Genomic DNA, 53,485 nt, shown 5'->3' with positions numbered 1-53,485 from the left:
ACAACACAGGTAAAAGGGCACTGGATGCCCGATAACCACATTCGGGCATGACGACAAAGGCGCTGGATCTCCGCCTTCGCGGAGATGACAATGAAATAAAGAAACCTACAACGGAATACACACTCACCCGTCGTTCCCGTATGCTGTTGGCGGGAACCCAGTGACCTTAAACAACACAGGCAAAAGGCACTGGATGCCCGATAACCATATTCGGGCATGACAGAGATTGGCGTCATTCCCGCGCCCTCGTCCTCATTCGCACGCTCCAACTCGTCATTCCCGCGCAGGCGGGAATCCAGTGACCTTAAACAACGCAGGCAAAAGGCACTTGATGCCCGATAACCACACTCGGGCATGACAGAGATTGGCGTCGTTCACCGCGCTAACACCTCTGGCTTTAACGATAACAGCCCGAAAATCGGCTACCAGGGTGCAAAAGCCCTTCACGTTTTAGCCAGGTAAGAAGGTGGCCAGGGTCTGCTGAATACCGACCACGGTATTTTTCTTCAGTTCCCGCTCGATGGGTTTGCCCTGCCCGGACACCCAGATTTTAAGTTCGGCATCCATATCGAAATGCCCGGCGGTTTCCAGTGTAAACATGGTCATGGCCTTATAAGGAACCGAGCAATACTCTACTTTTTTACCGGTCAGTCCCTGTTTATCAATCAGAATAAGGCGCTTGTTGGTAAACACATACATGTCGCGGATTTCTTTAAATACTCTGGCAATCACCTCGTTTTCACCCAGTATGGGGGTCAGTTCATCACTGACTTCACTGGCATCAATTTCGGCAGCATTACCCATTAATCCGTCTAACAACCCCATGGTATTCTCCTTACGTTGTCAAAAAACGCCTGTGGCGGCGTATATGTTTATAGCATGAGGACCACAATGAGGGAATGCATCGGCCAGTCTTGACCGGGCCATAAGGCGCCGGGCTGGCGCGCCATACCCGGCTGACTGAGACTACCTTTTGGATGACAGCCTGGGGGGCTTGTTACCCTCAGCGTGCTGACGTTTGCGCATCACCTGCTGCAATACCTCACGCTGCTCATCCTCTAACAGCTGGAAAAACTGGTGCCGATGCCTGAGTTTTTCTACACCCAGGGCTTCAAACCTGGGCTGGTATTGCTGGTAGAGGCTCAGGAACGCACTCTGATTGAAGTCCCCGTCAGCAATCAGCTGCATTTGTTCCGCCATAAACGTCTGCTTCAGTTGCTGTTCCTCAGCTTTATGCACCAAAGCCTCGCTTCTCAGGGCACTCAGTGTCTCTGTTTGTTGTGCACTGAGGTTCAGCCGTTTCATCCAGCGTCCGCTAAACGGATCAGGTCCCTCACGCGGCGGCTGTTCTTGCAGCATGGCCTGCCACTGCTGTTGCTGCTGTTGCTGCTGTTCGTTAAGCAAATTCCAGATCGCCTGCTGCATTTGCGCCCTGGCCCAGGCTTTCTCTTCACTGGTCAGCTGCTGCAACGCACTTTTGGCAACCTCTGCATCCCACTCTGGCGCCTCAATGATCTCGCGCAGTACGGACTTATCACCGGCGTACACCTCGCGCTCCCCTTTCCATTGCTTTAGCAATGTTCTGACATCAACGCGTTGTGTCTGGTCGAGTTGCAGATGACGAAGCTGCTCGCGCAGCGGCGAATGGTGCCCTGGCTGTGCATAAGACATTGCGCTGATCCCTAAGCTCAGGGTAATAGGCAGTAACAACAATTTAAATGATTTCATGGTTAACTCCTGGTTTACTTGATTCGCTTTGCAGTGTACGCATTGCAATGCAAAGTAACGCAAAGGCAGTGTAAAGCTTGTGTAAAGCCTTTAATGGGCCCTGTTATCAGAGTCACGACAGCGGTAGTATCAGCATAGACAGATAGCCGGAAATACGCCGATGAACACTTCTATATTGCTGATTGATGATGACCATGAGCTGACAGAATTGCTGACGGACTTCCTGACCCCACAGGGATATCAGCTGACCATTGCCCATGATGGTCAACAGGGACTGGAACTGGCCACCGGTGGTCAGCATTTCGATCTGATTCTACTGGATGTGATGTTGCCACTGCTGGACGGATTCGAAGTGCTCAAGCAACTGCGCCGCACCCATCTCACGCCGGTACTGATGCTAACCGCCAAAGGCGATGATTTTGATCGCATCTTCGGACTGGAATTAGGGGCCGATGACTATTTACCCAAACCCTTTAATCCCAGAGAACTCTCAGCCCGCATCAAAGCCATTGTACGCCGGCTGGAGCAATTGCCCGCTCTGGCACAAACTCAGCCCGTGCAGGTGAATGACCTGCACCTTGATCCCGCCGCTCAGCATGTGAGCCTGGCCAACACCCCTCTGACGCTCACCGGCACAGAGTTCAGTATGCTACAGCTGTTAATGGTGCATGCCGGTCAGCTGGTGAGCAAAGAGCAGCTCAGTGAAAAAGTACTGGGGCGCAAACTGACCCCATTTGATCGCAGTATCGATATGCATGTGAGTAATATTCGCCGCAAAATGGCGCAGATTCAGCCCCACGATATGATCAGAACCATCAGAGGATCAGGCTATATGATGGTCAGACAATCGTGAGTCGCTTGCGCTGGCAACGGCTCAACCCGGTAAATAGCTTGTTTGGCCGGATATTTTTGTGGTTCTGGTTCAGCGCCTTGATCATTATCCTTGCCACGTTGCTGGGCTCCCGGCATTTGAGTGAACAACTGCGCTATGCTAAGGCGGACAGCGCTCAGGTAACAGTGCTTGAAGAGGCAGCTGCCGGACTCACCAAGCTGACGCAACGGCGCGGTGGCGCGACCCCACCACTGCGCCCCATGTTGCAGCGCCTGAGTCAGCGCAGTCGCAGCGACCTGCTACTGGTTTCCCCCTCACAGCAGCGTTTTATCAGCAGTTTTCCCCCTCCCAGAGGATTTGAGCTCGAGCCTTTTTTATTGCTCAGTGAACAACAGGGGATGCTCCAGATAGAAAACCTGAACTGGCAGTTCACCGGACCGCTGACGTTGACGCTCAGCGGTCAGGACTACTTGTTGTTTGCAGGAAAGATGCGACCACCGGGTTTGCTCAGGCGTATCAGTGAAACGCCGGTTTTGTTTATTGTCCTGATTCTGGGGTTAAGCGGCGCGTTGTGTTTTGCCCTTGCCTGGTCAATTCTGCGTCCCATTAGCCAGCTAAAGCAGGTGACCCGGGAAATGGCCGCAGGTAACCTCGACACCCGCGCAGAAAAAGTGGCCCATCGTCATGACGAAGTGGGCGAACTGGGCCGCGAATTTAACGAAATGGCTATCAAGTTGCAGGCATTGGTGGAAAGTCAGAAACGTATTCTGGCAGACATTTCCCATGAGCTGCGCTCTCCGCTGGCACGCTTACAAGTGGCGATTGGTATCGCCCATCAGCGCGAACAACAAGCGATCCCGGAATTGGACCGCATCGAGAAAGAAGCCAACCGCATAGACAGCATGCTCGAACAAATCCTGACCCTGGCCAGAATGGATGCGTCTCAGCAGGTTGTCGAACGACAGAAGCTGCCGCTGAAAAGCTTACTCGAGCCACTGTGTGAGGACATTCGCTTTGAAGCCCATCAATCCGGTATTACCTTTACCTGCGAAGGTCCGGATAACCTGGTATTGCAGGCGGATCACCGGCTCTTACACAGTGCCCTGGAAAATGTGCTGAGAAACGCGCTGCGCTATGCCCGTTCTGAGGTCACTCTGATTTGTGAATACACTGACACGAGGCTGAATCTGAGCGTGCTGGACGACGGCCCCGGTCTGGCAGAAAAAGATCTGAGGGCGATATTCCGCCCCTTTTATCGGGCCTCCGATGCCCGCACCCGGGAAACCGGTGGAACGGGCCTTGGCCTGGCCATTGCCTCAGCAGCATTAGCGGCCCATGGTGGCCATATCCGCGCCGAAAACCGCTCGCCATCGGGCCTGAAGGTGACACTGACGCTGCCGCTTAATGGTGGTGAGAAAAAAAACGATGAGCCCGCTCTCGATTGAGCGGGACATCGCCGCTAAGCAGAGGACTTCTTCGATTTCAGCGGCACGACGCCGGCTCTGAGCAACGCATTGTGAAAGACCGAAATATTGTTGATATACAACACATGGGTATAGCCCTGCTGCGCATCTTTGAGTTTCTCGTAGCTGTCTTTGTCGATGCGGGAGAGCTGGGCGAGACGTTTTTTGGTAAGAAAATTCTCTGCTTCACAGCGCTGTGAGGTGATTTGGGTCACATACACGGTAATTTTGTCTTTGCAGATATTGTCGTGAATTTTCTGACGCAGCTCACCAAACAGAAAGTCCTGTTCGTCAATGTAAATGGTGCCTTTGTCTTTGTGTCTGACACAGTGAATAACGTGAGCTTCGGGTCGCCCGTTACGCAGCATCTGATCGAGTAACTGTGACTTGGGTTTGGTGGCGCCTTTGTCCGCAAAAAAGCCATGCACCGAGGCCTGGTGATTGAACTCTGAAAAGGGCGCCATATCCACCGAATCCTCACAGCCATAGAGGGTCTTGAGACGGCCAATGGTGTAGCGATTCTGCGTGGTAAGAATGGCTATCGAGGGGACGTGGCGCATCGCCAGCTCCCAGATAAAGCGATGGATATTGCTTTGCTGACGAACAATATCGCGGGCGCTGAAATACTGGCTGTTTCTGTCCAGCAAGCGCCCCACCAGGCTCTTTTCACTGTCTTTGACCGCATCACCGCGGAGTCTCAGGCTACCAGTCTCGCCATCGAAGGACACCACCTGATACCTTTCTCCCTTTAACTTCAGGCTGGGTATACTGACTTTGACCTTGTCCGGCGGGGTCATAACCTCGCCCCCCAGTTTCACGTGCATACCGGATGCAGAGATATCCACCACCGCCCCCTCGTAACTGGTTAACAGGCTGAACTTTACGGAGGCTTCTTTGTTCAGCATGTAGCGGGGTTCATTGCGCCTGTCCAGTTCCTGCTCCATCAGAATATCAAGATGATACTTATCCTGATTATTAATAAATGATTTGGGGAAGGGCCTGAAGGGCACCGGCTTGGTCTCTGCCAGCTGCGTGATCCACTGTGATACATCACGACAATATAAAATGTGAGTGAGCTGATTCAGCTCCGGATAATCGGAGGCCAGAATGTCATGGGTACCAAAGGCGGTCTGCCGTTCTTCGCTGCGCACCGACTTAAGTCGAAAATGGAAAACCCGAAACACACCGGTTTCCATAACCTTGGTCACAAATTGTCCGAGTAGTTTTCCGCGCAGTAACTCCCGGTGTGTGGCGGCAATATCCTGTGGACCCGCTTTGGTTTTCACCTGACCACACAATACAAAGGTCTCCTGCACCTCCAGCAGCTCTTTAAACGCCTTTTGCATGATCACTTTATTGGGCAGGTCCGCACCTGATTCGAAGGCTGGGTTGGCAGCGCGGTTGTGTTTTGTCAGCAGTGCCATAACCGGTACCAGTCCGTCCGTGATTTCGCTGAGAAAAATCGGGATCCAGGGACTGTGAGCCAAAATCCGGTCGCGCTCCAGATCCTGCAAGGTGCGCTCTTTTTCCAGCTCACGTTGCAACGGTACCTGCGTGGTAGCAGTTGTGACAAACTGATCGAGACGTTCCAGTAAACGCTGATCATTGTGGGGGCTTATCTGAAAGCGACTCTCATGCTTATTGGTGGCCTTATTGAAGCTGATATCTGACAGCACAAACTTGATCTCGGTGCCATTACCACACAACCCCGCCACATCGGGAAAGCTGAACACATAATCTTCTTTACCGTCATCGCGAAGTTGCGGTGGACGACTGGTTTCTAACACCATGTCTACCGATGAAAGCGATGCGATACTGCAGTTTTTGCCTTTTTCGAATTCAGGGCTGGCAACAGAAAAGTTAGGACACAGGGCCAAATCATCGCCAAAATCGATGTCGCGCATGGTTTGCGATTGCAGCATAAAGGCCTGAACAATTTTTTCCTGCTGCTGCTGGCGCACATGTGACTGGTAATATTCTGACTGGGTAACGGATTCGAAGACACCGACGGTGTAGGTATCCTGATAGACTGCGGTCTCCCGTTTAAGGATTTCCTGACCGACCTTGTCCAGCTTCATCTGAATACCGAAGTGCTTGAATTTCATCACCGGGAACTGGGCGAAAGCAGAGTTATCCGCCGGCGCATCGGTAAGGGATGTGAGGCGCAACACCTCTTCTTTGATGACATTTCTGACACGGCTGGGCAAACGACTGGAGAACTTATTCAGCCCCTCCAGCAATTTATTCTGTTGCTGGTAGGGAATTAACGCACGAATAAGCGCCTGGTACTGCTTAATGATGATTGCTTCGTCACTAATCGCCAAAACCCGAACTCACTTATCAGCTGAAGCTGAGCGCCCCTGCATTTACAAATCAATAACAACTATGTTCCATCATAAGATAGCCGTTGCGCCTTTACTATCATAAATTACGACGGGAAGCCCCATCGCCACAGACCTGTGGTGATCCGAAACGCGCCTTTATCGCTACTAAGTTGCATATAAAAGTTATCTGCCATACTACATGGTTGAGATACACTCGCTGGCCTTTGCAACAGCAGCAGCGTTTATCCGGTCTGGTCATGATGATCGGGCTGAGACCCGATACGATTACCTATGTCTGAAGGAAGAAAAACAATGAGCATGATCAAAACAGCACTTAGCGGGGTGGCTGCTGCGCTATTGTCTGCCGCCACGGTTGCACCTGTTGCAGCGGAGCAACCGGTGCAGGCCAATGACTTTATCAAGCTGTTTGAACAGCTTTCTGGAAAGCAGCCCGGGGTGCGTAAAGCTCATGCCAGAGGCTTATGCGCATCAGGCAGTTTTGTGCCAAACCCCAGCGAATACTTCATTGATGCGCCGCTTCTGACCCAGGGAGAATTGCCGGTGACCATGCGCTTTTCCATTGGCGGCGGTAACCCGGCGGCTGATGAACGGGCGCCCGGCACCCGTGGCATGGGCATGCAGATCACCCTGGCCGATGGCAGCCGCCACATTTTTACCGGTAATAACTTCCCGGTATTTGCCGGTAAAGATCCACAGACCTTCTTCGGCCTGATATCCACCTTTTTACCTGACGAGCAGGGTCAGCGCGATCCAAAGCGCACCATGGAATATGCCGAAAAGCATCCCAGCGTGAAAGCCAACCTGGCCTGGCAGCAAAGCGCAGGAACCGCAGCGTCCTATGCCAACACGGCGTTTTTCGGTTTGCACACCTTCTTCTACAACAAAGACGATGCAGAGCAGACCAAATTCCGCTGGAAACTGATACCGGAACTGGGCGAGAAAACCCTCTCAGAGGAGGAAACACAGAACATGGATGCAGACTTTCTGGCCGATAGAATGAAGCGTCAGCTGGCTGAGGGAGAGGTGAGCTTTCGCTTAGTGGCGGCCATCGGGCAGCCCGGGGATAGCAACACCGATCCGTCTGTTCAGTGGCCAGAGGACCGCGAGCAGGTGGAGCTGGGTCGCGTACAACTGAGTGGCGCTGGTGGCGAGCAGTGCACGCCGATCAACTTTGATCCCAACGTGCTCTCCGCCGGGTTCAAACCCAGTGACGATCCGGTGCTGCGCATGCGCTCAGCCGCTTATGCCATCTCCTTTGGTAAGCGCCTCAGCGGTCAGTGAGCCAGGCTCACTGGCCCCGCGGCGGTACAGGCCTCGAGCAAGGCCTCGATGGCCAGTGCAGAAGACAGCACCAGTTCCTGTTTCCTGACTCTGGCCAGATGCCAGAGCTGTAGACGCAGATTCTGTCGTTGTGCACTCAGTGTCTGCTTGCCACATTGCTGGCTAATCAGCGTTGACACATCCAGCAGCTGCTTAAGGTCAGTGATCACAGGCCTGAGCTCGGCCAGTTTCGGGCTTGAAGCCACAATGTGTTGCAACTCAGGTAGCGCGTGCTGCCATTTTGTCAGAATTGCATCGATATCCTTCATCCGCTGGGGGTCTTGCGGCAATGCGGCAATAGCCTGATTCAGCTTCACCAGTGTCAGGCTCTCGGCGGGTAAAAAATCCACGAAGCGGTCCAGTGGCGCATGCTGATGATATTCGCCTGCCTGATATTTAAGGTGATGACGGGTGTAATACTGCGCCTGTTCAACGGCTTCACTGAACACCATGAGGGGGTGAGGGTCCGCTGATTCACCCACAAGACTGGCAAAGCCTCGTTGCTGTTGCTCGACATGCCGCAAACTCACCTGATGCTGCGCATAGTGGTGCATCCGCGCCAGACGCTGATACATAAACCGCGAATCATTAACACTGGCCGGCGACCAGAGCCGCTCAGCTATGGCAAACACGCGCGGCCATAATCTCAGATCCAGATTATGCGGCGCCACCAGCTCAGACCAGAGTGTGGCTTCCGCGCCAAGAATATTCTCACGCGCCTTGTCTGAGAGCCGTTTTGCGGTTTCTTGCTGCGCCGCAGTCTGAGCGGCCTCGCTGGCAATACGGCGACCACTGAGAGCATAGGGGCTGTTGCCAATCAACACCCGCCCTGTGAGCTTTTGCGGATTAGTAAGATTGACCTCAAAGCGCGTGGGCCCCATCCAGGTATCCAGCTCAAAGCGGGTCAGATCTGCTATCTGTTGTGCCTGTCTGAAAGGACGGGATGCCTGATTGTTAAGGCGAATATACCCCACAATATTGCCTTTTTTTTCTGTCACACTGAATTCACCGGTTACCGCACTGCCTTTTAAACGAGGCAGGGTAAATTGCCATGTCTGCCAGGGGCCATCGGCCACAGGCAGCGCGGGAGGCTGTGCTAGCGGGTCGTTGCGGTAGTGATAGGCTGTGGGCTGGGGCTGGTCGATATAAAACCCGGTGGAGAGCAGTCCCTGATAACCACGATTGGCTATCTGCCAGAGCGAATCCAGTCCCCGCCAGGACTGCACCAGGATACTGCGGGGCAAATCAGGATGAAAAATTTCATCCCAGCCCATCATGCGTTTATCAAAGCTGCTCAGGATCTGCTCCAGTTTACGATTAAAATGGGCATGCAGCGATTGCGTGTCAGACAACTGATGCCGGGCCATGTACGCCTGAATACGCTCACTTTGTTGCCAGTGTAAGGGGTTAACCTCATCACCACCGATATGCAAAAACGGATCGGGAAACAGGGCAGCAAACTCCTCTGTCAGGGCCCGGATAAAGGCGTAAACCTCAGGTTTTGAAGGGTCAAGAAGCGGCTCAAACACGCCCCAATGGCGCTGCATCGTGTAGGGACCCGGCGCACTCATCAGTTCAGGGTAGGCCACGGCAATCGCCGAGGCATGGCCGGGCAAGTCGAGCTCGGGGACAACCCGGATACCTCTTAGCGCGGCAAATTCCACTAAGGATGTGATTTGCTCCTGGGTGTAATACTGACCATCTGAGGCCAGCTGATGCAGCTTCGGATGCGTCTTAGATTCCACCCGCCAGCCCTGATCATCGGTAAGATGCCAGTGCAGTACGTTGAGTTTGGCGGCGGCCATGCCCTCTATCTGACGTTTAATGTCGTCTACAGGAATAAAGTGGCGAACGCTGTCGATCAAAAGCCCCCGCCAGGGAAACCGGGGCTGGTCTGCGATCATCATGGCTGGCAGCGTATCGCCGTAAACATCAAAAAGTTGTAGTAAGGTCTGCATCCCATGCAATACCCCTGACTCAGTGACAGCATCAAGCTCAATACCCTGCTCCGTGATACGCAGCTGATATGACTCATCCTGATTCAGTTGCGGAATCAGGCTGTCGGCAGCTTTTTGGGCACGAAATACCACCTGCACCGGTTGATTCGTCGCGGCTATCCGCTTCTGATCACGCAGATTACCCAGCGCCTGTGCTACCTGAGCGCGGATATAATGGGCACGGGGCGCGCTGATGTTGTCAGTTGTCACGGTTGTCTCAGCACCAATGCGCAACGCCCCTTCTTTGAAGGTAAGGCTGGCCGGATAGGGCATAATGGGAGGCCGCTGATCGCCCGGCAAGGTCTCAGCCGCCAGAGAGGTGAATGGCACCAGTAGCACCATCAGCGTCAATAATGTGGTCAGTGTTCTGGGCTGCATCTCAGTTCTCCAATTCCGTGGCATCAATAAGGTCCTGCATCTGCTCTTTTAAAATAATGGCGCCGGCAAACTGAATGACCCGGGCTGCCAGCCTATGTCCGGCCTTCGCCGCTTCTGTTACCGGCGCACCCGACAGCCAGGCAGATAAAAAGCCGGCCGCAAAGGCATCACCGGCAGCACAGGTATCCACAACCTTTGGCACTTTGTGTGCAGGTACCTCGATAACCTTGTCATGCCAGACTACCGTTGCACCGGCGCTACCGCGCTTAATCACAACGCTGCTAATACCGGCCCCCCGACACCGGGCGAGGATGCTGTCCGGCGCCGATGCCTGATAAATTGCCTGTTCATCCACATCGGTCAGTAAGGCCAGGTGAGTGAGCGACATAAAACGTGTATACCAGTACCTTGCATCGTCGTGCTGCCATAGCTGAGGGCGGTAATTGTTATCGAAAATCAATTTGCCTCCGGCCTTGCAAAAGCCCGAGACGGAGTGCCACAGACGCTCTTTATGGGCATGGGGTAAAATGGCAAGACTGATGCCACTTAAGTACAGGTAGTCCCACTCCACTTGCGCCAACGATTGCTCCATGGGCGTAGAGTGACGGTCGAAATAGTGCCTCACCGCGCTGTCTTCACGCCAATATTGAAATTGCCGCTCACCCCGCGCATCGGTATGAACCTGATAGCGTCCCGGCCGCTTATCTTTGAATCTGCACACTAATCGGGTATCCAGGCCCTCAGACTTCCAACACCGAAGTAAGTAGTCACTTTCTGAATCGTCTCCGATTGCAGTGGCATACCCCACCTGAAAGTCTTTAGCGTTGAGCAAGCGGGATAAATACAGGGCAGTGTTCAGCGTGTCACCGCCGAAGCCTTCCCCCCGTGCGGATATCTCCAGCATGCACTCGCCGAAAAACAGGATTCGTTTCATGATTCGCGACTCCCCGGGCGCGCAGGCAGGACCACTTGTGGTTGTGCGTGTTCCATTTTCTCCCGCTCCTCAGCGAGTCGTAGCAGGGCCTGGGCCGGCGCGACAGGGCAACGGGGCGTGAGCAGACTGACAACGACACCGGCAAGCAGGGACATCAGTAAGGAGGGGATCACCGGATTCCCGAACAGAGCTGTCCACGACTCAGAGAAGCTCACAGCAAGGGCAGTGAGCGAGCCGGTAATCAACGAAGCCAGTGCCCCTTGCCAGTTATAACGGGGCCATAAACGCCCGAGTAAACCACAGATACACATACCCGACATCAGCACGGAAATCATGCGGGTGATATACGTAATGATGTCATTGGAGGTCAGGGCAAACCCCAGCGCAATGCCAATGGTCAGCACCAATGCCATTCGGGACAACCATACAACCTGATGGGCCTGGGGCATGTTGCCCGATACCAGGGCATAGAGATCTCTTAACACCACGCTGACTGCGGCAATCGCATCTGAGCTGGCACTGGAAAGGGTGGCGGAGATCCCCGCAATGATAATCAACAAACCCAGCCCTATTGGCAGCACATTCAGCGCCATATGAGGAAACGCAAAGGAAGCATTATCCAGTTCACCAGCACTGGCATAAGCAGCCATACCGATAACCGCCGGGATCACGGAAAAGCCTAGGTACAATAGCCCTGAAAAGACGAAGGAGCGACGAATTGAACGCACATTGCTGCCCGAATAGATGCGCTGGCGAAATGAGGGCGTGGCGAGAATACCCACCAGTATCGCCAAAGACAGGGATACGGCGGGCAACAGACCGAGCTTATCAACGGCCAGCCAGCTGATATTATCCAGAGGCTGGGCAGTGATCATCGCATCCCACCCACCTATAGCCGTTAATGAATACACCGCCATTAACATAAAACCGGCAAAGAGAATCAAGGCTTGTATGGAGTCCGTCCAGACCACGGCTGTATAACCGCCAATCACTACATAAATGGTGAAACTGGCAGCCAGCAACACTTTTGCCCACTGCATGTCCATGCCCGTCAGCCACGCCAGGTACATTCCGCCACCTATAATATGCGCGCCCAGCCAGCCGATGCAGGCAACAAAAATAATCACCGCAATCAGGTTTTTGATTAATGGATGGGCACCGACATAGTACGCCAGCTCCTCACTCATGGTCATAAAGCGCAAATTACGCACCGGTGCAAAAATCCACGCCAGTAACAAAATACCGATGGCGCCCCCCAGACCATACAAGGTGCCACCCCAGCCATTTTCATAGGCAAATCCCACCGCTCCCATGGAGGAGCCTGTGCCCACCATGGTGGCCACAGTAGTGCCCATTGTCAGCAGCAAGGGTAACTGACGTCCGCCCAGGAGAAAGTCCTCACCGGAACGATTACGGCGCGATACAAACCAGCCCACACCTATCATTGCCAGCATGTAGAGCACAAAAGCGAGGATAAAAGTGTAATGCATCAGTGCCTCCTGAGACCGACTACCACGGCGTCTTATTGCGCCTTATAACAGGTCACGTCCACCTCGACTTTGCAATCCACCACCAGGTCTGCCACCGCACAAATCCGTGCCGGTGGATGGGCGCCAAACACCTCTTTAAACACCTTGTTGAAAGAGCTGAAATAACGGGCATCGGTGAGGATGACTTTGACATGTGCCACATGTTCCAGGCCATATCCTGCCTCCTGCATAATGTTCAGGCAGTTCTCAATGGCCAGACGGGATTGCTCAATAATGCCACCTTCTACTACCTCGCCATCACGCATCGGCGTTTGCCCGGATATCAGCAACCAGCCTCCGGCTTCCACGGCTCGGGCGAAGGGTAAATGCTGTCCGCCTGTGCCTGTCCCGCCATCAATACCAAAACGTTTAATGCTCATGATCCTTTACCTGTTAGTTACATTGCCAGAGATAAACTGCCCGGCACCCGTGCCCGACAGAACGAAGTCTTTTTTCTGCGCCTGATAAGTCAGCTGGCCATTCACCCAAACACCATGAATGCCTGCGCTGCGCTGCTGGGGTTCGCTGAAGGTGGCCTTGTCAGCCACCTCGTCAGGACTGAACAAAACCAGATCGGCCTGGTACCCGGGGCGAATATACCCCCGTCTTGGCAAGCAGAACTCACTGGCTGACAGCGCTGTCATTTTATGGATCGCTAATGGCAGGGAAAGCAGCCCGGTGTCCCTCACATAATGTCCCAGTACTCTTGGGAAACTGCCCCAGAGTCGCGGATGGGGACTGGGATCACAGGGCAGTCCGTCGGACCCCACCATGCTGCCCGCAAAGCCCAGAAAGTGGCGCACATCCTCTTCATGCATACCATGATAAACGGCCCCGGCGGGTTGTAGCTGACGGGCAGCCTGTTGCAGTGGCATCTGCCAGATGCGGGCAATCTGTTTGAGGGTTTTTCCGGCCATAGCCGGATAAGGTTCAGACCAGGTAATATCAATATCAAAATCGCCGGTCACCTGCTTCAGATCTAAGGTGCTGGAACTGGCACTATAGGGATAACAATCACAGCCAATGGCTTGCCTGGTCTGGGCTTGCCTGAGGTAGCTGAGCACTTCCGGCGCCCGCCCCCAGTTGGCTTTGCCTGCACACTTAAGATGAGAAATAATCACTTTCACGGCCTGCTTTCGCCCCAGTGTGAAAGCTTCATCCAGTGCACCGAGAATGCCGTCAAATTCACTGCGCAAGTGGGTGGTATAAATACCCTGATAGGGCTTGAGTACCGATGCCAACGCCTCAACCTCATCGGGGCTGGCGGCATGCGCACTGTGATAGGCCAGCCCAGTGCTCAGACCCAGCGCTCCTTCCTGCAATGCCCCGCTTAACAGCGCTTGCATAGCCGCCAGCTCCTGATCACTGGCACTTCTGTCAAGGTTGTCCATCACCTGTGCGCGCAGCGCAGTATGCCCGACCAACGCCGCCACATTAACATTGGGCTGCGCCTTGTTGACCGCCTGAATATAATCTTTGAAGCGTGGAAACCGGAATTCTTCTGCCTCACCGAGCAAATTGAGCGGGTCCGGTATCGCGTTATTGAGATGCACCGGTGCGGCGCTGATTCCGCAGTTACCCACAATCACCGTGGTCACACCCTGACTGATCTTGTTGAGCATGCCGGGATTGCGTATCACTTCGAGATCATCGTGGGTATGTACATCAATAAACCCGGGGGCCAGTGCCAGGCCGCCCGCGTCAATCACATGTCTGGCCTGATGCTGCCCCGGTTGCGTCAGGGTGAGGATTTTATCGCCTTTAATCAGCACATCCTGTTTCACCGGCGCAGCCAGGCTGCCATCGTAAACCAGGGCGTCTCGAATGATGCTGTCCGGGGTCAGACTCGACACATCAGTCTCCTAAAGGCAGGCGTTCTGAGCCTTTTCTGTGTTCATCCAGATGATGTTTCAGCCGACGCAGCTTTTCTCTGGATTTACGTTGATTTATCACCGCCACTTCACCGGCAATCATGTCAATGGCGGCGAGCATCACGTAACGGGAGGCGCTGGGATTAAAGATATACTCCGCTTCCTGGGTTTTAATCGGCAGATGCAAATCGGCAATGTCCGCCAGCGGCCCCTGCGGACAAATGGCAATCAGATGAGCGCCATATTCTTTGGCAATCTCTGCAGCGGCCTTCACATCGGGACTGACACCGCTGAGTGACAGACACACAATGACATCCTCTTTATTGACCGTGGCAGCAGCCATGCGCATCAGCATAGGGTCGCTATGGGCATTGCTCTTCACTTCAAGGCGAAACAAACGATTTTGTGTTTCCTGGGCCATAAAGGTACTACCACCGCCAACCCCAAAAATCAGCACGTGTCCGGCCTGTGTCAGCAGCTGTCCGGCACGCTGAATCGCCTCATCGTTAATCAGCCCTGCATTCAGATCTAAAATGTCATGAATCGCCTGGTATACCGGCGGGATCTCCTGTCGGTTTACCGGCTTGTCGGCAATAAAGCGCTCGCCCACCGCCGCGGATTGCGCCAACAGCATTTTGAGTTCGCGTACATTTTTGCATTCCAGTGCCTGAGCCAGCCGGGTAATGCTGGCATGACTGACACCGGCTTTGTCAGCCAACTCATTGATAGAGGCTCTGGCAGCATCATTAATATGTTCAAGAAGATAACGGGCGACCTTTTGCTCAGCCGGCCGCAAGTGCGCAAGCTGGTTGTGAATGCGCGTTACAATGTCCATTTAGCAGACCCCTGTCTCATCAAAATTCAGTTCTAATCAGTTGCTGAACACAGAGTTCATCATCAACCACGGCAATAGTTTTCCATTTATCCATGGTCAGACAAGGATGTGAAGTAGAAAATCCGATGATATCCCCCACCCTAAGCTCGCCCGACGCCCCTGTTTGCAGCATGGCATGCTGATCCATGATCTTAATTAGCTGCCAATCCGGTGGCACGGGCTGTCGGTGTTGCTGCCCAGGCCGGGCCAGCCACTGTGGAGTAGGTAAGCCCGCATCAAAGGCCACATCCCGCTTACCCAGCCCAATAATCGCCATGCCAGGCTCGGGCACGGACTGCACATAGGCACAGACGTGCAAACTATTCATCAGATCACCACCAAGACTACAGGCCAGTGGGCTGCGCGCCATCACCCCGGCCTGCGCCTGCTCGTAAATACCGGTATCGTGAATCAGATAGCAGCCCGGTCGTATCACGACCTGCATCGACGGGGGAAGGCTCGGCCCATCGAGGACTTCCGCGACAATATCGTACCAGGCAGAGCCCGCGCCGCTAATGCTGATGGTGCCGGGAGCAAAGCGCCCCTGGTAATAGAGTTCCAGCGCCAGCTCCCGCATCTGGCGGACAAAATCAGCTATCCTGGCTGCGGCGTCGTCACCACCGATCACACCTTCATAAAATGCCAGCCCACGCAACGATAGCCCCTGCAGACGCTGAATCCGGGCGCTCAGCGATATTGCCTGCTGCTCTGTGCGCACACCACAGCGCCCGCCCGGCACACCCATTTCCAGTAATACGTTGAGACTTAAACCCTGCGCTGAAAAAAAGTCGCTCAGGGCGCGGGCATTATCCGGGGAATCAACAAAACAGTAGTATTCCAGCCCCTGATTCAGGCACTGAGCAATGCGCTGCATGTTGGCTTTGCCCACCAGTTGGTTGGCCATCAGAATACGTTTAACCCCTGCCTCGGCAGCCGCACAAACCTGGGGTGCCGTGGCCAGACTAATAGCCCACGCACCGGCGTCCAGCATACGGGCAAAAAGCTCAGGAGCCATGCTGGTTTTGCCATGGGGGGCCAGCCTTACGCCACTGGCCCGGGCGTAACGGGCCATCCAGTCGAGGTTGTTGTTCAGGGCCGTCTCATGCAGCGTTGCGATCGGCAGACTGACGTCCTCGTCGAGGATACGCCAGCCACTGTTTCCCGGCGGCTGACTGCCTGTCCCCTTAAGGGCTCTCATATCTGCTGCGGTCATTTTGGGATATCTCTCATGGCGTTTGTCCGACGTGGATAGTGACACGGCCAACCACTTCCTATGTAGTGGTCAACCACAGTGTTACTTAATAACTATTTATTAATTTTTATGTGTTATTTATACACATTACTGAGGCCGGCTGCCGGTGTCAAGGCACCTTACCCTGCTGGTTAGCAGAAATTGATCTCACCCTATCAGCGCACAGTGACAAGGGCGCATCAGATAGGGTGTAAACTACTGTCTGAGGGTAAAGGCACGCCCGGGATAGGGGCTCTGGAAGGTTTCAATGGCGCCGCGCTTTTGCAGGGTCACAAAGACCTGACGGCCATCTTCGCCGCCAAAAGCCAGGTTCGTGGGATACTGGCCTTTAAGGCGATATTCTCTGACTTTCTCACCATCGGGTGAAAGCACCACAATCCGTCCGGCACCATAGCGGGCAATATAAAGATTACCCTGACTGTCGCTGCGCATGCCATCGAGGCCATGCGTTTTAAACTGATAAAACAGGGTTTTATCAGTGGGTCTTCCGTTTTCATCCAGCCTGTAGCGCCATACCCGCCGTTGCACTGACTCGTTAACGAACAGATACATCTCATCGGCACTGACTTCGATACCATTGGTGGTACCCATTGCTGATTCCACCAGCGTGGTGGTGCCATCGGTGTCGATCATCCACAGTTGACCGCTGTCTGAAGACCAGTCGGGATCGCTGGCATAGACCATATCTGTTGCACTGATGGCCAGATCATTAGGCTGATGCATAGCGGGTTCATGGGCATAGACACTCAGCTCACGATCTGCCATATCCACTGACCATATGCGGTGGTTCACGTAATCCGCTATCAACATACGTCCATGACGGTCAAAACGGATACCGTTTCCCACCGAGTCATTGGGCAGAATCACGAAACCATCAACCTGATTGTTACAGCTTACCCTGCCAACGGTGCCCTGCTCGGCAAAGTTGACCGCGTAAAGTCGGCCATCGTGCCCCACGGCGGGCCCTTCTATACCCTGAGTAAACGTGCCATCGTCTACCCAGTCATGGCTATCCCGCTCAGCAGAGAAGGTGGATGTCACCGGCAACAGATACAACAAGCCCACAAGGAATAAGGCGAGAGTCATTGGCGTGGCAGCGAAAAAGCGTTTCATGTGAGAACCCGGAAGCGTTGAGTGACTCGCATTATTCTCGGCAAAACGGATAAAAACAAGCAGCAGGGTCAGCAGAAATCAATAGAAAGCAGCCAGGAAAAAAATCTATCTCTTTGTTTTAAGTAACTCATTTGCACGTTACTGAATAACATGTTTATTTTCTAAATATGTTATATACAAACAACCAGACTTCTGGCAGACCCTGTTACCAGGATAAATAACAGGGTCGGAAGAGCGTGAATAACCCGCTATACGTTCTGCCCGGCTACCCAGCCGCTGCTCCAGGCCCATTGAAAGTTATAGCCACCGAGCCAGCCGGTGACATCCATCACTTCACCGATAAAGTACAATCCCGGCACTTTTTTCGACTCCATGGTTTTCGAGGAAAGCTCATCGGTGTCCACGCCGCCCAGCGTCACTTCGGCGGTGCGATAGCCTTCTGTGCCATTGGGTTTTAACTGCCACTGCTCAAAGGCCTCTGCCACTTGCTGTAGTTGCTTGCCCTGATATTGCTTCATCGGTTTGTTGGTGAGTTCGAAGTATTCCAGTGCCACCTGCACAAAACGCTTCGGGTAGCGCCGGCCAAGCACGGTGCTGAGCTGCGCATCTGGATGGGTATTCGCTTCATTTTGCAGCCAGGCGTGCAGATCCTCGCCAGGGCTGAGATTAAAGGTCACCACGTCACCCGGGAGCCAGTAGTTAGAGATCTGCAATACAGAAGGTCCCGACAGGCCGCGGTGGGTAAACAAAATATTTTCGTGGAAATGGGTATGCTGACATTGCGCCGTGGCATCCAGCGAAATGCCGCTTAATTCGGCCAACACCTGTTTATCCTGTTCATGCAGGGTAAAAGGCACCAGACCGGCCCGTGTTGGCAGCACCTTCAGACCAAATTGCTCGGCAATTTTATAGCCAAAGGGGCTGGCTCCGAGCTTCGGAATAGACAGTCCCCCGGTGGCGATAACCAGCGACTGACAAGACAAAGCCCCAAGGCGGGTTGCCAGTGTAAAGCCGCTGTCGGTTTTGCTGACCTGTTCCACCTCAACAGGGTGGCGGAGTTGTACCCCGGCTTTATCGCATTCGCTGAGCAACATTTTCAGAATGGCTTTGGCGGAATCATTGCAAAACAGCTGGCCCAAGGTTTTTTCGTGGTACTCAATGCCATAGTCGGCCACCAGTGCAATAAAGTCCCACTGGGTATAACGACTCAGTGCTGACTTACAAAAATGAGGATTCTGGCTGAGGTAATTTTCCGGTGCCGCGTACATGTTGGTGAAGTTACAGCGCCCGCCCCCTGACATCAGGATCTTTCCGCCGATGCGCTTGGCATGATCCAGCACCAGCACAGACCGGCCTCTTTTAGCCGCCTGCGCCGCGCAGAACAGGCCTGCGGCGCCTGCACCCAGAACAATTACATCGTAGTCAGCCAAACCGGGCGCTCCCAATAAGCAAAACGCGGATTATACCAACTCATGCTGACAATTGCCCTACTGTGCAATGGTTGACGCGGTGGCACCGCGAATGGCTTTTTGTTGCAGAGGCTGACTACCCTGGTATTAATCATCCACATGCAATTTCCATTGGCAGATTATCCAACGCGCACTAATATCACTGATGATTCACACAACAAGGATATATCATGATAAAACCTCTCAACCTCGCATTAACCGCTGCGTTGGCGGCAACACTCTCACTGCCGGTTGCTGCCGATATTCAGCAGGATCTGCAAAATATCTGCACCATCGTCAAGAACAACGATAAGTCAGAGCTGCGCAAGAAAATGCGGGATGTGCGTCAGGACTACAACCTGAAACTGGGTGATTACTATGCCGGCATCACCTGCGACAACATGAGCCTTATTCGACACGCCATGTCAAATGGTGCGGTGGATACCGGCGAATACCTGATAAAATCCATGACCCGCAGCGAATTATCAGAACCCGAGGCAGACGGGCAGACGCTGGAAAAATGGGCAGAGGCCAATGGTCACCTTAAGTCGCCCATCGGTATCGCCCTGGTGGACAGACTCAACACCAACTAAACAAACAAAAAAGCCTCTGCCCCGAAACCGGGGCAGAGGCTATCTTGATTTTCCTGTAAGTATTGTCTACCTCAGGAAAGCTGCTCCAGCATGGTCTGAGCGTCGCTGACGTCAAACTTGCCGGGCTCTTCGAGATTAACCTTCTCGACTTTACCATCCACCACCAGCATCGAATAGCGTTTGGAGCGGATACCGCCGAATGCACCGGTGTCCATGTCCATACCCAGTGCTTTGGCGAAGCTGGCATCACCATCGGCCAGCATCAGTAGCTCATCGGCGTTCTGGTCTTTTTTCCACGCTTCCATTACAAAAGCATCACTGACTGCGGTACAGATAATGGTATCGACACCCTGCGCTTTGAGCTTATCTGCCAGGGTGACATAACCCGGAACGTGGGCTTCAGAACAGGTCGGCGTGAAAGGGCCGGGGACAGCGAAAAGCACCACTTTCTTACCGGAAAACAGATCTGCCGTGGTGGCTTCTTTACTTTCTCCCTTTTCACGCAATGAAAAGGTCATATCGGGTAGAGATTGTCCTGCTTGTATCATAGTGCATCTCCTTTTTTGCCAAATGCATTGGCTTATATGAGCCAAAAATTTAATGGATCAAATAAATATCAAAACGGTTGGCTCGGCCCGTCATTTCTATATGGGGCTTCATTTCATTAAGCCAAGGGGCACCGGCAGGACGTTTTACCACCACCCGTTTTTGCGCCAGCTGCAATGCCGGTTGCAGCAAGGCATCAGCATCTTCGTCCGGTCCCAGTAACTGCTGGAACAATCGCATTTCTTTTTTTACTAATGCTGATTTTTTGCGGTGGGGGAACATGGGGTCCAGATAGACCACTTCCGGTGCCTGCCCTTGCCAATCCGCCATGGTGCTGACCGCGGAGGTGTTCAGTAGCCTCACTCGCTGAGGCAACCAGTTACAAAGCTCTGGATCTGTTGCGGCTCTGTTGAGCCCGTCTTCAAGCAGGGCGGCCACCACAGCAGAGCGCTCCAGCAGGGTCAGATGACATCCCAGGCTGGCCAGTACAAAGGCGTCTCTGCCCAGCCCTGCCGTGGCATCAAGCACCGAGGGGCGCTTTGCCCCCTTGATACCGACCGCTTTCGCCACCGCTTCGGATTTACCACCACCATGATGGCGGCGCCAGTTCATGGCCCCGGCAGCAAAGTCGACCCGCACCACCCCCATTTTCGTATCATCGAGGGTCTTTAGTGCCAGCCCGTTTTCATCCAGCCACAATACCAGCCCCTGCGCCGAGTCTGCCTCAGCAATCGGTAACTGCCAGGTTTTGGCCACACGCTGTGCCTGCGCCACAAAACGCTCAGAGGCGGGCAATACAGGAACAATGGTCATCAGGCGTGTCCGTAACTTTCACGATGGGCCAGCCACCGGTTGATTAAAGCCTGTGCTTTGTCAGGGTGTTCCTGCCATAGCCGGGTGGCCAGTTGCTGAACCTGAGGAATCAGGTGCGCATCTCTGACCAGGTCGGCGATCTTCAGCTCCGCCAAGCCGGTTTGCCGGGTGCCGAGCAGCTCGCCCGGCCCTCTGATTTCAAGGTCTCGCTGGGCAATCATAAAACCATCATTGCTTTGTCTGAGTACCGCCAGACGTTGAGTCGCCGTTTTTGACAAGGGCGACTGATACATCAGCACGCAATGACTCTCTACTGAGCCTCGTCCCACCCTGCCGCGCAGCTGATGTAACTGCGCCAGACCCAGGCGTTCAGGGTTTTCAATAATCATCAGACTGGCATTGGGCACATCCACCCCCACCTCAATCACGGTGGTCGCCACCAGCAAATCCAGTTCAGCATCGCTGAAAGCCTGCATCACCTGCTGTTTTTCAGCGGCTTTTAAGCGCCCATGCACCAGGCCCACCCGCAAATCCGGTAATGCCATGGCCAGCGCCTGAGCGGTATCTTCGGCAGCCTGACACTCAAGTACTTCCGACTCTTCAATCAGGGTACACACCCAATACACTTGTCGGCCTTGCTGTTTGCAGGCTTCATGCACTCTGGCGACCACTTCATCGCGACGGCTCTCTGGGATCGCCACCGTTTTTACCGGGGTCCGACCGGGCGGCAATTCATCGATGATGGAGGTGTCCAGATCGGCATAGGCGGTCATCGCCAGGGTGCGCGGTATGGGGGTGGCGGTCATGATCAACTGATGGGGAAAGAGTCCCTGCTGCTGTCCTTTTTCACGCAACGCCAGGCGTTGATGCACACCAAAACGGTGTTGTTCGTCAATAATCACCAATGCCAGATGATCAAAGCTCACACTGTGCTGAAAAATAGCATGAGTGCCCACCAGCATCTGAATCTCTCCGCTGGCCAGACGCGCCAGTAACGCTTCACGGGCTTTACCTTTGAGTTTACCTGCCAGCCATCCCACCTCAATGTTGAGCGGTGTCAGCCACTGCCGAAAATTATTGGCATGCTGTTCGGCCAGTAGCTCTGTTGGCGCCATCAGGGCGACCTGATAACCGGCACCGATGGCGGTCAGGGCCGCCAGTGCTGCCACCAGGGTTTTCCCGGAGCCTACATCGCCCTGTACCAGTCTCATCATCGGTCGGGTATGTGACAGATCCTCGGCAATTTCTGCACTGACACGCTGCTGGGCGCTTGTGGGGGCAAAAGGCAACGAACGCAAAAAGCGTTCACATAAGTCCTGATCGGCGTTGAGCGCCATGCTCAACTGCTGGTCACTATTGTGACGCACTTTGAGCACGCTGAGGTGATGGGCCAGCAACTCCTCAACAATCAGACGCTGCTGCGCCGGATGCTCGCCTTTCTCCAGCAACGCCAGGCTTTCATCCGCCGCGGGGCGATGTACTGTAAACAGCGCATTCCTGAGGCTGATTTGCTGGTCATACATTCCGGCTGGTAACAGCTCTGCCAGCCCCCCTTTACCCAGTAACGCCAGCGCCTGTTCACTCAGCTTGCGCAAACTGATTTGCTTAAGGCCTTCGGTGGTGGGGTAAATAGGCGTATAGGATTCTTCTGTGATGGAGGCGTCATCAGGCTGCTGCAAGCGGTATTCCGGATGCATCATTTCCAGGCCATACTTGCCGCGACGCACCTCTCCGAAACAACGCACTGTGGTACCGGGCTCCAGTGCATTTTTTTGTGCCGCGCTAAAATGAAAAAAGCGCAGGGTGATACTGCCGCTGCCATCACTGAGACGCACAATCAGCATGCGCTTGCGGCCAAACTGAATATCACTGGACATGACCTTACCCTCGATACTCACATGCACGTGTGGCATCAGGTCGGCAATGGGGTAAATACGGGTACGATCTTCATAGCGGATAGGCAGGTGAAAGAGCAGGTCCTGCACCGTCACCAACCCCAGCTTTTGCAGCTTTTCGGCAACTTTGCTGCCAACGCCTTTAAGTTCCGTCAGCTTCAGATATGAGAGTGACTGCATCCATGATTATTTTAAGGCCAGTTTGGCTGCATGATACACCAACTCTGGATCAACACGTACCTTGTAATCGGGGTTCACATACTGGAACTGAATCAGGCCGCTTTGATCAACGACATAAACGGCAGGTGCCGGTAACACAATGCGGTCATCTCCCGGCAGGCTGGCAAAAACCTCTCCCATGGCGTTGCGATAACGTTTTGCGCTGCTGTCATCAAGAAAAAAGCCAATGCCAAAGCCACGAGTGGCATGCAACGCATGGTCGGAGAGCACCTGTGCCTTATAATCCGTGTCGAATTTCTGCGACTGAAGGCGGGCCACCGAATCGGTGGAAATCGTCAGAATCTGGTAGCCAAGATCCGTGATCTTCTTCTCTACAGCGCGAAAATCCGCTAACTGAGCATTACAATAGGGACACCAGCCACCGCGGTAAAAAAGAATTACGGCAGGCTTTTCACTTACCAACTCACGCAGATTAACGTCACTGCCATCGGCACGTTTGACACTGGCATTGGGAATACGCTGGCCATTCATCAGTGGGGTGACCAGCTCGGCACTGTCTGCCACCTGGGTGCGGTCCAGCGCCTGCGCAGGAAAACTGAGAAGTGAGATCAAAAAGAGAAGAGTGGCGAAGGTATATCGGATAGGCATAGCGGACTCCGGTTGCAGATTAAAAGGTTAACATTGCGCCCCAGAGGACCCGAATCGAATCAATTTACTTTCATGCTGCTGGCATGATTTTCGCGCATCCTTTGCCACCAGCTTTGCGGCGCGCTAATCTGCCCCTGCTCATCAATCTGGGGATAATCGAGCCCTTTAATGCGACACAGGGTTTTCAGTCTCGGATAGCCGCCCTCAAAAAGGATCCGCTGACACTCCTGTTCATCTAATCTGGGCACCTTATACAAGCCCGCCTGCTGTCTCTGGCGCTGGGCTTCATACAGGATCAACGCCCCTGCCACCGAGACATTCAGCGATTGCACCATGCCTTGCATCGGGATCACGATATGCTGATCGGCGGCCTGACGGGCCTCTTCAGTAGCCCCGTACTTTTCCTGTCCGAAGAGAATTGCAGTCGGGCGACAATAATCAATCTGGCGAAAGTCGACGGCACTGTCGGACAAATGAGTTACCAGAATTTGCATTTTCTGACGCTTAAAGGTGTCGATGGCGCTCTGGGTAGTGTGATGCGTGTGCAGCTTTAGCCAGTTCTGGCTGCCCACTGAGGTGCCGCTACGGATCTCATGCCGGGTATTCCAGATCACATGAAGGTGATGAGCACCCACCGCATCACAGTTGCGCATCATTGCCGCAACATTATGAGGCTTATGCACTTTTTCCAGACACACCGCCAAATCCGGCTGGCGCAGTGCCAGCATCTGTCGGATCCGGTGGTAGCGTTCAGGTGTCATGGGCTCGCGATTACTCAGGCAGCTCCATGATGCCGTCGATTTCTATCTGCGCACCTTTGGGCAGTTCTTTCACACCGATCGCGGCACGAGCCGGATAGGGCTGTTTGAAATATTGCTTCATCATGTCGTTAACCGCTGCGAAATTACCTAAATCGGTAAGGAAAATGTTCACTTTGGTCAAATCGTTGGGGCTGCCGCCAGCGGCTTCACATACGGCTTTAACGTTCTCAAACACCTGCCGAGCCTGCTCGTTGAAATCCTCTGAGACCATTTCCATGCTCTCTGGTACCAGCGGGATCTGACCGGACAAGTAAACCGTGGTGCCGGATTTAACAGCCTGGCTGTAGGGACCAATAGCGGCAGGGGCCCTGTCAGTATGAATAACGGACTTAGACATAACACTTTTCCTCAGGAATTTTGTTTCGATTGGCTGTGACGAGAAACTTTCTGTACCTCCGCCATCGCGCGTATCTTGCGCATCACGCCGGCTAAATGTACGCGATTGGTAGTCGTAAGTTCCAAATCAATGTAATAAATATTGCTCTCTTTTTCTTCGGTCTGCAGGCTGATGATATCAGAATCTGCTGTGGCAATAGCATTGGTCAGCTTCGCCAGTGTGCCCTGATGGTTAATCAGTTCCACCCTCACCGAAGCCTTAAACTCACCCTGAACATGGCTTTCCCAATTCATGGGCAGGACCCGGTGGGGCTCTTCCTTTGCCAGCTTACGGATATTACGACATCCATTCTGGTGAATCACCATGCCTTTACCCGGACTGAGAATGGCGATAATAGTATCTCCGGGGATAGGATGGCAACAGCGACCATAGCTGACCAATAAGCCCTCCGTGCCCTTAATGGCGACACGGGCGCTGCTGTCGTCAATGATCTTGGGCTCCTGATTCCCCAACAACCGGCGAGCCACAATGGCGCTGAGTTCGTTACCCAGACCAATGTCAGCAAGCAATGCAGAGAAGTTTTCGTGTTTGGTTTCCTTGACCACCCTGTCGATATCGGCCTCGGCAATGTCCTCGAGCTTAGTGGTGCCCAGGGCATGACGCAGTAGCCTGTTACCCATATTGATCGCTTCTTCCGAGCGCTGTTTTTTCAGGTACTGGCGAATATAGGAGCGGGCCTTGGCACTGACCACAAAGTTCAGCCAGCTGGCATTGGGTTTGGCTCTGGGAGAGGTGATAATCTCCACCGACTGGCCATTTTCCAGCGGCCGGTTAAGGGAATAATTGCGCCGGTCGACGCGTACGCCAACGCAGGAATTACCGATGTCAGAGTGCACCGCGTAGGCAAAATCCACTGCGGTGGCCCCCATGGGCAGTTCGATGATGCGACCATCTGGTGTAAACACATAAATTTCTTCAGGAAACAGATCGGTCTTAACGTTCTCAATAAACTCCACCGATGAACTGGCACTGTGCTGCAATTCCAGCAGGGATTGCATCCACTTACGGGCTCTGACCTGCGCGGTTGTACCGCGGGTTTCATTCTGCTCTTTATACATCCAGTGAGCGGCGACACCCTTATCGGCCATCTGCTCCATTTCCATGGTGCGGATCTGAATTTCCACCGGAATACCGTGTGGGCCCACCAGCGAGGTGTGGAGTGACTGATAGCCGTTGGTACGCGGAATAGCAATATAGTCTTTAAAACGCCCCTCTATGGGTTTGTACAGGCCATGCATGGCACCCAGCGCGCGGTAGCAACTGTCTACGCCATCCACAATCAGCCTGAATGCATAAATGTCCATAACCTCATTGAACATCAGCTCTTTGTTCTTCATCTTGCGATAGATGGAATAGAGGTGTTTCTCGCGCCCCAGCACCTGGGCATCAATGGCACATTCGTTCAGGCGTAGTTCAATTTCCTGACGGGTGTTCTCGATGATCTCTTTGCGATTGCCCCGCGCCTGACGTACCGCACTGCCCAGCGCCCGGTAACGCATGGGGTACATCGCCTGAAAACCCAGATCTTCGAGTTCGTTTTTAATGTCGTGAATCCCCAGACGATGGGCAATGGGGGCATAAATTTCCAAGGTTTCACGGGCAATACGGCGGCGTTTATCAGGACGCAATGCACCCAGCGTGCGCATGTTATGGGTGCGATCGGCAAGTTTGACCAGAATCACGCGAATATCCTGAGTCATGGCCATCATCATCTTGCGGAAGTTTTCAGCCTGGGCTTCTTTTTTACTGCGAAACTGGATCTTGTCGAGCTTGCTGACACCTTCAACCAGATCGGCCACTGACTGGCCGAATGCATCGATCAATTGTTCTTTGGAAACCGGCGTGTCTTCTATGGTGTCATGCAGCAACGCCGACATCAGCGTCTCGTAATCCAGGTGCATATCGGCAAGAATACCGGCCACTGCCACCGGGTGCGTGATATAGGGGTCCCCACTGGAGCGCATCTGGCCGTCATGGGCATCACGGGCCAACACAAAAGCACGCTGAATATCTGCAACCTGTTGTGGTGGCAGATAATCGCTGACTTTTTGTTTCAGGCCTTCAAACAGATACACGTTGGACTTTGCTTAAATGACGTCATCAGGGGGTTAGAATACGAAGAAATGGCGTGAATAGAAATAGCTGCGGCCGGGTTTAGTGCAAAACAAGGGACCGGTGAGCACCGGTCCGCTGTGACAGAGATTATTCCTGGCCGGAGAGGATGTTAGCCACAGAAGAAAATTCTTCCTGCTCCTGTTCCTGCTGAGTACGCATTTCATCTGCGTCCATGCTGGCAGCCGTCACCAGGCCTCTTTCAATTTCACGCAGCGCCACGACGGTGGCTTTGTCATTTTCCCATTCAACCTTGGGATCACGCCCTTCAATGGCTAGCTGGCGGGCACGGCGAGCGGCAACCAGTACCAGGTCAAAACGGTTACCAATCTTATCTACTGCATCTTCAACTGTTACGCGGGCCATCTGAAACTCCGTGAGCGATATGGAAAAGGCCGCATAGTGTACAGTTTTTCCACGGTAAAGGGAATCATCCCCCTACAGATTATTTCAGCAATTCGTTAAACAGATCCTGATGCCGGGATGCCTGTTTCGTCTGCGTCAGACGTTTTGATAAGACGATGGCTTCTACTTCTTTGAGGGCCTGGTCGAAATCATCGTTGACCACAACATAATCAAATTCTTTATAGTGGGAAATTTCCGCCGTGGCTTTCGCCATGCGCTCAGCAATAACCTCCTCAGAATCGGTGTTGCGGTGGCGTAAACGGCGCAACAGTTCGTCTCTGGAAGGGGGGGCAATAAAAATAGTGGCCGTATCAGGCATCAGCGCCTTGACTTGCCGGGCCCCTTGCCAGTCTATATCCAGAAACACATCTTTGCCCTGCTCCAGTGTATCCGCAATGGCCTGCTTGGACGTGCCATAGTATCTGCCAAACACCTCGGCCCACTCAAAAAAGGCTTCATCGACGATCATTTGTTTAAAGGTAGACTCATCAACGAAATGATAATGCACACCAGGCTGTTCACCTGGCCGGGGACTGCGGGTAGTATGGGAAACGGAAACCTGCATAGAGCCATCGCGATAACGCTCTAACAGTGCTTTGATAAGACTGGATTTGCCTGCTCCCGAGGGGGCAGCAAGAATGAACAGGTTGCCAATGGCCATAGTGCAATAAACTCGTCGGACTACAAAAAGGCCATAGTAACAAGAAGCCGCCTATTGGAGAACCACGGCAAAGCCTTTACAGTAGACATAACGCCTAAAACGATAATTAAGAACGAAGAGGATAGTGAATGAATTCAGCGTTACCCTTTGTGGAAGTACTTCACGGTAATAAGCCTGACGCCCTGGTTGTGTGGCTGCACGGGTTGGGTGATTCGGGTAATGGCTTTGCGCCCATTGTGCCGGAACTTAAGCTGCCGCAAAACCTGTCGGTGCGCTTCGTGTTTCCCCATGCACCGGTGAGACCGGTGACCATCAATAATGGCATGCAGATGCGCGCCTGGTACGACATTAAATCACTGGACTTTGAGAACCGCGCAGACAGTGAAGGGGTGGAAGCCTCTGCGGCGCTGGTTAAAACACTGATTGAAGAAGAAATCGAAAAAGGCATGCCAGCAGAGCGTATTATTCTGGCGGGCTTTTCTCAGGGAGGCGTCATTGCCTATCAGCTGGGTTTGCGTTTTGAACAGAAACTGGGAGGCATTCTGGCCTTGTCCACCTACCTCAGCCAGCCCGAATTACTGGAATCGCAGCGTCACAGCGCCAACCAGCATACGGAAATGTTAATTGCCCATGGTCTATATGATGAGGTCATTCCCTGTGCATTGGGTAAGAGTGCCTGCGAAAAGCTGCAGGCGCTGGGTTATCCGGCCCAGTGGCGGGAGTACCCGATGCAACACAATGTGTGTATGGAAGAAATACAGGATATTTCCCAGTGGCTGCAAAAACGCCTGGGCTGAAACATTTTGCAATGCCCCTGAATCTGCCCGGACAGGGGTATTGCTGATCTGAACCTCTTTTTGACGCCAGTCTCATTTCCGATTTTCTGCTGTCCACCTTTTGCCATAGCCTTTCCTGACAGGCGATAAAGTGTCGAAAGCCTTTTTATTCAACAGCTTTGCTGGGCAGACGGCTGAACCTTTTGCGACTAAACTGGCTATTTATCCGCTCACACATATTTACAAATCTGTAACGCTTTATCCGCCCGGGTTAGGTATGATAAGGCACTGCAATTTAAACACTTAAGATGCAAGCAATTATGAACAAATTATGGATAAAAATAGCACTACCGGTCTTGGTGCTGGGTTTAGGCGTAGCAGGGATGTCGCTGATCAATGCCACTGCGCAGCAAAAAGAAGACAAAGAGGAAGTGGATACGCGGCCCACGGTCAGTGTTGATGAAGCTAATGCGGAAGATTATCAGGTGATGATCACCAGTTTCGGTGAGGTGCGTCCTCTTGAAATGACAAAGCTGTCGGCGCAAGTCTCTGGTGAGGTGATGAGCTGGCATCCTAACTTTGTTGCCGGGGGCGTCATTCCTCGCGGCACAACCTTGTTCAGCATCGATAAACAGCGCTACGAAGCGGCAGTGTTACAGGCAGAGGCTGAGTTAAATCAGGCTCAGTCGCTGTTGATCGAAGAGCAGGCCAGAGCTCGGGTGGCTGCAGAAGAGGCCAAATCCATGGAGGCCAGTCAGGTAACGGACTTGTATCTGCGCAAGCCTCAGTTAATGAGCGCCCAGGCTGCCGTCAAATCTGCTGAGGCCAAATTGAAGCTGGCAAAACGGGACTTAAGCTATTGCGACGTTAAGGCCCCTTATGATGCGCTCGTTGTAAGCCGCACGATCGGCTTGGGTCAATTTGTCAGCCAGGGCACGCAGGTAGGTGAAATTTACAACATCGAAACCGCTGAAGTTACCCTGCCTATCGCCGGTTTTGACAGCCGCTTCCTGCCAACGCCTCTGGCCGGTACCCCTGTTACTATTACCAGTCGCGGTATCAACAGTTATTCCCGTCAGGGCACCATAGACCGTGATTTGGGCATGGTTGAGAAAAGCACGCGCATGAGCCAGGTTGTGGCCCGGATTGAGGACCCCTACAGCCTGCGCAACCAGGCACCGGTATTTAAATTTGGTAGCTATGTGGAAGTGAGCATGGCAGGCCAGACATTACAGCAAGTGTACCGTCTGCCCCAGGATCTGGTTACCAACCGCACGGTATGGTTGGTGGATAAAGATATGCAGCTACAGCCGGTCAAAGTGGATGTGCTCAGGGAAGAAGGTAAGTATTTCCTGATTAATGACGGGCTTTCTGAAGGTGACAAAGTGATTACCACTGTGCCGGAGTACCCACAAAAAGGCATGAAAGTGAAGGTAGCAAAAGATGACCCAAAGTTGGTCGCGCAAAACGCTGAGACCGAATAAGGAGCATTCATGACTACTCAGGAACCTAAACAAACGGGTCTGATTGCGTTTTTTGCCAATAACCCGGTGGCAGCAAACTTATTGATGATTTTCATCATCATCATGGGGATTGTCAGCTACTTCACCATTCAGCGACAGATGTTTCCGAATGTTGAAATTAACTACATTAACATCAACGCCACCTATCGCGGTGCCTCCCCCCAGGAAATCGAAGAAGGGATTCTGATCAAGATTGAAGAATCCCTCAAAGACGTCACCGAAATCAAGAAAACCGTTTCCAGAGCCTTCAGGAATGCTGGCAGAATCTCGCTGGAGATCAAGACCGATGCCGACCTGCCCGAGGTCATGGATAAAGTCAAAGCCCGAGTCGATGGCATTGCTACCTTTCCGGCCGACATGGAGCCGGTCACCATATCCCAGGCTGAATTTCGTCAGAGCGTGATCGAAATGGCGGTGGTAGGGGATTTACCGCTGACCGACCTGAAAGCGCTGGCGCGGCAAATGGAAAGAGAGCTATTGCAACTGGGCAACATCTCTCTGGTGAATGTGGATGCCCCGGATGATGAGATTGCCATCGAAATCAAACCGGAAATGTTGCGCAAATACAACCTGACGCTGAGTGATGTGTCTCAGGCAATCCGCCGTTACTCTGCAAATATGTCGGCGGGGCAGTTGCGCACCGATTCAGGCATTATCTCCGTCAGGGTGGAAAATCAATACTATAACGGTGAAGAGTTCCGCCAGATCCCGATTAAAATCGGACCCAGCGGGGCCCGTGTATTGCTGCAGGATGTGGCGACCATCGAAGACGGTTTTGTCGAAGGTGAGCGCTACTTTAAGTATTCCGGCACCAATGCCATCTTTATGGCAATACAGGCCACTAAGGATCAGAATATGATTCCGGTGGCGCAGTCGGTGCACAGTTTTATTGACCATCGCAATAAAACCCTGCCACCGGGTGTTGAAATGAAGGTGCTGGTTGACATGACCTACTATCTCAACGCCCGTCTGGACATGATGCTGAAAAACCTGTTTCAGGGCTCCATTCTGGTGGCGTTGATGTTGACCATCTTCCTGCGTTTCCGGTTGGCTTTCTGGGTTATGCTGGGATTACCGGTGTGTTTCCTGGGAGCGGTGATGATGATGCCGATTTTCGGTATCAGCATTAATATCCTCTCGCTCTTTGCCTTTATTATGGTGCTGGGGATTGTGGTGGATGACGCCATTGTCATCGGCGAGAGTGCCTATACCGAAATTGAGAAAAACGGGGGGGGCGTCGAAAACGCCGTGCGCGGTGCCAAACGGGTGGCGACACCGGCCACCTTTGGGGTCCTCACCACCATAGCGGTGTTCGCACCCTTTACCTTCAGCTCAGGCCCGGAAGGCACCTTCTTTTACATTATTGCCATGGTGGTGATCGCCTGTCTGGTCTTCAGTCTGATTGAATCCAAACTGATCCTGCCAGCTCACATCGCCCACACTAACTTCAGTCCGGTAAAAGAAAGCAGCTGGCGTGCCCGATTTAACAAACGCTTTTTCAGCTTTGTAAACGGGCCCTACAAAAACTTTGTGCGCCGTTGTACTGAGGTGCGCTGGCTGGTATTCAGTGCTTTTATCGCGATTCTGATGATCAGTTTCGGCCTGATTTCCGCCAACTATGTGCGTATGGTGCCAACCCCGAAAGTCCCCCATGACTTTCCCAGCATCCGTATTGAAATGAATGAGACGGTCTCTGACCAGACCACCATCGATGCCCTGATGACCATTGAACAGGCCATTCTGGATGTGGAAGAAGAGACCAAAGCAGAATACGGTGTGGGCATGGTGCGGGACATGCTCGCCTTTAATCAGGGTCGCACCGAGGCCAGACTGGTGGTCCCCCTGATTGATGAGGAAAAACGCCCTTACAATACCTTCGAACTCTCCCGCCGCTGGCGTGAGAAAATACCCGAAATTCCGGGTATGAAGTCCTTTAATATCCAGGATGACGTAAATGGCGGCGGCAACAATGGGGATTTCGGTTACCTGTTATTTGGCTCTGATCTGAAAACCCTGAACGAAGCGGGACGGCGCTTTATCGCCATGCTGCAGGAGCAGGAAGGCTTGTTTGATGTCAGTTCCACCATCGACCCGGCCAGCAAGGAAGTGCAACTTGAATTGTTACCTGTGGCCTATGACCTTGGCCTGAATCTCAGTTCTATTGCCAACCAGGTGGGCGCCAGTTTCTTTGGCACCGAAGCCCAGCGGGTTATTAGGGGTACCGAAGAAGTTAGGGTGATGGTGCGTTATCCGCGCCTGACACGCGAGCGCTTTGCTGAACTCAAACATGCCATTATCACTACACCTGACGGACAGGAAGTGATGCTCGGTGACGTGGTGACCTTAAGCGAACAACCGGGTATCAGCTATATTCGCCGTGAAGGTGGCTATCGCAGTGTGTATGTCTGGGGAGCCATCGACCAGGATAAAGTGGAACCAGGTGAAGCGGTGAAGAATATCCGCAAAACCCTGTTGCCTAACCTCAAGTCTGAGTTCCCTTCCGTCATGACCGAGTTAGGTGGTGACATTGCCGAGCAGCAGGCCCAGCAAAACGAACAAATGCTGTTCTTTATTGCCGGGATGATCATCGTGTATATCCTGTTGGCGGTGCCACTGAAGAGCTATGGTCAGCCGATTATTATTATGTCGGTGATCCCTTTCAGCCTGACCGGAGCAATATGGGGGCATTTCTTCTTTGGCCTGGATATGAGCATGATGTCCACCTTTGGTCTGATTGCCGCAGCAGGGGTGGTGATTAACGATAGTCTGGTGATGACCGACTACATCAACCAGCGTCGCGAAGAAGGGATTCGCATCAAAGATGCCGTGGTTGAGGCCGGTTGTGCCCGTTTTCGCGCTATTACGCTGACCTCCATCACCACCTTTGTAGGTGTGCTGCCTATCATGTTCGAAACCAGCCTGCAGGCCAGGTTTGTCATTCCGATGGCGGTAGCGCTGGGCTTTGCGGTGCTGTATGCCACCCTGGTGACGCTGATTCTGGTGCCTTGTCTGTACCTGATTCTGGGCGACCTGCGCCGGCCATTTAGCTGGGTGAAAGGCAAGTTGAGCCGCAAAAAATCTGCACCTCAGATTAGCGGGGAACCACAAACTGAGAGCTAATCGTTAATATTCAGCAAGTAAAAAGGGCCCGGCGGGCCCCTTTTTTATATGAGTATTCCAAAATCAGCTATCGTCCTTAATGTCGCTTTTGTACAAACCTGGATTGAGCTAAATATCACTCCAGAGGGCATCAGAATGTGCGCAGTTAACGTGAGATATGAAATACTGCCCTGAGCTGATGATTTAACATGAGCAGACCTGTTTTGCTACTATGCGCTCACTTTCTTACCGTAGGTTGTACACGTGATTGAAGTTGTGATTTTAGCCATCGCCCTTAGCATGGATGCGTTAGCCGTATCGGTGGGTCTGGGCGCTAAATATGAACATCGAAGATTAGCATTAGGCTGGTGGGTAGGGATCTACTTTGGCGTCGCACAGGGTGTGATGCCTTTCATCGGATATGCTGCAGGTAAAGGCGTCTTCGGGTGGATTGAAAGTATTGCCCCATGGATCGCTTGCGGTTTACTCTTGTTTATTGGTGGCAAGATGATCATAGAATCCCGCCAGGAAGGTATTGAAGAAGATATATCTCAGATAAACCATAGGATCATGTTTGTACTGGCTATTGCCACCAGTATTGATGCGATGGCTGCCGGGTTCTCCCTTACTTTGCTGGACGTTACACCAATGCTTGCGTGTCTGCTAATTGGTGTAACGACATTTATCTTCAGTATGGCAGGTGTTTTTATTGGCGCAAAAAGTGGCACATGGCTGGAGAGTAAGGCCGAGCTATTCGGCGGTATTATCCTGATCCTAATTGGCCTGAAAGTCTTGCTTTATTAATAGATTTGTTGTGTATTCGTGTTTTAGCCATGAAGGGGGTTTTATGATGAAAACGAAATATTTTATGTCTGCAGCAGCGGTTGCAATGATGCTTTCCGGCTGCGGTGTCGCAGATAAGGTCACAGTTTGCACCACTGCTCCGCAAAGCGAGTGGATGGACAAAGAGGCTTTTAAGGAAAACCTGCTAAATAGTGGCTATCAAATCAATGAGTTTAAAGTCACCGAGGGGAGCTGTTATGAGATCTACGGTAAAGACGCAAATGACGATAAAGTCGAGATTTACTTTAATCCGGTAGATGGTTCCATCGTCAAAAAAGAAGCTCACTAATATTGAGTCGTGTACCCATAAAAATCTGGGATCCGATAGTGCGCATCGGGCACTGGATCCTGGTCGCTGTATTCACACTTAACTACTTCCTGTTGGAGCCGGGCGGAGATATCCATCAATGGCTTGGCTATACAGCCTTTACTGTTGTTCTTGTCCGATTATTATGGGCATGTCTGAGCACCGGTTACGCCAGTTTTCAGAGTTTGCAGCTACATCCGGGTAACTTCAAACAACACTTTCACCATCTCAGGCATCGGCAGATACCTTTTGATACTGGTCATAATCCTGTTGGCTGGCTGATGATTTTTGCGACTTGGTTCTCTTTTATCGGGCTGGCGGTTACAGGGTTTATGATGGAAGAAATCGATGCATGGTTTGGAAACTCGCTACTGCAAGATATCCACGGCTTTTTGTCTGACCTTTTATACGCCATCGTTCTCCTCCATATTTTAGCCGTCTTCATAGTTGGCTGGTGGGGCCACATTCCTTTAGTGCGTCCTATGATTACCGGTTACAGGACAAAGAGATAACTTCCTCTTAATAGCCAAAGCTATCAGCGATAGCTCATAACCTGCTAACTGCAGATTACTCAGGATGATCTGCGGTAACTTTATTAAAAGACTGCCAATTCACTCGCTCAGGATCTTTTCCTCCCCGTTTACTCATTAAGATACTTTCCCAGGCAAATACATTTGGGTTTCCTGAGCGACCTGCATTCACGCCCTGTTGATTCAAGTTCCGGGTTCTTTTGCATCGGTGAAGAGTAGTTTGTTGTGCTGATAACACAACGACAACGCTTTCTGTCTTTGATGTAGTTCTTTACTTGATCATGTTATTGCGAACTATTATCATTCGCACCTCTTTTAACAACAACGCGATGAGACCATGAAAAAAACACCCGTTTACATTGCCTTGCTCTCTGTCCTGTCCTCGCTTTCTTTGCCCGCTTTGGCCGACGTCGAAGTTGATGATGTGATTGAGGTCACCGCCACCCGAACATCCGTGCCACAAAGTGCGATTCCTGCTACGGTATCTGTTATCAGCGGGGAAGAAATTCGCGCGCAGCTTAACGTCGCCCAATCGCTTTCCGACATTCTGGGCAATATGATCCCGGCCTTTTCCCCTTCACGCCAGAAACTCACCAGTGCTGGTGAAACCTTGCGAGGCCGCCAACCTCTTTACCTGATCGACGGTATTCCGCAGTCCAACCCTCTACGTAATGGCTCCCGTGCGGCTTACACTATCGACCCTTTCATGATTGAACGCGTGGAAGTGATTCATGGTGCCAGTGCCATACAGGGAATGGGCGCCAGCGGCGGCATCATCAATATTGTCACCAAGTCGGCACATAACGGTGCCACCCATGAAATCAATGCCGGGCTCACAGCCTCACCTGATGAGCTGTCAGACAGCGCCACCTATCAAGCCGGCTACCTGTTCAGACAGCACGCAGAAAAATGGCAGACTGTGCTGGGCGTGCAGGTGAAAGAAACCGGCATGTATGTGGATGGTGAGGGCCAGCTGATCGGTCTGGATGGGGTACAGGGTGACACCATGGACTCCAGCAGCTATGACCTTTTTGCCAAGCTTGGCTATACCATCGATCAGGCGCAGTCATTGCAGTTTATGATCAATCACTTCGACATGGCCGGTAACGGTGACTATGGCACTGTAGATGGCGATCGCGAAGCCGGTATCCCTGCCATATCAGTGGCGGGGGAAGCTGAAGGGGACAGCCCTGAAAATAGGGTCACCACCGCCAGTCTTACCTATCATCACCATGCCTTGTTTGGGGGCAAACTAAACTGGCAGCTGTTTCTCCAGGACTTTTCAGCCCTCTATGGTGGCGGTCGCTATGGAACCTTTCAGGATCCCGATTATGGCGACAACCTGTTTGACCAATCCCGTAACGACTCGCGTAAGTACGGTTCCCGCATCACCATGAACTGGCAGAACCTTGCCGACACGCAACTGGGTATCACGGCCGGTCTCGACTTTTTAAATGACACCACGTTTCAGGAACTGGCCCAGACAGGCCGAAAGTGGGTGCCTGATACTGAATTTGTTAACTGGGCACCTTATATTCAGGCTCGCTATCAGTTGGGCCAGGTGGCCCTTAGCGCCGGAGCACGGTATGAATATGGCAAGCTCAAAGTCGACGATTTCACCACGCTGGCATCTTACAACAGCACCTTTGTGAATGGTGGTGAGCCCTCCTTTAACGAGCTGCTGCATAATGTCGGGGCGGTCTATCAGCTCTCCGGTGACTGGCGCGTGTACGCCAGCTACTCAGAAGGCTTCAGTATGCCCGATGTGGGACGGGTCCTGCGGGGGATCAGTGAACCTGATCTCAGCGTTTCCAGCTTTCTGGATCTGCAACCGGTGATCGCCGACAACCAGGAAGCAGGTATCGAATACAACGGCGATGCCGTGTCTTTCAGTGCCAGCTATTTTACCTCCGATTCTGACTTGGGCGCCCGCCTTCAGGCCGACGCCGATGGCATATACAGCGTAAAGCGTGAGCGTACCGAAATTGATGGTTTTGAGCTTACCGCCAGCTATATGTTGTCAGCCAATACCCGGTTATCTGCCAGCTACGCCGATACCGAGGGTGAATTTGACAGTGACGGTGATCAGCGTGTGGATCAGGCGTTATCTGGTCGCAATATCGCCCCCCGGCGCTTAAACCTGAGCTGGCAGCAAAGCTGGACGGATATGCTGCTTACACGGGTACAATGGAGTCGGTTGTTTAACCGTGATGCCGGCGCAGGCAACAGCATTAACGACTTCGACGGCTACCATACTGTCAATGCCACTGCGACACTGGATACCCTGAGCTCGGGCACCTTTACTCTGGGAGTAGAAAACCTGCTGAATGAATATTACTTTACCTACTACGCACAAAGTGTTGGCGGCGATAACCGCAACTTCAGCGGGCGTGGTCGCACGGTAACCCTAAGCTGGCAGTACGGGTGGTAAAGCGTTGCACCAGGCATTAAAGCGCGTCAACCAGCTCACCCACACCTGGCTCGGCCTGCTACTGAGCCTGTGGGTGTTGCTGATGGCGGTGACCGGCACGGTTCTGTATTACAAGCCAGCATTACTAAAACTCACCTACCCTGCCCTTAATCTTGAATCACCGCTCACTCTAACTCAGGCCGCCAGTCAGCTGGACAGATTGACACCCCCGCTGACAGAGGGTTATGCCTATATGCCGACAGAAACCACGCCCTGGCTGGAAGTGGTGGATAAGGCGAAAACACGCTGGTACTTTGGCGAATCAGGATTGTTGTTGAAGCGGGAGCAGCACGGTGATGTTTTTGATGTCTTTGTCTCATTGCATCATGACCTGATGCTGGGGAAAACCGGTAAAGATCTGTCAGGAATATTTGGCCTGGCCAGCCTGTTACTGGTGATAACCGGGCTCCTTCGTTGGTGGCCTCGCTATGGCTTATCCCGTCGTCACTTCACCATTCACTGGTTCAGTCTGAAAACCCGAAAAGGACTGCAAACACTGAGCGAGCTGCATAAAGTCAGTGCGGTTGTGATGATCATACCCATGGTAGTTATCCTCGGAACTGGCACCGCCATAATATATGCTCAGCCAGTGAACCAGTTGCTGGTCAGCCTGATGCCAGAAGCCGGAGAGCAACCGAGCATCCCCTCGCCTGCGCCACAGGCACCAAACTGGCAGCGTCGTGTTGAGCTGGCGGATACCCTGTTTGACGGTGCCACACCGCGCCTTATGTATCTCTCCAAAGACAGAATGCGGCTGAAATTTGATGATGAATGGCATCCCAATGGCAGGAGTTACCTGGGGTTTTCTCCTCAACAGGGGCATCTTATTGAACTGGAGAGTGTGCGGCAAACGGCAACAGGAAATCAGCTTTCCCATACCCTCTACCCACTGCATGTTGCTGCTGTCGGCGGGACCCTTTACCTGCTTATCAGCACGTTGGCAGGTGTGACGCTGATGATACTGCCGTTAACTGGCATCGCTTATTACCTCAGACGCCGATCGTACCGGCAACGCCGATAAAGGTCGCTTTGACAAAGTCTGAGGTCCCCTTCGCTGTCTTTTCAACGCAAAGACTTTGACCTTTTTATGACATCACACTTTTAGCCGGTAGCCCACGCCGCGGACGGTTTCGATAACGTCCATCGGCAAAGGAGAGAGTTTAACCCGCAGTCGACGTATATAGACATCTATCACGTTGGTCAGCGGGTCTTCGGTACTGCCCCATACCCGGCTCAGGATCCGCTCCCGGGAAAGCACCTTTCCCGGACTATTCATAAAAAGTCGTAACAGCTCGAACTCCAGCCGTGTCAGCTCCAGTTCCTGTTCAGACAGGTAGGCTTTATGGGTGTCGGTGTTAAGACACAGCTCACTGACCCGTAATTCGTTTTCACTATTGGACACCGCTGGCGTGCGCCTTGCCAGGGCCTCAATACGTGCCAGCAGCTCTTCAAAGTCAAAGGGCTTGCCCAGATAATCGTCGGCGCCCATGCGCAAGCCCAGTATTTTGTCTTCGGTTTCATTGAGCGCCGTCAGCATCAACACGGCAGAGGATGCAGAGACTTTGCGTATCTCCCTCAGCACCGCCATTCCATCGATACCCGGCAACATACGATCAAGAATGATCACATCGTAGTGCGCAGTGGTAAACGCCTCAATAGCCTGCTCCCCGTCATAGGCGCATTCGCACTGATGCCCCTCTGCCAGCAATCCCTTGCTGAGAAAGCTCGCTACCCGCTTTTCGTCTTCAACGATGAGAATCCGCATCGCCTTATCCCGGTAAGGTAAATTGCATGATGGTCCCTTGTCCTGCCTGACTGCTTGCCCGAATTTCGCCACCATGAGCACTGACGATAGCCTTTGCCAGCGCCAGCCCCAACCCCAGCCCTTGTTCGTTCTGGCCCCGTGCAGTGGAAGCGCCGCGATAGAAACGGTCGAAAATGTAGGGCAGGTCCTGCGCTTCTATGCCTCGCCCATCGTCTTGGACACTTACCAATAAGTGCTCATTCTCTGTGACTGCCCAAACCCGGACATGGGCACCACCGCCGGAATAACGCAGGGCGTTTTCCAGTAAAATCAGCATGAGCTGGCGAATACGCTCCACATCTGCGGCCACCATCAGCGGCTGTTCTCCTTGCTCACACTGAACTTCAATCTGCTGTTTATCGGCCAATCGCTGCACATCGCGGCAACTTTCCCGCAACAAGGCATTAATGTCGAACACCTGTCGCTCAATATGCAAACTGTCAGACTCTGCCCGCGCAATCAGCAACAGATCATCCACCAGCCGCCCCAAAGACACCGATTGCTCCAGAATGCAGCTAAGGGCATCCTCGTATTCTGCAACATCGCGGTCTTTCTTGCGCAGCGCCACCTGCGCTTCACCACGGATAATGGTCAGCGGGGTTCTCAGTTCATGGCTGACATCCGCAAGAAAACTCTTACGCACCTGCGCGCTGTTGCGCAGTGCATCATTGGCACGGGTCAGTTCCGCGGTGCGCTCAGAGACCATTTTTTCCAGCTGCTGACGGTTCTGTTCACGCATACTGTTCTGCTCGGTCAGCTTATCAGCCATAAAATTGAAGGCACGAGCAATCTGATCAAACTCGGTATCGAAACCACGTTCCACACGGTGTTGCAGATTGCCTTTGGCAATTTGCTCGGCACCGTCAGTGAGTGAATCCACCGGCGTTTTTATGGCGCGGATCAGATTGACGCATCCCAGCACGGCGAATAACACCGCAACCACGGCAAGAAACAGGGCAGCCCAGAAAATCAGCCGGTGCACATTCTCGATGCGATTGTTCATGTCACGTACCACCGAACTTTGCCGCTCCACTGCCGAGTTAATGGCTTCGCGAAATGCGATATCGATACGCTCTTCAAGTACAAAACGGATCTGCTCCACATCGGGTCGGGCGGCATCATCACTGGCAATCAATTCAAAATCGGCAATCACATCATCAATCAGACGCTCCAGATCGTCCGTGTCCTCAACAGTCCCACGGGTGTTCTCCACCCCTAAGGCCTGGCGCTGACTCTCTTCCAGTAACCGAATTTTACCCAGTGACTCAGAAATGGCGGCACGTTTATTACGCACCAGAGCCTGATTTGCCGACTCCCCCACCAGAATTTCGTCGGTGAGCTGTTTAAACAGCCGATAAGAGGTACTGGAAAGCAACAGGTGCTCAGATAGCAGGGTATTAGCGATGTTGACCTGATCGATATGATTTTGCGTCATACGGGTCGACCAGATCACCGCCACGGCGGCAATCACTGCGGTACCCAATGACACCGCGGCGAAACTAATCAGCTTGCGTCGATACATCAAACGCTCCGGAGTGAACCTTTTTGCAGTAGTTTACCTGTTATTTCCTGGGTCGGGTCATTTTCAACATCATATTGATATAACGCCGGTTAGGTAAGAAACGCTTCAGGTACCAGGCTTTGCGTCCCTCTTTGTGCGGTAACACCATAAAGGCATCGGTTTGTGCAGATTGGTAGATATACTCGGCCACCTGTTCGGCTGTCATGGAGGCGCGCTCAAAATACCGCGCCACCTTTGCCCTGAAATGGGGCTGCGCCGTGCGCATGGACTGATCCAGGTTGGTTTTAAAAAAGGACGGACATATCACGGACACCTGAATATTGTCACCCGCCAGTTCCAGTTTGAGTGTTTCGGAAAAGGCAATCACCGCCGCCTTAACCGCATTATAACTGCCCATGCAGGGCATATGCGTGATACCGGCCTGTGACGCCACATTGATGATCTGACCGCTGCCCTGTGCCTTAAACACCGGCAGAAAAGCCTGACAACCACGCACGATACCAAGCAGATTAATATCCAGAATCCACTGCCACTGCTCGATGCTCTCGGTCTCAAAATTGCCGGCGGTGGCGACCCCTGCGTTATTGATCAGAATATCGATACCTTGCCAGGCCTTTGTTACGGCTTCTACAACACTCTGCCAGTCCGCCTCAGAGGTGACATCCGCCTGCACTGCAAAACTGTTGCCCCCGGCCTGGTTAACCTCATCGGCCACCTGCCTGGCGCTGCTTCCATCGCGATCACAAATGCAGATGGCGGCACCCTGTTGAGCCCACTTTAACGCCAGTTCGCGCCCCAGACCAGAGCCGCCCCCGGTGATCACCAGACGAGTATTTTTGTGCATCAGGGGGTACCTCCTAACTGAACTTTTTAATCACGCTCAGCGGCGCGATTTTTACCAAAGGCGCCATAAAGGACCAGGGCCAGGTGGGCACAAAGCAACTGGCTTTTTCTTTCTCTATGGCCTTAACCAGCGCTTTACAGCCTGTATCCCGATCAACGATGAAGGGGACTTTCTCGACCTTTTCATTGATTTCACTACGAATAAACCCCGGATGAATGGTGGACACCTTAATGGGCTTATTCATCACATCAACACGTATGCCCTCCATCAGGGTACTCAAACCGGCTTTAGTGGCCGCATACACAGTCAGTGCCCGGCGAAATCCACGGATAGCACTGAATGACGACATGCCCACCAGATGACCATGGTTCTGCTCACGGAATATTTCCATGGCCGCTTCGGCCTGAGCAATGGCGGCCACAAAATTAGTCATCGCTGTTTGTTTGTTGGCATGATAATACCCGGTACCGATGGACGCGCCCTTACCCATGCCGGCGTTGATAATGATGCGGTCCAGGGTGCCAAACTCCTGTTTAAACGCTTTAAACACCTGAAAAACCTGCTCATCGTCGTTCACATCCAGGGCCTTGAGGCTCACTTTGAGGTCAGGATTAATTGCCAGGATCTCGCTTTTTAGCTGTTCCAACCTGTCTGTTCGACGTGCACAGAGCGCCAGATTTCGACCCTTGCCGGCAAACTCCAGAGCCATTCCCCATCCAAGTCCGGAGCTGGCTCCTGTTATAAGAATATTCTTTCTCAACATTGTTAATACCCCATTATTTGTACGTAATCAGTTCAGGCGTGGCTTCAAAGGCGGTGTAGTCGTTCAGTGTGGACAATCTGAGTCCGTTGCGCCCGTTTAAAATTCGACTGAGTCCACAATTCGCCAGCACCCAGTTGGTATTAAGAAAGGCCTCTTGCGGGGCGCCCATTAGGCGCTGCGCCAGCACCGCGATGGGTCCGCCTGAAGTGACCACCAGCACGCTTGAGTGCTTTGTACCTGTTGCCTGGCGCAAACCTCGCTGCACCCGGTCACAAAACCCCTGCCAGGACTCGTGATAGAGATTGTCCTCACCAGCTGCAGTCCAGCGCTTGATGGCCTCATCGAAGGCGTGCAGAAACGCCGATTTGGGATCCTGCTGTTGCATCAGGTAACGTCGCAGTCCATCGGGTGTGGCAAATGCCGGATCCAGTGCCGCCAGAATATTGTGATGATCATACTCATTCCAGTCGCGGCTGCGCGTAACCTGGGTACTGATAGTGTTCTCTGCGGGATTGAGAGCCTGATGATGCAGGCCTTGCCACAATGCATCCAGAGTCTGACGATGTCGTTGCATCGCCCCACAGACGATCTGTTCGGGACTGAACCGCACCCCATTTTCACGTAAGAACTGTCCGAGTCGCCAGGCTTGCCGGTAGCCGGTTTCCGATAAGGCATCGTAATCTGCCTGTGAAAAGCCGGCCTGACCATGGCGCAGCAAATACAGCTTTTGCATTACAGCAATCTGCCATGGCGAATGGTGCGCCGGCACCGCCAAATCAGGTAGTGCACAAAAAACCAGAAGTGTTTAAAGGCCGGATTGCGGGTTTGTTTGTGGTAGTAGCGGTAGTAAATCTGCTGGGCAATGGCCGCCAGTCTGAACAACCCATATACCTCATAGAAGGTGAAGTCATTGACCGACAAGGAACGCTTATCCAGATAATATTCCACCACTTCCTGGCGATTGAGCATTCCTGACAGATGGGTCGGCTGACGCCGCGTCTGCTGGGCCAGAAAATCATCACCCGCTTCCACCCAATAGGCCAGGGTGTTGCCCAAATCCATCAGCGGATCGCCCAGTGTTGCCAGCTCCCAGTCCAGAATGGCATTGACCTGGGTAGGTTCTGCGCTATCCAGCACCACATTGTCAAAACGAAAATCATTATGGGTGAGGCAAATTCGCTCATTCTCCGGCATGTTGTCCACGAGCCAGCGCCGCACATAGCCAGCCCCCGGTACATTCCAGGTTTTGGCATTGAGATAACGCTGGTTCCACCCCTCAATCTGGCGCTGAACATAGCCTTCTCCCTTTGCCAGATGATCTAATCCCGCAGAGCGATAATCCACTTCATGCAGATCAATCATGGCGTCGAGTACATTAAGACACAGTTCACGGGTTTGTGGGCGTTTCAGTTTGAGTCCCCGTGGCAGATTGCGCCGCGGAATGATGCCGTGGCAACGCTGCATCAGATAAAATTCGCTGCCGATCAGTCCCGCGTCATCGCAATATGCCAGCATCTGTGGCACATAGCGATAAACCGGCTGCAACGCATTTTGCAGACGATACTCCCGCCCCATGTCATGGGCTCCTCTGGCCTTGGTGCCAGCAGGCGCACGACGCAGGATCACATCCTTTTCGCCAAAACTGAGGCAATAGGTCCAGTTTGAAGCCCCGCCACTATACTGGCGCACCGCAGGTGTTCCGGTTAAATCGGGTAAATGTGCGGTGATCCAGGGCAATAAGTGCTCCAAATCGAGTTCTTCGCCCGGGCGAACGGCTACGGGCTGATCCATCACAGAGGTTGCGCTCATCGTGTTTTCTCTTTGTATTTTGCCAGTTCCAGTCTGGCGACCATGGCCTGATGCACTTCATCGGGTCCATCTGCCAGTCTTAGTGCCCGGGCCATGGCCATCATGCCCGCCAGAGGCGTGTCATCGCTCATCCCCTCGCCGCCGTGCAACTGTATGGCGAAATCTACGGCCTGCTCCATCACCCTCGGTGCAATCACCTTGATGGCGGAGATCTCCGTCATGGCCTGTTTTACTCCCTGTACGTCAATCTTCCAGGCGGCATTGAGGGTCAGCAAGCGAGCCTGATCAATGGCCATTCTGATTTCTGCAATGCGTGTCTTGTTAGCCCCCAGTTCGGTCAGTGTGTGACCAAACGCTCGACGTGCCGATGCCCGTTTTATACCCAGCTCCAGCGCCCTTTCAGCGGCGCCAATGGCACGCATGCAATGATGAATCCGCCCGGGTCCCAGGCGTCCCTGAGCAATGGCAAAACCTTTGCCCATTCCCACTATCAGATTGTGTTTCGGTACGCGAACCTGATCAAACACCACCTCACCATGGCCATAGGGCGCATCATAGTCGCCGTACGCCGTCAGCATACGTTGAATACTGACACCGGGACGGTCCAGTTCCACCAGCACCATGGCATGACGTTCGTGTTTATTCGCATCCGGGTCAGACAATCCCATAAAAATACCGACTTTGGCCTTAGGATGCCCCAGCCCCGTACTCCACCATTTACGTCCATTGAGTACCAGCTCATCCCCGTCGTCGGTAATGGAGGCCTGCATGTTAGTGGCATCGCTGGAGGCTACCTGTGGCTCGGTCATAAAGAAGACACTGCGGATATCTCCCTGCAACAAGGGGGTTAACCATTGTTGCTGCTGCGCTGCGCTGCCAAAGTGATACAACACCTCCATATTGCCGGTGTCCGGGGCGTTGCAGTTGAAGATTTCGCTGGCAATCACAGAGCGCCCCATCTGCTCCGCCAGCGGCGCGTACTCCAGTGTACTCAAACCCTGTCCCAGTTCAGCATCGGGTAAAAACAGATTCCACAAGCCGGCATCTCTGGCCTGTTTTTTCAAGGCTTCGACTTTGGGATTCAGTTCCCAGCGTTGCCAGTCACCATGACGGTTATGCTGATGATGAAAGGCCATGACCTCCTGTTCAACAGGGAAAACATGCTGGCGCATAAATTCGCAAAGCTGTTTTAGATAGTGCTGACTGCGCTCTGATGGCTGAAAGTTCATTCACTGCTCCTGGATGGCTGTATCAGACACAAACGTTGGTTCAGCGGAGAAAGCTTCAATGGGGCCATGATTATCTCGCTTTATGCAGAACCACTTTTACTTTAATCAGCCTAGCGCGCTTTTATTGATGAACAAAATGAAATATATTTCATTTCAGCTATGAACAAAATTCACAACACCACATCAAGCACCAGTCCCTCGTTTCAGCAACTGGACTTGAACTTACTGAAGGTCTTTGAGGCACTTTATCAGGAACGCAACATGTCGAGGGCGGCGCAACGTTTGCATCTGACGCCTTCGGCCATCAGTCATGCGGTAAAACGTTTACGCCGACAACTGAACGACACGCTGTTTTTACGCCAGGGGAATATGATGCAGCCCACCCCATTGTGCGAGAGCCTGGCCCCGGCACTTATCAACAACCTTGGTCAATTGCGGCAGATTCTGCAACTCTCCGGTCAATTCACTCCCCAGACTGCCATCAATGACTTTCGTATTGGCATCCATGAAGCGTTGGAAAAACTCTTGCTGCCCCCGCTTATTACCGCACTGGCAGATCAGGCACCCGGCACATCGTTGGCCAGTCATGGACTGGAGCGTGCGCACATGCCCAGGCAGCTGGCGGGAGGATCCGTTGATATGGCGATTGATGTGTCCTTACCCATCAGCGAACCGGTGCTACATCGTCCATTACTGACCGACAGGTTTTGTGTGGTCATGGCCCAGCACCATCCGCTGGCGGAAAAACTACACAAACACGACTATGCGCAGGCACGTCACATCAGCGTGTCTCACCGTGCCAGCGGGCCCGCCGTAGAAGACATTGCTCTGCGCCAGCAAGGGGTCAATCGCAATATTGCCTTGCATTGTCAGAGCTACAGCACTGCCATCAGTGTGGTGCGTCAGTCATCCCTGCTGCTGACCATGCCCCGCAAGCTGGTACAGGCGATCGACCAACCCGGGATAAAGGTATTGCCGAGCCCGGTGAGTATTGCAGATATAGCCATCCATCTTTACTGGCATAAAAATACCGATGCCCACCCGGCACTGAACTGGCTGAGAAAACGCATTTGTGAGCTGGCTCTGCAGCTATGAGTCTTTAGCATCTATACTCATGGTCCACTCATTGTGAAGTATCAGATCATGCGTCTACTCTGGCCTGTCTTATTGCTGCTGTCCTGTTCCATCAGCGCGGCGCCCTGTACCATTCGGGCCTCTGTCTCCGGCGCACTCTCGCCTTACTACTTCTACGATGAGGCACAGCAAGTCTCGGGCTTCTCGGTGGATATGCTCAATATGCTGTTCGAGCCGACCGGATGTAAGCTGACATTCATTGAGTTACCTTGGGGCCGTTCACTGGAGCTGTTGCTGGATGGCGACATTGATATCATGACCAATCTCACCGCAACCCAGGACAGGGAACCTTATCTGTATTTTATCGGGCCTCATAATGAGGAACGCATGGTGGTGATTGTCGATACACAAAAGGTCAGCGATGTGCACGACTTTGTCCAGCTCACGCAAAGTGGCGTGTTCGTCGCGGCATTAGCGAACGGGTATTACGGGCCTGAATTCGAACAAGCCAAGAATAATGACGCTGACTTCAATCAGAACCTGGTATTACTCAGAACCAGTGAAACCCAGCGCAAGATGCTCTCTTCGGGCCGCGTTAGTGCAGTCATCGAAGATGAGCAGGTTTACCGTCACTGGGTGGACGAGTATCAGCTTGACGCGGACCGTTTCGTGATTGCATTTACGCTTTACAGCTCCCCGGTGTATCTGGGATTAAGCCGTGAGAGTCTCTCGCCCAGACAGATCGACATCCTTCGCGCTCAGTGGCAAAGAATGCTTGAAAATGGTGCACTTAAGGCGCTGGCTGAGCGCTATCAGGTAAGCCTGCCGCTACCGGCGATAGCCATAGACTAGTCATCCCTGTGTTGGTTTTTCAGTTCGCCCAACACCTGTTCGGTATGCTCACCCAGTACAGGCGGGGCCTGCTGATAGGCTACTTTCGTGCGCGAAAACTTAACCGGATTGGCCACCATAGGCACCTTGCCAGCAGAGGGGTGAGGCAAATCAAATTGCATTTCCCGGTGGCGTATCTGGGGCTCGGCGAAGACTCTGTCGAGGGTATTGATGGGGCCACAGGGCACACTGGCTCCACTCAGTGCCGTAAGCCAGTAGTCCAGTGTTTGTCTGACAAACAGGGCTTCGAGTAAAGGGATCAGGGCCAGTCGATGCTGTACACGCCGGGCATTGGTGCTGAACCTGTCATCGAATGCCAGCTCAGGGTCACCCAAGACATCACAACAACGCTGAAACTGTCGATCATTCCCCACCGCCAGCAGAATATAGCCATCTTTCACCCTGAGTGATTGATACGGCACAATATTGGGGTGCGCGGTGCCCATGCGTTGTGGCACGTCGCCTCCCACCAGATAATTGCTGGCCTGATTTGCCAGCCAGGCCACCTGGGTATCCAGTAACGCAAGATCAATGTGCTGCCCCTGACCACTTTTTTCGCGCTCATATAATGCCGCCAACACCGCCGACACCGCGTACATACCGGTCATCAAATCGGCCACGGCCACCCCGGCTTTTTGTGGGCCTCCACCGGGCAACGTATCGGGTTCACCGGTGATACTCATTAACCCACCCATGGCCTGAATCATGGCATCATAACCGGGCCGGGAGGCGAGCGGGCCATCCTGACCGAACCCCGTAATGGAGCAGTAAACCAGGCGCGGATTCAGCTGCTTGAGGCTGGCGTAGTCCAGACCATACTTACGCAGCCCGCCGACCTTATAGTTTTCCACCAGCACATCGGCCCTCACAGCCAGCTCCCGGATCACCTGCTGGCCTGCTTCGGTGGTGATATCCACCGTCACAGACTGTTTGCCGCGATTAGCCGCAAGATAATAAGCGGACTCCGCCGTTTCCCTTCCGTTCTCGTCTTTTAAGTAAGGCGGGCCCCAGTGACGGGTATCGTCGCCGCAGCCGGGGCGCTCAATTTTCCACACACAGGCACCATAGTCGGCCAGTACCTGGGTGGCCCAGGGGCCCGCCAGAATACGGCTGAGATCCAGTACTTTAATACCTGCAAGTGGCCCCGCCATCAGCATCTTTCCTAATCAGTAATTTGGCTGCCATTTTAGGGCCTTAAGCGTCCAAAAAGAAAGCATAAAGCGGGTTTACAGGGGGGCTCTGTCATGCATTGTATTCCCGGCAATGCACTTGGAGTGCACCAGGTTCGGGTGGAAAAAGATGACGCAGTTCGCAGCTTGTTACATCTTAAAATGGCTTTAGTCCGGGCATTTTGCCAAGCTGATGCACCTCTGCATTGATCACATCAGGAGTCCTTTATGCTGCGTCCATTCATGCTCTTTTCTTGCCTTTTGCTTTGCACGACGGCAGTCGCCGATAATACCGATGATTCTCTGACCACGGTTATCCTCCACCAGGATGGCAAACTGTTTGATGCATTCAACCAGCGGGATATTGAGGTAATGAAAGCCATGCTCAGTGAAGAACTGGAGTTCTATCACGATAAAGCCGGTGTCAGCGACTACCAGCAAAATCTTGCTGCAACAAAGAAAATGTTTAACAGCGACACGGATTTGAGGCGCGAGTTGTTGCCGGAATTTACCGAAGTGCATCCGATTCCTGGTTATGGGGCAATTCAAAGCGGCAGACACAGGTTCTGTCATACCGCCCAAAACGGCGAGCCCGATTGCGGTGTGTTTAAGTTCTTACATATCTGGAAGCAGCAGGAGGACCAATGGCAGATCACCCGGGTAATCAGTTACGATCATTGAATCGTCCTTTAGCCTGCGACCAACTGCTAGTCCTGGAGTCTGATTATTTTTCAAAAGGGCTAAACTGATAGACGATGGTTTTACAGTAAGGCTGAGAGGGAGTAGCAAGCGGCGATGCGGTATTCGGAAGATTGATACTGTTCACCACTCCCTGAGCTTCAAGGCATATAGCTGAGAACGGAGTGAATGGGTGAGATAATCCTGAGGAAGTATATAGCTGTATTGCGGGTTGATCTGTATAGAGCCGCATTACTACGTTGTTCTTGAGGGAGGTTAATTTCGCTGCTACGTAGGCTTCATTAGACTGCCCGGCCTCTGATTCCGCAAGAAGCATGCAGTGATCCAGAGGGTGGGCAGCAGACAATGCGATTCGGTTACCGCAGATAACCGATGGGTAATCAAGTCGCAGGTCCGCAACCTCTCCGGTTGCAACATTTTCATCATCGCAAACCATATAGCGAAAATCTGACAGTTGTAGCGACAAGTCGGATATTGTTCTTTCGCCCAGATTAAAATAGCAATGGCTGGTAAGACTCAGTGGCGTTGCTTGTGAAACCTTTCCTGTAAGCGTAATGCAGATTTCATTTTCGCGGCTAAGTCTGTACTTCACCATCAGATCTGCCTGCCCTGGAAATCCATTTTCCATGTGAGGAGAGCAATAGGAATACACTACCTCAGATGCTGTTGACTTCTCAATCTTCCACTCTCTTTCTGACAAACCTGGTCGCCCGCCATGCAGGCAGTGCATACCCTCGTTTCGGGACAGGCGGTAGTCTTTCCCATTTAGACTGAAGCGCCCACCACCAATGCGATTAGAGACTCTGCCAATGATTGCCCCCATGTAATAAGGGTCGTCTATATAAGCAGATTCACAGGCATAGTTCAGCAGCATTTCGCTGTTGAACCTGGCAAAAGGCACGTCAACAGACAATATGCGTGCTCCCAAATTGCTTAACCGACAGCGCATGCCGTTCTCATTAATCAGCTCACTGATATGCATAGTCATTGCCCTTTATCATGGTAGGTTTCGTGTTTTATAGACAAAAAAAAGCGGTCTGAGAGGGCACCCGACCGCTAAAACCAACTCCTGTCAGTTTTTAGAAACTCGCGCGCACTCCTACCGCATAACGAGCGCCATAGTCACCATAGTAAATAAAGTGATTATCGAAGCGACCATGCTTATCCACAGTAGATTCAGTGATATTAATTCCCTCAAAATAAACGCTCATGTTCTCGTTAATTTCATAACTACCACTGATATCTACCTGTTCGTAGTCATCCACATAGATGGGTTCACCGGCATAAGGATTGATTTGCGTTTCCAGGAACTCACCGCGCAGGTTATAAGCGATCCTAAACTGATAAGGTCCTTTCTCGTAGAAGAGCACTGCATTGGCGGTATCACTTAACCCTTCCAATGCAAACACCTGATCCGGATTAGTGTTGTCCAGTTCAGCATTGCTATCTACAAAGGTGGCATTGATTTGCATACCGAATCCACTATCCAGTGTATGAATCCAATTAGCCTCAATACCATCCACTGTGGCGCTCTCGCCATTACGAGGCCGGTTCACATCGAAATCAGACCACTGCTCGCCAAACTCTAAGTCAAAGTTTTCAATGCTATTGGTACGGACAATGAAATTGTCTACTGACTTTCTGAAATAGGCCAGAGACGCCATACTGGCTTCGTCATAGTAATATTCCAGTGATAAGTCGAAGTTGGTAGACTCGAAAGGACTCAGCATGGGGTTACTTCCCCTAGCCGTTCTCAGGTCAGTGGTGGTCGAGGACACACTCAATGAAGGCGCCAGATCTGTTAGTGTCGGCCTTGTTATCGTTTTAGACACACCCGCCCGCACAATCAGCTTGTCGGTAATGTTCAGATTGCCGCTGATAGAAGGTAGCCAGTTGTCATAATCGTTTTCGATAGCCACTGCTGAAAAGCCATCATAACGGGGCACCAGATTAACAGACATCTCAACAGGCTTATCCAGGCCAACCAGGGTCTGCATTGTACCGTTGGAAGTTTGCTCGGTTTTGGAATAACGCAATCCAGCCAGAACAGTCCAGGTCATATCGCCGATGTCGCCGTTAAAATACCCGTCTACATAAAAAGAGGTAACATCCTCTTCAATTTCATATGCGTTGTTGGTAGCTCTGGCGGTAAAGCCGCCGTTTGAGCTATGCAAATCCAACAGAGCCTGCTTAACATCCGGGTTTTGCGAAAGCATTGCCAGTGAAGCTGGGTCATTGGCCAGAGCCCACATGGCATCCTCATTTAGCTCAAAGAACTGAGCAGAAAGATCATTGGCGGGAAACACATTGCCATAATCTCTGACCATGGCATGGGCACTGGTCGCCACCGGGCGAGCGCCGCTGTTCTGGTACATTTTAATCAGATCCTGCGGCGTCTGATAAAAGACATTTTGTTTAGATTTGGAGAGGTAATGGGCGCCAAAATCAATTTTGTGGAAGTACTGGCCGTCCACCAAATACGAAAAGTCGAATCTAAGTTGATTATTCTCGGCCTTAGTATAATCGCCGTAACGTTCCATGTGACGCATCTGTAAATCAGACAGATCAGCATTCACCGGCAAGGTTGTTTCAGGCTCAACATGAATCATTGAGGGCACCTGACCCGAGGTATAATCCAGAATGATACCTGGCTGGTTGAGTGCTTCCAGCGTCTGGCGTGAATCTAACCCCCGGTTATTATTCTCAGCCTCCGACCAGGCAAGATCCGCTTTCAAACTCAGCCTGTCGTTAATAATCCAGTCAGCATTCAAGCCCAACACTTCGGTCGTTGAAGGGCGGTGCTTTTCAAAACGCAGATGGGCATAACCAGAATAACCATCAGCATGGGTTTGACGCAGTACCGTATTGTTGTCATCGACAACGTCCATTGAGTGCGTCGCCCAGAACCAGTTGTAGGCCTGGTTATTTACGCTATCTACATCCAGTTTGGAATACAGGTAATCCGCTGACAGAATCAGATCATTGCTTGCCTGGAACTGAACCGCTAAGTTCCCACCCACGCGCTGTCGTTCTTCCAGTGTCACTCCCCGGCCTATAGCCTGATGAGAGTAAAGTCCCTCTGCCACACCGATAACCTTACGCCAGCCGTCATCCGGACCAACATCACGACGATGCGCATAGAGGTCAATATCCCGCTGAATAATACCGTCATTATTGACTTCAAAACTCTGCGCTTCGCGGTTCTGATAGGTAAATGACGCCAGCAAGCCCAATCGATCATCCATAAAGCGATCAGTGACCAAAAATGAGCCCTGCGGGGTGATCTCGCCGCGATTTTGTTCACGCACGCCTTCTATACTTCCAGCGGCAAAAAACTCCTCAAAATCAAAAGGTTGAGCAGTGCGAATATTAATATTGCCACCGATTCCGCCTTCCAGCATTTCGGCAGTTGAGGTCTTGTTCACATCAATATTGCTGACCAATTCAGACGCGAGGGTATCGAACCCAAATGCACGAGTCTGACTTTCACTTGCAACCTCTCTGCCATTCAGCGTAACAGAGCTGAAATCCGGCCCCATCCCACGAATACTAACGAATTGCCCCTCACCACCACTGCGGTCTATGGATACACCGGTAATACGCTGAAGGGATTCAGCAAGATTAGAATCAGGAAATTTACCAATATCTTCAGCTGAAATGGTATCCACAACATTGTAAGCAAAGCGCTTGTTGTTCATGGACTTTACCAAGCTGCCTTTAATCCCGGAAATCTGGATCACTTCAACTTCTTTTTCCTGCTCATTAGCCTGAGCGCTCAGGCTCAATGATGCCATTACGGCAGCAGTCACAATGCTTACTCTGAATTTCATAGTCTTACCTTAATTGTGCTCGTTAGTGTTCTCTGGCTATTAACTGCTTCTGAATAGCCTATATTTCGTTCATCAGTCTTCATACATCTTACAAGCATAAAATAAGATGATCAACATGGCGGTAAAGTTTTTTTAACAAAGATGAAAT

At 52.5% G+C, this 53,485-nt stretch carries 45 protein-coding genes and 1 pseudogene; 15 read left to right on the top strand and 31 right to left on the bottom strand.

Annotated features, from left to right (window positions below):
- Positions 1 to 450 precede the first annotated feature (450 nt).
- Both CCY32_RS06075 and CCY32_RS06070 read right to left on the bottom strand, forming a co-directional pair.
- The gene (locus CCY32_RS06075) at positions 451 to 825 is read right to left on the bottom strand and encodes a PH domain-containing protein (RefSeq protein ID WP_088329685.1); all 375 of its coding nucleotides are present in this window, start codon (positions 823 to 825) and stop codon (positions 451 to 453) included.
- Positions 826 to 966: 141 nt separating this feature from the next.
- Entirely contained in the window at positions 967 to 1,728 is a 762-nt protein-coding gene (locus CCY32_RS06070; protein ID WP_088329684.1) for a hypothetical protein, read from the bottom strand.
- 160 nt (positions 1,729 to 1,888) lie between these two features.
- On the opposite strand from CCY32_RS06070, the gene CCY32_RS06065 reads away from it, so the two are divergent.
- A complete protein-coding gene (locus CCY32_RS06065; RefSeq protein WP_088329683.1) occupies positions 1,889 to 2,581 on the top strand; it encodes a response regulator in 693 nt (230 codons plus the stop codon).
- Positions 2,578 to 4,005, top strand: a complete 1,428-nt coding sequence (locus CCY32_RS06060; RefSeq protein WP_088329682.1) for an ATP-binding protein — start codon at positions 2,578 to 2,580, stop codon at positions 4,003 to 4,005. Before CCY32_RS06065 ends, CCY32_RS06060 begins: the two co-directional genes overlap by 4 nt.
- A gap of 14 nt (positions 4,006 to 4,019) precedes the next feature.
- Here CCY32_RS06060 and CCY32_RS06055 read toward each other — a convergent pair whose 3' ends face one another.
- Positions 4,020 to 6,347, bottom strand: coding sequence for a PilZ domain-containing protein (locus tag CCY32_RS06055; RefSeq protein WP_088329681.1), 2,328 nt, complete (start codon positions 6,345 to 6,347; stop codon positions 4,020 to 4,022).
- 312 nt (positions 6,348 to 6,659) lie between these two features.
- Here CCY32_RS06055 and CCY32_RS06050 point away from each other — a divergent pair, with 312 nt between their 5' ends.
- Positions 6,660 to 7,649, top strand: a complete 990-nt coding sequence (locus tag CCY32_RS06050) for a catalase family peroxidase (RefSeq protein ID WP_246840539.1) — start codon at positions 6,660 to 6,662, stop codon at positions 7,647 to 7,649.
- Here CCY32_RS06050 and CCY32_RS06045 read toward each other — a convergent pair.
- The 9 genes from CCY32_RS06045 to CCY32_RS06005 form a co-directional block, all read right to left on the bottom strand.
- Complete coding sequence (locus CCY32_RS06045) at positions 7,643 to 10,063, bottom strand: beta-N-acetylhexosaminidase (RefSeq protein ID WP_168171437.1); 2,421 nt, start codon at positions 10,061 to 10,063, stop codon at positions 7,643 to 7,645. The genes CCY32_RS06050 and CCY32_RS06045 overlap by 7 nt on opposite strands.
- A gap of 1 nt (position 10,064) precedes the next feature.
- A complete protein-coding gene (locus CCY32_RS06040; protein WP_088329679.1) occupies positions 10,065 to 10,997 on the bottom strand; it encodes a sugar kinase in 933 nt (310 codons plus the stop codon).
- The gene (locus CCY32_RS06035) at positions 10,994 to 12,487 is read right to left on the bottom strand and encodes a sodium:solute symporter family protein (protein ID WP_088329678.1); all 1,494 of its coding nucleotides are present in this window, start codon (positions 12,485 to 12,487) and stop codon (positions 10,994 to 10,996) included. Before CCY32_RS06035 ends, CCY32_RS06040 begins: the two co-directional genes overlap by 4 nt.
- 32 nt (positions 12,488 to 12,519) lie before the next feature.
- On the bottom strand, positions 12,520 to 12,906 hold the full coding sequence (locus CCY32_RS06030; protein WP_088329677.1) for a RidA family protein: 387 nt from the start codon (positions 12,904 to 12,906) through the stop codon (positions 12,520 to 12,522).
- A gap of 6 nt (positions 12,907 to 12,912) precedes the next feature.
- On the bottom strand, positions 12,913 to 14,379 hold the full coding sequence (locus CCY32_RS06025; RefSeq protein ID WP_210401687.1) for a D-aminoacylase: 1,467 nt from the start codon (positions 14,377 to 14,379) through the stop codon (positions 12,913 to 12,915).
- A 1-nt stretch (position 14,380) separates the two neighbouring features.
- Entirely contained in the window at positions 14,381 to 15,232 is an 852-nt protein-coding gene (locus CCY32_RS06020; protein ID WP_088329676.1) for a MurR/RpiR family transcriptional regulator, read from the bottom strand.
- A 19-nt stretch (positions 15,233 to 15,251) separates the two neighbouring features.
- Positions 15,252 to 16,469: an amino acid deaminase gene (locus CCY32_RS06015; protein WP_088329721.1), complete on the bottom strand. Its 1,218-nt coding sequence runs from the start codon at positions 16,467 to 16,469 to the stop codon at positions 15,252 to 15,254.
- 249 nt (positions 16,470 to 16,718) lie between these two features.
- Positions 16,719 to 17,636, bottom strand: a complete 918-nt coding sequence (locus tag CCY32_RS06010; protein ID WP_246840538.1) for an SMP-30/gluconolactonase/LRE family protein — start codon at positions 17,634 to 17,636, stop codon at positions 16,719 to 16,721.
- Positions 17,637 to 17,884: 248 nt separating this feature from the next.
- Entirely contained in the window at positions 17,885 to 19,066 is a 1,182-nt protein-coding gene (locus CCY32_RS06005) for an NAD(P)/FAD-dependent oxidoreductase (protein WP_088329719.1), read from the bottom strand.
- A gap of 209 nt (positions 19,067 to 19,275) precedes the next feature.
- Between CCY32_RS06005 and CCY32_RS06000 the strand changes: the two genes are divergently transcribed.
- Positions 19,276 to 19,677, top strand: coding sequence for a DUF3718 domain-containing protein (locus tag CCY32_RS06000; protein WP_088329675.1), 402 nt, complete (start codon positions 19,276 to 19,278; stop codon positions 19,675 to 19,677).
- 71 nt (positions 19,678 to 19,748) lie between these two features.
- Here the strand turns inward: CCY32_RS06000 and CCY32_RS05995 are convergent, their stop codons facing one another.
- From CCY32_RS05995 to gmk, 9 genes and pseudogenes are all read right to left on the bottom strand, one after another.
- Positions 19,749 to 20,225 carry a peroxiredoxin gene (locus tag CCY32_RS05995; RefSeq protein WP_088329674.1) on the bottom strand — a complete coding sequence of 159 codons (477 nt, stop codon included), beginning with the start codon at positions 20,223 to 20,225 and terminating at the stop codon, positions 19,749 to 19,751.
- Between the two features lie 49 nt (positions 20,226 to 20,274).
- A complete protein-coding gene (locus CCY32_RS05990) occupies positions 20,275 to 21,036 on the bottom strand; it encodes a class I SAM-dependent methyltransferase (protein WP_088329673.1) in 762 nt (253 codons plus the stop codon).
- Entirely contained in the window at positions 21,036 to 23,111 is a 2,076-nt protein-coding gene (gene recG / locus CCY32_RS05985; RefSeq protein WP_088329672.1) for an ATP-dependent DNA helicase RecG, read from the bottom strand. The genes CCY32_RS05990 and recG overlap by 1 nt, the downstream gene beginning before the upstream one ends.
- Before the next feature lie 6 nt (positions 23,112 to 23,117).
- Entirely contained in the window at positions 23,118 to 23,759 is a 642-nt protein-coding gene (locus tag CCY32_RS05980; protein ID WP_088329671.1) for a peroxiredoxin-like family protein, read from the bottom strand.
- A 59-nt stretch (positions 23,760 to 23,818) separates the two neighbouring features.
- On the bottom strand, positions 23,819 to 24,520 hold the full coding sequence (trmH, locus tag CCY32_RS05975; protein WP_088329670.1) for a tRNA (guanosine(18)-2'-O)-methyltransferase TrmH: 702 nt from the start codon (positions 24,518 to 24,520) through the stop codon (positions 23,819 to 23,821).
- Between the two features lie 10 nt (positions 24,521 to 24,530).
- On the bottom strand, positions 24,531 to 24,917 hold the full coding sequence (locus CCY32_RS05970) for a RidA family protein (RefSeq protein WP_088329669.1): 387 nt from the start codon (positions 24,915 to 24,917) through the stop codon (positions 24,531 to 24,533).
- Between the two features lie 11 nt (positions 24,918 to 24,928).
- The gene (gene spoT, locus CCY32_RS05965; RefSeq protein ID WP_088329668.1) at positions 24,929 to 27,052 is read right to left on the bottom strand and encodes a bifunctional GTP diphosphokinase/guanosine-3',5'-bis pyrophosphate 3'-pyrophosphohydrolase; all 2,124 of its coding nucleotides are present in this window, start codon (positions 27,050 to 27,052) and stop codon (positions 24,929 to 24,931) included.
- Positions 27,053 to 27,179: 127 nt separating this feature from the next.
- Positions 27,180 to 27,455 (bottom strand): DNA-directed RNA polymerase subunit omega, encoded by a 276-nt coding sequence (gene rpoZ / locus CCY32_RS05960; RefSeq protein WP_088329667.1) that lies wholly within the window; start codon positions 27,453 to 27,455, stop codon positions 27,180 to 27,182.
- A gap of 79 nt (positions 27,456 to 27,534) precedes the next feature.
- A pseudogene (gene gmk, locus CCY32_RS05955) lies at positions 27,535 to 28,158 on the bottom strand (guanylate kinase); the annotation flags it as partial.
- Between the two features lie 125 nt (positions 28,159 to 28,283).
- Here gmk and CCY32_RS05950 point away from each other — a divergent pair.
- From CCY32_RS05950 to CCY32_RS05915, 8 genes are all read left to right on the top strand, one after another.
- The gene (locus CCY32_RS05950) at positions 28,284 to 28,952 is read left to right on the top strand and encodes a carboxylesterase (RefSeq protein ID WP_088329665.1); all 669 of its coding nucleotides are present in this window, start codon (positions 28,284 to 28,286) and stop codon (positions 28,950 to 28,952) included.
- A 299-nt stretch (positions 28,953 to 29,251) separates the two neighbouring features.
- On the top strand, positions 29,252 to 30,415 hold the full coding sequence (locus CCY32_RS05945) for an efflux RND transporter periplasmic adaptor subunit (RefSeq protein ID WP_088329718.1): 1,164 nt from the start codon (positions 29,252 to 29,254) through the stop codon (positions 30,413 to 30,415).
- Positions 30,416 to 30,424: 9 nt separating this feature from the next.
- On the top strand, positions 30,425 to 33,574 hold the full coding sequence (locus CCY32_RS05940; protein WP_088329664.1) for an efflux RND transporter permease subunit: 3,150 nt from the start codon (positions 30,425 to 30,427) through the stop codon (positions 33,572 to 33,574).
- Between the two features lie 243 nt (positions 33,575 to 33,817).
- Positions 33,818 to 34,357 carry a manganese efflux pump MntP family protein gene (locus CCY32_RS05935; protein WP_088329663.1) on the top strand — a complete coding sequence of 180 codons (540 nt, stop codon included), beginning with the start codon at positions 33,818 to 33,820 and terminating at the stop codon, positions 34,355 to 34,357.
- Between the two features lie 64 nt (positions 34,358 to 34,421).
- Positions 34,422 to 34,685, top strand: coding sequence for a PepSY domain-containing protein (locus tag CCY32_RS05930; protein ID WP_246840542.1), 264 nt, complete (start codon positions 34,422 to 34,424; stop codon positions 34,683 to 34,685).
- A gap of 2 nt (positions 34,686 to 34,687) precedes the next feature.
- A complete protein-coding gene (locus CCY32_RS05925; protein ID WP_088329662.1) occupies positions 34,688 to 35,215 on the top strand; it encodes a cytochrome b/b6 domain-containing protein in 528 nt (175 codons plus the stop codon).
- Between the two features lie 355 nt (positions 35,216 to 35,570).
- A complete protein-coding gene (locus tag CCY32_RS05920) occupies positions 35,571 to 37,664 on the top strand; it encodes a TonB-dependent receptor (RefSeq protein WP_088329661.1) in 2,094 nt (697 codons plus the stop codon).
- Between the two features lie 4 nt (positions 37,665 to 37,668).
- A complete protein-coding gene (locus tag CCY32_RS05915) occupies positions 37,669 to 38,724 on the top strand; it encodes a PepSY-associated TM helix domain-containing protein (protein ID WP_088329660.1) in 1,056 nt (351 codons plus the stop codon).
- A gap of 72 nt (positions 38,725 to 38,796) precedes the next feature.
- Here the strand turns inward: CCY32_RS05915 and CCY32_RS05910 are convergent, their stop codons facing one another.
- From CCY32_RS05910 to CCY32_RS05880, 7 genes are read right to left on the bottom strand one after another with little or no spacing between them, the layout of a single operon-like run.
- Entirely contained in the window at positions 38,797 to 39,468 is a 672-nt protein-coding gene (locus CCY32_RS05910; protein ID WP_088329659.1) for a response regulator transcription factor, read from the bottom strand.
- Positions 39,469 to 39,472: 4 nt separating this feature from the next.
- Entirely contained in the window at positions 39,473 to 41,029 is a 1,557-nt protein-coding gene (locus CCY32_RS05905; protein ID WP_088329658.1) for a HAMP domain-containing sensor histidine kinase, read from the bottom strand.
- 40 nt (positions 41,030 to 41,069) lie between these two features.
- Positions 41,070 to 41,873, bottom strand: a complete 804-nt coding sequence (locus CCY32_RS05900; RefSeq protein ID WP_088329657.1) for an SDR family oxidoreductase — start codon at positions 41,871 to 41,873, stop codon at positions 41,070 to 41,072.
- A 13-nt stretch (positions 41,874 to 41,886) separates the two neighbouring features.
- Positions 41,887 to 42,636 (bottom strand): SDR family oxidoreductase, encoded by a 750-nt coding sequence (locus tag CCY32_RS05895; protein ID WP_088329656.1) that lies wholly within the window; start codon positions 42,634 to 42,636, stop codon positions 41,887 to 41,889.
- 13 nt (positions 42,637 to 42,649) lie between these two features.
- The gene (locus CCY32_RS05890) at positions 42,650 to 43,369 is read right to left on the bottom strand and encodes a histidine phosphatase family protein (RefSeq protein ID WP_088329655.1); all 720 of its coding nucleotides are present in this window, start codon (positions 43,367 to 43,369) and stop codon (positions 42,650 to 42,652) included.
- A complete protein-coding gene (locus CCY32_RS05885; protein ID WP_088329654.1) occupies positions 43,369 to 44,445 on the bottom strand; it encodes a phosphotransferase family protein in 1,077 nt (358 codons plus the stop codon). Before CCY32_RS05885 ends, CCY32_RS05890 begins: the two co-directional genes overlap by 1 nt.
- The gene (locus CCY32_RS05880; protein WP_088329653.1) at positions 44,442 to 45,674 is read right to left on the bottom strand and encodes an acyl-CoA dehydrogenase family protein; all 1,233 of its coding nucleotides are present in this window, start codon (positions 45,672 to 45,674) and stop codon (positions 44,442 to 44,444) included. Before CCY32_RS05880 ends, CCY32_RS05885 begins: the two co-directional genes overlap by 4 nt.
- A gap of 159 nt (positions 45,675 to 45,833) precedes the next feature.
- Here CCY32_RS05880 and CCY32_RS05875 point away from each other — a divergent pair, with 159 nt between their 5' ends.
- Both CCY32_RS05875 and CCY32_RS05870 read left to right on the top strand, forming a co-directional pair.
- Positions 45,834 to 46,769, top strand: a complete 936-nt coding sequence (locus CCY32_RS05875) for a LysR family transcriptional regulator (protein WP_088329652.1) — start codon at positions 45,834 to 45,836, stop codon at positions 46,767 to 46,769.
- Positions 46,770 to 46,817: 48 nt separating this feature from the next.
- Complete coding sequence (locus tag CCY32_RS05870) at positions 46,818 to 47,600, top strand: transporter substrate-binding domain-containing protein (RefSeq protein WP_141096181.1); 783 nt, start codon at positions 46,818 to 46,820, stop codon at positions 47,598 to 47,600.
- On the opposite strand, the gene CCY32_RS05865 is transcribed toward CCY32_RS05870, so the two are convergent.
- Positions 47,597 to 48,790 (bottom strand): CaiB/BaiF CoA-transferase family protein, encoded by a 1,194-nt coding sequence (locus tag CCY32_RS05865; protein WP_088329716.1) that lies wholly within the window; start codon positions 48,788 to 48,790, stop codon positions 47,597 to 47,599. The two genes, CCY32_RS05870 and CCY32_RS05865, sit on opposite strands and share 4 nt — an antisense overlap.
- A 246-nt stretch (positions 48,791 to 49,036) precedes the next feature.
- On the opposite strand from CCY32_RS05865, the gene CCY32_RS05860 reads away from it, so the two are divergent.
- Complete coding sequence (locus CCY32_RS05860; RefSeq protein ID WP_088329650.1) at positions 49,037 to 49,489, top strand: nuclear transport factor 2 family protein; 453 nt, start codon at positions 49,037 to 49,039, stop codon at positions 49,487 to 49,489.
- Between the two features lie 43 nt (positions 49,490 to 49,532).
- Here the strand turns inward: CCY32_RS05860 and CCY32_RS05855 are convergent, their stop codons facing one another.
- Both CCY32_RS05855 and CCY32_RS05850 read right to left on the bottom strand, forming a co-directional pair.
- Positions 49,533 to 50,489 (bottom strand): aldose epimerase family protein, encoded by a 957-nt coding sequence (locus CCY32_RS05855; protein ID WP_168171436.1) that lies wholly within the window; start codon positions 50,487 to 50,489, stop codon positions 49,533 to 49,535.
- A gap of 97 nt (positions 50,490 to 50,586) precedes the next feature.
- Positions 50,587 to 53,337: a TonB-dependent receptor gene (locus CCY32_RS05850; protein ID WP_088329648.1), complete on the bottom strand. Its 2,751-nt coding sequence runs from the start codon at positions 53,335 to 53,337 to the stop codon at positions 50,587 to 50,589.
- Between the last annotated feature and the right edge of the window lie 148 nt (positions 53,338 to 53,485).

The organism is Lacimicrobium sp. SS2-24 (assembly GCF_002201535.1).
Lineage (GTDB): Bacteria > Pseudomonadota > Gammaproteobacteria > Enterobacterales > Alteromonadaceae > Lacimicrobium.
Note: the sequence above shows the minus strand (reverse complement) of the source record. Positions and strands in the feature narration are given on the sequence as shown.

Bases quoted from the DNA above. Each gene is read 5' to 3' on its own strand.
- CCY32_RS05990 (WP_088329673.1), bottom strand. From the start codon at position 21,036: ATGACCATTGTTCCTGTATTGCCCGCCTCTGAGCGTTTTGTGGCGCAG.
- CCY32_RS06045 (WP_168171437.1), bottom strand. From the start codon at position 10,063: ATGCAGCCCAGAACACTGACCACATTATTGACGCTGATGGTGCTACTG.
- CCY32_RS06050 (WP_246840539.1), top strand. From the start codon at position 6,660: ATGAGCATGATCAAAACAGCACTTAGCGGGGTGGCTGCTGCGCTATTG.
- CCY32_RS05885 (WP_088329654.1), bottom strand. From the start codon at position 44,445: ATGAGCGCAACCTCTGTGATGGATCAGCCCGTAGCCGTTCGCCCGGGC.
- CCY32_RS06070 (WP_088329684.1), bottom strand. From the start codon at position 1,728: ATGAAATCATTTAAATTGTTGTTACTGCCTATTACCCTGAGCTTAGGG.
- recG (WP_088329672.1), bottom strand. From the start codon at position 23,111: ATGCAGTCACTCTCATATCTGAAGCTGACGGAACTTAAAGGCGTTGGC.
- CCY32_RS06030 (WP_088329677.1), bottom strand. From the start codon at position 12,906: ATGAGCATTAAACGTTTTGGTATTGATGGCGGGACAGGCACAGGCGGA.
- CCY32_RS05860 (WP_088329650.1), top strand. From the start codon at position 49,037: ATGCTGCGTCCATTCATGCTCTTTTCTTGCCTTTTGCTTTGCACGACG.
- CCY32_RS06010 (WP_246840538.1), bottom strand. From the start codon at position 17,636: ATGAAACGCTTTTTCGCTGCCACGCCAATGACTCTCGCCTTATTCCTT.
- CCY32_RS06035 (WP_088329678.1), bottom strand. From the start codon at position 12,487: ATGCATTACACTTTTATCCTCGCTTTTGTGCTCTACATGCTGGCAATG.
- CCY32_RS05850 (WP_088329648.1), bottom strand. From the start codon at position 53,337: ATGAAATTCAGAGTAAGCATTGTGACTGCTGCCGTAATGGCATCATTG.
- CCY32_RS05930 (WP_246840542.1), top strand. From the start codon at position 34,422: ATGTCTGCAGCAGCGGTTGCAATGATGCTTTCCGGCTGCGGTGTCGCA.
- CCY32_RS05890 (WP_088329655.1), bottom strand. From the start codon at position 43,369: ATGCAAAAGCTGTATTTGCTGCGCCATGGTCAGGCCGGCTTTTCACAG.
- CCY32_RS06075 (WP_088329685.1), bottom strand. From the start codon at position 825: ATGGGGTTGTTAGACGGATTAATGGGTAATGCTGCCGAAATTGATGCC.
- CCY32_RS05910 (WP_088329659.1), bottom strand. From the start codon at position 39,468: ATGCGGATTCTCATCGTTGAAGACGAAAAGCGGGTAGCGAGCTTTCTC.
- CCY32_RS05950 (WP_088329665.1), top strand. From the start codon at position 28,284: ATGAATTCAGCGTTACCCTTTGTGGAAGTACTTCACGGTAATAAGCCT.
- CCY32_RS06065 (WP_088329683.1), top strand. From the start codon at position 1,889: ATGAACACTTCTATATTGCTGATTGATGATGACCATGAGCTGACAGAA.
- CCY32_RS06020 (WP_088329676.1), bottom strand. From the start codon at position 15,232: ATGGACATTGTAACGCGCATTCACAACCAGCTTGCGCACTTGCGGCCG.
- trmH (WP_088329670.1), bottom strand. From the start codon at position 24,520: ATGACACCTGAACGCTACCACCGGATCCGACAGATGCTGGCACTGCGC.
- CCY32_RS06000 (WP_088329675.1), top strand. From the start codon at position 19,276: ATGATAAAACCTCTCAACCTCGCATTAACCGCTGCGTTGGCGGCAACA.
- CCY32_RS05970 (WP_088329669.1), bottom strand. From the start codon at position 24,917: ATGTCTAAGTCCGTTATTCATACTGACAGGGCCCCTGCCGCTATTGGT.
- CCY32_RS05895 (WP_088329656.1), bottom strand. From the start codon at position 42,636: ATGTTGAGAAAGAATATTCTTATAACAGGAGCCAGCTCCGGACTTGGA.
- CCY32_RS06040 (WP_088329679.1), bottom strand. From the start codon at position 10,997: ATGAAACGAATCCTGTTTTTCGGCGAGTGCATGCTGGAGATATCCGCA.
- CCY32_RS05880 (WP_088329653.1), bottom strand. From the start codon at position 45,674: ATGAACTTTCAGCCATCAGAGCGCAGTCAGCACTATCTAAAACAGCTT.
- CCY32_RS05870 (WP_141096181.1), top strand. From the start codon at position 46,818: ATGCGTCTACTCTGGCCTGTCTTATTGCTGCTGTCCTGTTCCATCAGC.
- CCY32_RS05855 (WP_168171436.1), bottom strand. From the start codon at position 50,489: ATGCATATCAGTGAGCTGATTAATGAGAACGGCATGCGCTGTCGGTTA.
- CCY32_RS05945 (WP_088329718.1), top strand. From the start codon at position 29,252: ATGAACAAATTATGGATAAAAATAGCACTACCGGTCTTGGTGCTGGGT.
- CCY32_RS05865 (WP_088329716.1), bottom strand. From the start codon at position 48,790: ATGGCGGGGCCACTTGCAGGTATTAAAGTACTGGATCTCAGCCGTATT.
- CCY32_RS05995 (WP_088329674.1), bottom strand. From the start codon at position 20,225: ATGATACAAGCAGGACAATCTCTACCCGATATGACCTTTTCATTGCGT.
- CCY32_RS05920 (WP_088329661.1), top strand. From the start codon at position 35,571: ATGAAAAAAACACCCGTTTACATTGCCTTGCTCTCTGTCCTGTCCTCG.
- rpoZ (WP_088329667.1), bottom strand. From the start codon at position 27,455: ATGGCCCGCGTAACAGTTGAAGATGCAGTAGATAAGATTGGTAACCGT.
- CCY32_RS05980 (WP_088329671.1), bottom strand. From the start codon at position 23,759: ATGCCTATCCGATATACCTTCGCCACTCTTCTCTTTTTGATCTCACTT.
- CCY32_RS05940 (WP_088329664.1), top strand. From the start codon at position 30,425: ATGACTACTCAGGAACCTAAACAAACGGGTCTGATTGCGTTTTTTGCC.
- CCY32_RS06015 (WP_088329721.1), bottom strand. From the start codon at position 16,469: ATGAGAGCCCTTAAGGGGACAGGCAGTCAGCCGCCGGGAAACAGTGGC.
- CCY32_RS05875 (WP_088329652.1), top strand. From the start codon at position 45,834: ATGAACAAAATTCACAACACCACATCAAGCACCAGTCCCTCGTTTCAG.
- CCY32_RS05900 (WP_088329657.1), bottom strand. From the start codon at position 41,873: ATGCACAAAAATACTCGTCTGGTGATCACCGGGGGCGGCTCTGGTCTG.
- CCY32_RS05905 (WP_088329658.1), bottom strand. From the start codon at position 41,029: ATGTATCGACGCAAGCTGATTAGTTTCGCCGCGGTGTCATTGGGTACC.